We start from the raw sequence: 56,913 nt of genomic DNA on the forward strand, positions 1-56,913 counted from the left end.
CCCCATCAATTAACGAATCCGCTGAACCAACCCCCATTAAATATCGAGGCTTATTTTCAGGTAAATGAGGAGTTGTAAACTCTAAAACGCGATTCATCACATCTTTTGGCTCACCTACAGATAATCCACCAATAGCATAGCCAGGGAAATCAAGAGAAATGAGATCTTCTGCACTTTGTCTGCGTAAATCTTCATATTCTCCACCTTGTACAATCCCAAACAAGCCTTGATCATTTGGACGTGCATGTGCTTTAATGCATCTCTCTGCCCATCTGCTTGTCCGCTCTACTGATTTTTTCATGTAATCGTATTCTGCTGGATAAGGAGGACACTCATCAAATGCCATCATAATATCTGATCCAAGAGCATTTTGAATGTCCATAGCCCCTTCAGGACTTAGGAATAACTTGTCTCCATTTAAATGATTACGGAAGTGGACACCTTCTTCTTCTATCTTACGCAAATCGCTTAAACTAAAGACCTGAAATCCACCAGAATCAGTTAATATCGGACTATCCCAATTCATGAATTTGTGAAGCCCACCTGCTTCTTTAATTATATCATGACCAGGTCTTAACCATAAGTGATAAGTATTGCTCAAAATAATTTGAGCATTCATATCATACAAGTCTTCAGGGCTCATAGTCTTAACTGTTGCCAGTGTACCAACCGGCATAAAGATTGGTGTTTCAAACGTACCATGTGGTGTATGAACGCGGCCTAGACGAGCACCGGATTGCTTACACGTTTTTATATGTTCATACGTAATAGCTGTCATATTTATTCCTCCTTTTATCTACCTAATCAGCATGGCATCCCCAAAGCTAAAGAAGCGATATCTTTCATTTACTGCATGCCTGTATGCATTTAGAACATACTCCTTTGTGGAAAATGCGCTTACTAGCATAACCAACGTGGATTTAGGTAAATGAAAATTTGTTAACAAGCCATCAAAACCACGTACTTCATAGCCAGGATAAATAAAAATGGATGTCCATCCTGATGCTTCCAGGAACTGACCATGATCTTTGATAATCGTTTCAAGTGTTCTCGCTGACGTCGTTCCAACAGCAATGATTCGTCCACCATTTCCTCGAACGGATTGAAGCAGCCTTGCTGTACCAGCACTCATCTGATAAAATTCAGCATGCATTTCATGTTCTTCAATGTTTTCTACACTAACAGGTCTAAATGTCCCTAGACCAACATGCAATGTAATATAGGCAATATGAACGCCCTTTTTCTCAATAGAGGTTAATAACTCTTTTGTAAAATGCAGCCCGGCTGTTGGAGCTGCTGCTGATCCTCGGTTTTTCGCAAAAACCGTTTGATATCGTTCTTGGTCCGGCAATGTTTCCTTAATATACGGAGGCAGAGGCATCTCACCTAATTCATCTAACACTTCATGAAAAATACCTATATAGCTCATTTTCATGATTCGTCCGCCATGCTCGGCTTCACCTGTACAAATGGCTGTTAATTGCCCATCACCAAATACAACCTCTGTTCCTTTTTTCACACGCTTAGCAGGCTTCACGAGCGTCTCCCATTGATCATCTTCTAACTGTTTTAATAAAAGGATTTCAATACTTGCTCCTGTATCTTTTTTCGAACCATAAAGCCTTGCAGGCAAAACACGGGTATCATTTAGTACCAGACAATCTCCTTCATTTAATTCATCAATGATGGATAAGAAATGACCATCTTTTGTTTCGCCTGTCTTACGGTCTAGGACAAGCAAACGAGACGCCGTCCTGTCGGGAAGCGGCGTCTGAGCTATGAGTTCATCCGGCAATTCAAAATCAAATTCTTCTACATTCATGTTTTCATTCACCTTTTTTTAAAATATCCGTTCATTTTTTCACATCTTTGTTATCATACCCAAACTCTTCAGTCGATGCAACTTTAACGAAAGCGCCCAACAATAAAGAAAAGCAGCGATAGGACAACACTTATCACAATGCTCGTCATAATAGGAAAATAGAACGTCGAGTTTTCTCTTCTAATTAAGATATCGCCTGGGAGCTTACCTATTGGGATAAACCGTCCAATTAACATCCACAATCCACCAATCACAATACATAAAACACCGATCGTAATCAATACTTTCGGAAATGTATTCATTGTTTGGGAACCTCCAAATGAAAGTGTTCATAACAAGCTGGACTTACAATCCTGCCGCGAGGGGTTCGCTGAATAAAACCAATCTGTAGCAAATAAGGCTCATACACGTCTTCAATCGTGTCAGGTTCTTCCCCTATGGTTGCTGATATCGTTTCAAGTCCAACGGGTCCTCCTCGAAACTTTTCAATCATTCCATATAATAATTTATGGTCAATATGATCAAGTCCTAATCGGTCAACTTGCAATTGTTCTAGGGAATCTTGAGCAAGGTCAAGAGTGATCGTTCCATCCCCCTTTACTTGGGCGAAATCCCGCACACGTCTAAGAAGACGATTTGCAATTCTCGGCGTCCCTCTTGAGCGGCGAGCAATCTCGATCGCTGCTTCTTTATCTATGTCTGTGTCAAATATTTCTGCAGTTCGTCGAACAATAATCGATAGTTCACTCTCTGTGTAATATTCAAGACGTGCAAGTACACCAAATCGATCACGCAGAGGAGCCGAAAGCATCCCAGCTCTTGTCGTCGCTCCAACAAGAGTGAATGGCGGTAAGTCTAAGCGTACAGAGCGTGCTGTCGGTCCTTTGCCAATGACAATATCTAAACAAAAATCTTCCATTGCAGGATAGAGAACCTCTTCTACCATACGATTTAGTCTGTGTATTTCGTCAATAAATAAAACATCTCCAGGCTCAAGAGCAGTTAAAATTGCCGCTAAATCTCCAGGTCTCTCTATAGCAGGACCTGAAGTTGTTCTCATCTGAACCCCCATTTCTGTTGCAATGATTCCCGACAACGTCGTTTTCCCAAGTCCAGGCGGGCCATATAAAAGGACATGATCAAGGCATTCTTCGCGCATTTTGGCTGCTTCCATAAATACTTGAAGGTTCTTTTTCACCTTTTCCTGTCCAATATATTGTTGGAGTTTGTGTGGGCGGATTTGCTGATCAAGTGAATCTTCCATTCCTTGTTCCTCCGCCGACATCATTCGTTCATCCATTTCCATCACCCCCGTTTACTATCCATTTAATAATAACTGAAGTGCTTTTTTAATATAGGCATCTGTTGTCAAATCTTCTTTTTCCAAATGCGGGCGCACTTTTTTCAGTTCTCTCTCTACGTATCCAAGTGCTCTTAGGGCCTCTAGAGCTTCTTCTAATAACGGATTTTCCTTTGTGACAGGCGATACTGCCAATCCACTTTGTTTAAATAAATTCGGTGCAAAATCATCAAGCTTCCCTTTTAAGTCTAAAATAATTTGTCTAGCCGTCTTCTTCCCAACACCGGGAAATTTAACCAAGAAAGATTCATCTTCTTCCTCAATTGCATGTACAACATGCTCAGGCTCTCCTGTAGCTAAAATAGCTAATGCACCTTTTGGACCTATTCCAGAAACATTCAGAAGCTTCTCAAACAATGCTCGTTCTTCCTTTGTCTCAAAACCGTATAGACGTATCACATCTTCCCTTACATATTGATATGTAAATACTTGTACGGAATCCTCCATTTTACTTTGGAACCGATAAGGGTTCGGGCAAAAGATCTGATAACCTAACCCATGATGGTCTACAACAACATACTGAACATCAATATCCACTAACTTCCCAACTACATATTCAATCAATTTTATCCCTCTTTATACGAACGTTTATTTCTATTTTAGCATAGAGTTCACCCAAAAAGGTCGCTTTTTACCTTTTTGGATGAACTCTATGCGCTGTGCGGAGCCGCCGTTTTGTTTTAAGCCTTTTGAGCGATCTTCTCAAAAGGCGCACGGCGTGTGGAGCCAGCGCAAACATGTTCGCACTCTTTAAGAAAAGGTCGCTTTTTACCTTTTTGGGTGAACTCTAAGCGCTGAGCAGAGCGATGCCTTCCTTTAAGCCAAAAGGAGTGCTTTTCTCCTTTTGGCGCGCATCGTGCGGAGCCAGCGCCACTATGTTCGCACTAGCTACAAAAGTACTCCAATCCCTTTTTTACCTTTTGGCTGAACTCAATGCGCTGAGCAGAGCGATGCCTTCCTTTAAGCCAAAAGGAGTGCTCTTCTCCTTTTGGCGCGCATCGTGCGGAGCCAGCGCCACTATGTTCGCACTCGCTACAAAAGTACTCCAATCCCTTTTTACCTTTTTGGATGAACTCCTAGCGCTGAGCAGAGCGATGCCTTCTTTTAAGCCTAAAGGAGCGCTCTTCTCCTTTTGGCGCGCATCGTGCGGAGACAGCGCCACTATGTTCGCATTTTTTAAGTATAGATGTTTTTTTAAGGTTGTTACTATAAATAGCTTTCCACTTAGTGAAATGGAGCGGAAGTCACTCGACTCCTGCGGGATGCAGAGGTAGGGGCGAGACCCCACAGCCGAGGAGGCTTGGCACCTACCCGCGAAAAGCGAGTGACTGGAGCGCAATGGAACGAACATGTGAAGGAAACATATCCAAAAATCACCGAAGAATGCGAAAACAACCTTAAAAACAAAAAGGTCGCTTTTTACCTTTTTGGATAAACTCGACCTCTCGCGGATCCAGTGCCACTTATCTGAAACATCACCTTCAAAAACAAAAGGTGATTCCTTAAAGAAATCACCCAAAAATAAATTACATTTGTGCAGCTTTATATTGTCCCAAAACTTGTAGTACTTCTTCATAATGCTCAAGATCCAAAACAGGTATGCCTTTTCTTAGTTCGGAATGCTGTCGACTTTTTAATTTCGTTGTATCCAATTGAAAAAAGGATTGGATTACTCTTTCTTCATTTGGCTCACCTTCATAAATGGAAAGAACACCATCTTCAGTGATACCAAAATACCCATTTACTTTTAATAGCGGCGATATATCATTGACTTCTTTCCTGAAAATCATTTCATTTTCATTTTGATTAATAAGGCTCCAATCATTATAATAAGACCAAAAATCTTCCATTGACCAAATCGTTTCTTGAATTCGCTCTTGACTCATCTCACCATCAAGATACACACGTTCTAAAATAACGTCAATGGTTTGAGGTCCCATTGCTTTATAAACTTCTGTGTCTTCTTGTTTCTCACTATCTAATTTTGTTTGGCTTCCTTCTATAACCGTCGTATTCCATAGCAAAAAACCTATACCAATTAAAGATAAACTTGTAAGGAGAAAAAAGATTTGTTTTCGCTGAGTTCGTTGGAATTTCATCAGCTTTCACCACCATGATAAATAATAAAAACTTCCACTCTAGGCTAATGTTGCCCAAAAATGGAAGTCATCATTCGTAAATAAAATCATTTCTGCTATGTAAAAGAAGACAGTGGAGAAAACTCCACTGTCTTAAATATTAACGAGAGCGTTCAAATGGTCGTTGTACCGCTTGTCCTAAATCTCCAAGCATATCTGTAAATGTAGCTGTTACTTCATCGAAAGCCGTTCCAGTACGCAGTTGGTTATCCATATTTCGAATACGTCCGACAGCATCGGAATCTGTTACTACACGTACATCTTTATCTTTTGCTAACCCGTTAACTGTTTTTTCAACTTCTTTTTTCACGTCATCATGATCTCCATTTGCTGTAATCCCAACAACAACATCATTTTCATGAACGATTACACGTGCATCATCAACACCATCAACTCGTTCAACTCGCTCAGTAAGACGTTGAACCGTTTTTCCATCATAATCTTTATGATAGTTCATCGCACGATTACCTTGTTTTGCTTGAGTACGTTGTTGATCACGGTGGACTCCCGTACGGTCACCACGACCAGTTGCATCAAAGCGATTCGGTGTACGTGTACCATAGTTTACATTTCCGCGCTCACGAGCTTCTAAATTCATCGCACCTTGCCCTTGTCGACGATGACCTGGAGTCGCCTCTAATGCACCAGTACCACGACGTGCTCTTCCGCGTAGAATACCATCTTCATCAACCATGCCAGGACGATTCCCACCTGTTAATCCAGCACGTCCCATACCTGCATTACGTTGGTTTGCACGAATACCATCACGAGCAGTGCCGCGATTTAATCCCGCTCTTCCCATTCCTTGTGTATCTGTACCTTGACGACCTGTGATTCCTTGGGCACCATGTGTGCCAAATAACCCAGTGTTCGTACCAAAATTATCACGACCAGTATTGGTGTAACCTACTCCACGGTCATTACCTGTTCCTCGAGTTTGGAAATTATTTAAATGTGTACGACCTTGTCCAGTCATGCCTCTGCCTTGATCACCAAATAGCCCTCCACGAGTGCCAGTTTGACCTGTGCCTTGACCGCCAAATAGCCCTCCACGAGTACCTGTTTGACCTGTACCTTGATCGCCGAATAATCCTCCACGGTGACCTGCATCTGCCCCTCTAGTCGTACCTTGTCCAACGGTACCACCTCGATGATGGTCCGGTGTCATCATATCAGTAATTGGACCTTCACCTCTGTGACGTCCATCAATGGCTCCTCCACCACGCATATCTTGTGCCTGAATCCCAGTTTGTTGATTTGCACCCATGTTTGTTGCTTGGTTGTCGGCACCACACCCAGCAAGTCCACCTAAAAGCATTGTTGCTGTTGCTACTGACATTGCGATTTTTTTCATTTTTGAATTCCCCCTTTCACCAATTATGTTGGCTAATCGAGGGTTTCTTTACACTGTTACATCTTGGTTAGTGTTCCATAACACTTTACAAACCATCGCTCATATGTATTACCTACTATGAGCATGAAGGAATGTCTCATAGTAGGTAGAAAAAAGCAACAATCACGCTCTAATCATCATAATCATCTGACTCATGATACCCTTGCATAAATGGTTGCTGCGGATAATCTTGCATTGACATCAGTTGGCCGTTTGGTCCATAAGTAATTGGTTGAGTTGGTCCACAGCATCCGTTTTGAGGATTTGTGTAGGGCTGTTGAACCGGTTGTTGGTTCATCGGTTGCTGGTGCATTGGTTGTTGATTCATCGGTTGTTGATTCATCGGTTGCTGGTTCATCGGTTGCTGGTTCATCGGTTGCTGGTTCATCGGAGAGTGCATCGGCTGTTGTTGCGGATAGAATGGCATAGTCTCTTGTTGTGTATAATGTTGATTTGGATAAAATGGCATAGGTTCTTGCGTTGGTTGCATCGGCATTTGCTGTTGGTAATATGGTTGCATCATTGGTTGCGATGGACCACATCCCGGCATTAATGGACTAACTTGTTGCATCGGTTGCTGAATATACGGAGCTGTTTTATGTGATGGACCACACCCCGGCATTATCGGACTAATAGGTGTCATTGGTGGACAAGGTGCTTTTGGTTTTGGTTGGTACATTTGCGGTTGTACTGGTTGTTGTTGGTGCACTGGTTGTTGTATTGGTTTATGCACTGGTTGTTGTACTGGTTGTTGCACTGGCTTATGGACGGTTGGTTTTGGTGCATGATGCTTAGGTGCAACTGGTGCTTCTTTTTTTATAGGTTTCACTTCTTCTTTCGGTTTTACTACTTCCTTTTTCGGTTCAACTTTTTTCACAGGCGGCTTTTTGACAGCAGGCATTTCTTTTTTAGGTTTGGCTTGTGGTTGGTAAAAGTTGATATTTGTCTCATAAGAATGATAGTCAACATGTGTCTTTTGTTTTGGTTGCACCATTTGCGGCATGGTCGGCATTTGCGGCATTGGCATCGGTGCTGGTTTCGGTTCTTCTTTCTTTTGTACTGGCTTTGGCATTTCTTTTTTAGGCTGCTCTTTTACATGCGTATGCGGAGCGACCTGCGTTTCCTTTTTTACTGGTACGCTACCTGTTGGTATCTTAATTTTCATACCAGGCATAATCATATCTGGATTGGATAACTGTGTATTCGCTGCCTTTAGCTGCTCAAAATTAACCCCGTATTTTTGTGCTAACTTCCAAAGTGTGTCACCTTTTTGGACAATATGAATTTTCACGTTTTCATTCCCTCCTCTTACCGTTCCTTACATCGTATGTCGTCATAGGCGAAATGACACGAAACATTACCTATAGAACAGAAAAAAAGATTGAAAAAATCCTAATAATTCAGGGGTCTCAGCACAGCTTATGTCGGAAAAAATAGGTTTATGCCTACATCCAAAGAAAAAGAATAGGAGGACAACTGAATTTATATGACCTATATGTGAAATATTACAATAACAAGTGTGGATTTAATTATTAGGAGGGCCAGACAGTGGATAAAGGTTTGGATAATGGATTAACTTCAGCAGAAGTTTCTCAGCTATGGGCTACCTATATGAGTGATAGCTCTCAAATATGCGTATTAAGCTATTTCCTACAAATAGTTAAGGAAAGTGACATTAAAAACATACTTCAGTTTACAAATGATGCTGCTACTGTTCATTTGCAAAAAATTGCTGAAATGTTTGAGGAGGACGGTCGTGTCATTCCGCATGGCTTTAGGGTAGACGAAGATGTACGATCGATGGCTCCTAAAATTTATACCGATGACTTTATCATTGAGTATTTGCATGAATTTTCTAAAATCGGCTTAAGAGGTCATGCTACAAACCTATCAGTTTCAGTTCGGAATGATTGTTCTGATTTCTTTAAGCAATGTATCGATGATTCAGTTGAGCTTTACGAACGCACTAAAGAGCTTTTGCTTTCCAAGGGTCTGTATAACCGTTCACCAATGATCGAGAAAGAACAAGAAGTAGATTATATTGAACATCAAAATTTCTTAGCGGGTTTTTTTGGGGACAAACGCGCACTTACTGCTCTTGAAATTACTAACTTATATAACAATTTTGAACGAAATGCATTTGGAGCAGCTACTCTTATTGGATTTATTCAAATGACAGATTCTAATGAAGTATTAAAACATCTTATTAGAGGAAAAGAAATAGCGGAGAAACACTGTGAAATTTTAGGCTCCTATCTGAAAAAGAATGACCTACCCACTTCCGTCTATTGGGACTCAGAGGTGGTTGAAAATAAACAACCTGTGTTTTCAGATAAGTTGTTAATGTATATAGCCAGTGCGCTTACAAGTGTTGGAACCTCTTTTTACGGTCTCGGTATTGGTACTAGCCAACGAAGGGATCTAGCAGCCATGTATAATCGTTTCTTAGCCGAAGTGCAATTATATAGTGAAGACGGGGCAAATATTATGATAAAAAATCGCTGGTTAGAATCACCTCCTAAAGCAAGTCACAGTTAAATTACAAATTTGGAGAAAGAGCATTGGCTCCTTCTCCATCATCCTTTTGGTTTAGCATGAAATTCCACTGTTATGACGGGCGATCAAGCATCCGTTGTAGAGCTAGATTTCCCTCAAGAGTCGTCTGTTCATCAACCGTAATTGGAAAATGTAATCTACCTTCAATGATCTCCTCCAAAGACCAAAGCAAATGATCTAAATCAATTCTGTTCATTGTTAAACACGGACACATCGTTGAATTTAAGGAGAATATATTTTTATCAGGGTGCTGTTGTGCTAAACGATTCACTAAATTCATCTCTGTTCCGATGGCCCATGATGAACCAGGTCGAGCATTTTTAATTGTTTCAATTATATAATGTGTCGAACCATTTAAGTCAGCTGCCTGAACAACATCAAAAGTACATTCTGGATGAACAATAATAGTTGTATTTGGTGAATTTTTGCGTAACTCTTCAATCTGACCAACAGTAAATTTTTCATGTACGGAACAGTGTCCCTTCCAGAGAATAACTTTCACTTGTTCAATAGGACCTTCACAGACAAGCTCTCTTGCAATTGGATCCCAGACTGCCATCTCGTCCAGTTTAATACCTAGATCATAGGCTGTATTTCTTCCTAAATGTTGATCAGGTAAGAAAAGTAGCCTTTGTTTTTGCGTAAATGCCCACTGCACCATTGCCTTTGCATTTGAAGATGTTACAGTTGCTCCGTCATTTCTTCCACAGAAAGCTTTAATTGCAGCTGTACTGTTAACATACGTTAAAGGTAAGATGGTATCTCCAAATTGTTTCTGTAACTCACCCCATGCGTGCTCTGTTTGAGCAATGTCCGCCATGTCAGCCATTGAACAGCCAGCTTTCAAGTCTGGCAAAATGACATGCTGATTGTCTGTAGTGAGCATATCAGCCGTTTCTGCCATAAAGTGGACTCCACAAAAAACAATATATTCTGCATCACGATTTGTTTTTGATAATTGAGCTAGTTGGAGTGAATCACCTGTTGCATCCGCAAATTCAATAACTTCATCGCGCTGATAATGATGCCCAGGAATAAATAGTCGGTTGCCTAGTTGTTGTTTAATTTCCTTAATTCGCTCTTTTTTAGCCTCAATAGACATCTCTTTGTAACGTTCTGGTAAGCGATCGAATGTTGCTACTTTTTCAAGAAAATTCATCCTATTTGCCCTCCTCTAATAAGAAACTAAAATCTGTCGCTTTCACTGAATGTGTTAAACAACCGAGCGAAATATAATCGACACCTGTTTCTCGAAATGTGGCAAGATTATCGATCGTAATTCCACCAGATGCTTCCGTGATAATATGATCTGGAACAAACTTACGATAATTTTTAATTTCCATAGGAGTTGCATTATCAAACATAATGACATCTACGTTTGACTCTACCGCTTCTCTGACCTCATCTTCATTTGTCGTTTCAACTTCAATCTTCACCATATGACCAACATGGCTTCGAACCGTTTTCACAGCTTGCTTTATTCCACCACAAGCGCGTATATGATTTTCCTTCAACATGACAGCATCACTTAATCCTCTGCGGTGGTTAAATCCTCCTCCACATCTTACTGCGTATTTTTCAAATACCCTTAAGCCTGGTGTTGTTTTTCTTGTATCACAAATTCGTATCTTTTCATCTTCAAGTGTCTTAATCGCAGTATGGGTCATTGTCGCTATCCCTGACATACGTTGTAACAAATTTAATAGAACCCTTTCCCCAGCTAATAAAGAAATTACCCTTCCCTCAAAAGTAGCGACCGTATCCCCTTTTTGAAATTCTTCACCGTCTGAGACCAACACTTGAACAGAGATCGTCGAATCTAACATCCCATATCCCCATTGCAGTAAATCGCAACCTGCCATGACTCCATTTGCTTTGGCTACAATTTTGGCTTTTCCAATTGCACTACTTGAAATTGCTGATTCACTCGTAATATCACTTTCACCAAGATCTTCGATAAAGAAATGCTCTAATTGTTTTTTTACTAATAATTTGTTCATTCTCTCTCCCCCTACATATTTTCAAGTAAAAGATGTCGCTTTTCTGTTGAAATGTGTGGACCTTTTTCTTTCGATAAGGAAATGTATGTTCTTGACCATAGTTGATCATTCCTCTTCGGAAAGTCCAAACGATAATGACCACCTCTACTTTCAGTCCGTTGAAACGCTCCCTCTGTAACTAAAGCAGCCACAATAAGCATATTTTTACACTCTATCGTCACGCGCGAATCCGCTTTCGAAATTCGGTGTGCATACGGCAAGTATTGGTCAAGCCATCTTTTCATTTCCGAAAGACCTGTCAGATCACGCTCAATCCCAACAAATTTAGTCATACGAATTTGAATATCCGATATAGAGGGCAAATGACATGAAACTGTGATGTTAGATTCCTCCTCTGAATAAACTAACTGAAATTTTGACTGAACACTTTGAATATCACTCGCTACTTGCTCGGCGAATACCAAACCCTCTAATAACGAATTGCTTGCAAGACGGTTTGCTCCATGAACACCTGTACAAGCTACCTCTCCTACCGCATATAATCCCTTTATTGAAGTTCGACCGAATGAATCTGTCTCAATTCCTCCACTCACAAAATGGGCCCCTGGTACAACTGCTATAGGGGTAACGCTTGGATCAATGTGCGCTTTTTCGCAGCGCTCAGCCAACCCTGGGAAACTATGTTTAAATCCTGGTATGTCTCGACAATCTAAATAAATTTCATTTCCACTTTGTAAAGCTTTATGAATTTCTCTGCTAACAATATCTCTTGACTCCAATTCTTTTAATGGAAAATCATCCATCAATCTTTTTCCATTCTTATCAATAAGTTTAGCTCCTTCACCACGTACAGCTTCGCTAATTAGCCCTATTGTATCCTTACCAACTTTCATAAGTGTTGGATGAAATTGAATGAACTCCATATCTGTTAATGTTGCACCCGCACGATAAGCAAGAGCAAAGCCATCACCTGTCGCTTCATCAACATTTGAAGTATGCTGATAAAGTTGACCGAGACCTCCAGTAGCTAGTACGGTTGCTTTTGTAAATATGTTTCGTTTGTCTGTTTGTACCCCGATGACTCTTCCGTTTTTTGAAACTAGCTTTGTCACCATTGTGTGGTCAAGGATTTCTACTTTAGCTCTTACGGCATTTATTAATGCCTCCGTAAAAGCTTTGCCAGTCTTATCACCATTCACATGGACAATACGACGATTTTGATGAGCCCCTTCCATCCCTAAACGAAATGAGCCATCTTTCTCCTTATCAAATGGAACCCCTATTTGGTCCAGAAACTTCACCATAGCCGGCGCTCGTTTTACTAGCATCTCAACATGGCTTTCGTTATGATGATTAGCTCCAGCTTTTATCGTGTCAGCAAGATGTGTCCTCCAATCATCCTCTGTCCCAAGAGCCGCAGCCATACCTCCTTGAGCACAGCTGGAGTTACTTGAAGCAACGTCCGACTTTGTGATAATCATCACATTCATATGATCGGCTAACAAATGAGCCGTCATAAGACCCGCAATACCACTTCCGATAATAATAGCATCGACTGTCTTAGTAGCCATTCCTATCCCCCTATTAAATTTACAGTTGTCTTGTCACCTATCTTTACATAAAATAAGAGTTGTGACAAGCGCTTTTTTTTGATTAAATAGGGAAATATTGGGTAGTAGAGAAGGGAACTAAAAAAGACTTTAATTTTTTTAGTCCTTCGAGTTGAGGAGGTCTTTTTTTTGATTTACTTTGATTATAGCGCAACAACCCCCATGTCCTCTTATGCGCTAGAAACGTATAATCGCGTGGCTACGGATTTTTTTGCTAATAGCCGTAGTCTGCATAATCATGGGTTAGAAAGTGACGATATTCTTGCTTTAAGTCGTAAAACCATTGCAGAAGCCTTGTATGTAAATAGCAATGAAATTTACTTTACAGGTTCTGGTTCTGAGGCGACTTTTCTATCAATAACAGGATTAGCTTTTGCCCATCAGCAGAAAGGAAAGACAATTGTAACGACCGAAGGCGAACATCATTCAGTACTGCAGGCACTAAATTATTTAAAAGATTTTGGGTTTACGATTCTTTATGTCCCCGTTAATGAATATGGACAGGTTACTCTAGAACAGCTTACTGCCACTATTACACCCGACACCATTTTAGTATCGATTGCCCATGCCAATAGTGAGATAGGCACTGTTCAAGATTTAAAGGCCCTTGGTACTTTTTTAGCTAATAATGATATACTTTTTCATAGTGACTGTGTTCAAACTTTTGGGAAGCTCCCTATTCCTATTGATGTATTAACAAGTATTAGTATGACCGCACATAAATGCTATGGGCCCAAAGGGGTAGGTGCTACTTATTTAGATAAACAGGTTCCTTGGACCCCATTTTTACACGGTACAACCCATGAAAGTGGGTTTAGAGCAGGAACAGTCAATGTTCCAGGTATAGCTGCATTCGCAGCTGCAGTGGAAGAGTATCACCCCCTCGCTCGAGCAGATATGAAACGCTTACTAGCATTAAAGGAAAAAGTCGTAGATGAATTTAGGAATAATCGTCATATTTATTTTGAAGGCCACCCTATCGAACGTCTTCCTTTTCATTTAAGCTTGCGAATTAGTGGAATCGAAGGACAGCTAGCGATGCTTGAGTTCAACCGTAAAGGCTTTGCCATTTCGACTGGTTCTGCATGTAGAGTAGGGGAAAGTGATCCACCTCGCACATTAATTAGTTTAGGCCGGAAACACCATGAAGCTCATGAACTAATTCGAATCACCTTTGGCCGCTACACGACTGAAGATGAAGTGATAAAATTTATTAATACTTTTAAACAAATATTGTTAGAATTTAAGGGGCTTGATGCAAGTGAATGACGGAAAGAAAATCTTAGGTGACAAAAGAAGAGAGTTAATTATTCAATGGTTGTCAAACTGTGCGGAACCACTAACAGGTGGAGAGCTCGCAAAACGTTCAAATGTAAGTAGACAAGTCATTGTACAGGACATTTCAATCCTAAAAGCGAAAAAACATCCAATTATCGCTACTGCACAAGGATACATTTATGTTCAACAAACACCTTCTCCCAAAGTGAATCGAATTATTGCCTGCAAACACTCTCCATCAGAAACAATGGAGGAATTATTTACTTTAGTAGACCATGGTGTTACAGTTCAGCAAGTCATTGTCGAGCATGCCATTTATGGTGAAATCACTGCTTCCCTTATGCTGTCCACTCGCTTAGATGTGGAAGCTTTTTGTAAAAAGGTAGAGCAAACTCAATCGTCATTGTTATCGGAATTAACCGATGGGGTCCACCTTCATGTTATTGAAGGTGATCATGCTAGTCAGCTTGATGCAGCAATCGAGGCTCTTAATAAAAAAGGATTTATTTTAAGCGATTGACTTTTTTATACAAACATAAAAAGAGAACCAGCCAAGATCGCGCTGGTTCTTTCGTCACATCCCCCTGCCAAAACCAGGCAGGGGGACTTTTTAAAAGAATGGAACCAGCCAAGATCGCGCTGGTTCCTTCGTCACATCCCCCTGCCAAAACCAGGCAGGGGGACTTTTTAAAAGAATGGAACCACCCAAGATCGCGCTGGTTCCTTCGTCACATCCCCCTGCCAAAACCAGGCAGGGGGATGTGACTTATACATTCGCTTTGTTTCGTGCCATTGTGTAACATGGGTAACTGCCAAGAATGTCGACTCCGCAACCCAGGGCTTCGATTTCAGAAACCACTCCTGGTATTAACACATCGTCCATCGCACCTTCCACATCAATGATAAAGAAATAATTCCCTAATCCTGTCTTTGTTGGTCGGGATTCAATTTTCGTTAAATTCAATTTTCTCCAAGCAAAAGCTGAGAGTACTTGATGAAGTGCTCCTGAGTAATCTGAAGGCAACGTCACCATTAATGTCGTTTTGTCTTCTGTATACGCCGAACCTTTGTAAGATACACCAACTGACTCCTTACTTAAGACGACAAAGCTTGTTCCATTGTTTTCAAAATCATGGATGTTCGTATGCGCCATTTTTAACTGATACTCTTGCGCTGCTGTTTCATTAGCGATCGCTGCAATAGCTAAGTCAGGATGATTCTTCACATATTCAGCTGCGGCTCCTGTAGAATTCATATACTCCCATTCTGCATTTGGGTAGTAGGCTTGCAAAAACTCGTGACATTGGGCAATTGCATGTGGATGAGAGACTATTTTATCAATTTTTTCCCCTTGATAATCCGGGTTCACTAATAAATGTTGCTCGATTGGAACAGTAATTCCCCCAATAATAGGCAACCTTTGTTTATGAATTAAATAATCTAATGTCATATTAACAGAACCTTCAATGGCGTTCTCAACCGGTACAACAGCAACCTGTACTTCTTCTGTAGCAACTGCATCCATGCACGAAGGAATCGTCCGAAATGGGATGAAATCACCTGTTTCAAATAATCCTCTAGCCGCCATTTCTGTGAATGTCCCTTTTGGTCCTAAAAACCCAATCTTCATGTGTCCAAACTCCCTCCTATGAACCAGTCCCTACTAGTTCCACTTTTTCTACTGCTTCTAATCCTACAATCCAATCCATGAGCTCATCTAAATCTAGTTTCATTGGAGCCGTATCTATGGATAACGTCATATGAGCCCTTCCTTGTAAGGGAATTGTTTGATTTATGGTTAATACATTGGCACCTGTTTCTGCAACTTTCCCTAATAACTGTGAAAGCGAACCTGAGCGATCGACCAAAATAATTGATAGAGTAATGATCTTTTCCTTCACTACTTTATGAAAAGGGAAGATTCCGTCTTTATATTTATAAAAAGCACTTCGGCTAAGTCCAACTTTATTTACTGCCTCATTTATTTTTTTCACTTTACCTAGCTCCAGCAGCTCCTTAGCTGCTAACGTTTTTTCCATTGCTTCTGTTAGCATATCCTCACGTACGAGATAAAATGATTTTCTTGATGTCATATATCCTATTCACCTTCTTTCAACGAAGAGCTATGTTTCATTATAAAATTGCCGAAACTTTTTGACAACAAAAAATGTCTTTTAACAGTGAAAAACTGTCTCCATAGAAGAGACAGTTTTTTTAGATATCGTCTTATTTAATCTATAAACTCAAACTCAAACTTCATAATTCGAACAAGATCTCCGTCTTTGGCTCCTCTTTCACGAAGAGCATCATCGACGCCCATCCCTCTCATTTGTCTAGCGAAACGTTTTACGGATTCGTCTCGTGAAAAATCCGTCATTTTAAACAACTTTTCAAGTTCAGCACCTGACAATACGAATGTACCATCGTCATCTCTTGTAATAACAAATGGAACTTGAGCTTTCTCGTGGCGATAAATAACTCGAGTAGATTCCTCTGTTTCTTCATATAGAGGGAACTCTGGCGTTTCTTCGATCTTATCTGCAATCGTTATGAGAAGATCACGTAGTCCTTTTTTGGTTACTGCAGAAATAGGAAAGACTGGATATTGGTCGTTAAGCTTTTCTTTAAATAGCTTTAAATTTTCTTCGGAATCAGGCATGTCCATCTTATTAGCTACAACAATTTGCGGACGTTCAAGCAATCTCAAGTTGTATTGCTTCAACTCATCATTAATCATCAAAAAGTCTTCATAGGGATCTCGGCCTTCTAATGCTGACATATCAATGACATGAACAATGACTCGTGTTCGTTCGATATGTCGTAAAAATTGGTGACCTAATCCGACTCCTTCATGTGCACCTTCAATTAATCCTGGCAAATCAGCCATAACGAAACTGCGATTGTCTTCTGTCGCCACGACCCCTAAATTCGGTGTAATCGTCGTAAAATGATAATCAGCTATTTTCGGCTTAGCAGCAGATACTACTGAAAGCAACGTTGATTTACCAACACTAGGAAAGCCAACTAATCCAACATCCGCTAGAACCTTTAACTCAAGTACAACATCTCGTTCCTGACCTGGTTCCCCATTTTCAGCAATATCAGGGGCCGGATTAACCGGTGTAGCAAAACGAGTATTCCCTCGTCCTCCTCTACCACCTTTAGCGATCACAGCTTTTTGACCATGCTCAGTTAAATCAGCAATAATTTGACCAGTTGCCTCATCAATAACTGTCGTTCCCGGTGGCACTTTCACAACCATATCTTCTGCATTTTTTCCGTGTTGATTTTTTGGCCTTCCGTGTTCCCCTCTTGACGCTTTAAAATGGCGTTTATAACGGAAATCCATCAAAGTCCGTAACCCTTCTTCTACTTCAAAAACAACACTTGCCCCACGACCACCATCTCCACCTGCAGGTCCACCATCAGGCACATACTTCTCTCTTCGGTATGAGACTTGTCCATTTCCACCGTCTCCACCTTTAACATATACTTTTACCTTATCTACAAACATATCTTTCACCTCAACTTCTCATAAACCTAGCGACTAATACACATTCAGACTCGTCCATTTCCACTAGCTCTACGTTTGGCTCCCATTCGCTTAGAAAATCAAGCCAGTCTTCCTTTTTCATTTGTAATGACCCTTGAAAATCAAATGTTACTTTACACTCGATGTCTGTGAATAAAAATGTAAGTAACAAATTATTTTCGGACTCTGTTGAACTTCCTTCTGTTAGCTTCTCCGTAATTTGCTTACATAATCGCAGCATACGAACTTCATCTTTTTCAAGTGAAAAGACGTCCCCTGCAACATCTATTTCTAACTTCAGTTTACTGCTGAACCAATTATACGTTAAAAGAAAATACACAACACTAGCTGCCTGTATTTCTGAAATTTTGCTCTCGCAAATCGATTGTTGTGTCACTTGATCAATAATTTCTTCAATGCGATCGTATCGTTTAAGTGCTAAATTCCCTTTTATTAACTGCATAACGTTCAACCAATCATGACGTGTTTGCCTAAGCGCCTTTAAGACATCTAATTGGTTATCCATTTCAGTCTCTCCCTTGTCCTCCATTAAAATAAGAATCGCTCTGTCCATTACATGGATTATCTTACCACAAAGTAACGAATAGAAACCATGTCTCTTTCACGTTCACATGAATTCTTACCTAATTATACGATACATAATCCTCACTAACCAACTCGGAAATCTAAGAAAACAATTGACAGATGCCGAACTTCTACATATACTAAATATCAGCTAAAACCTACTAAATCGCTATGAATTGTAAAGAAATTCCTTGAATGAGGAGGGATACGATGTCTGATGTAAAAATTACAAGCGTCGGGAAGACTTTTGAAAATAAAGATGAGCAAACATCCTATACCGTTTTCGATAATATTGACCTACATGTGAAATCAGGTGAGTTTGTTTCTTTGCTAGGGCCGTCTGGTTGCGGAAAATCCACATTATTAAATATCATTGCTGGGTTAGACCAAGCAAGTAGTGGCGCTGTATTAGTTGGAGATCGCAAAGTGACAGGCCCTGGTGTTGACCGAGGGGTTGTCTTCCAAGAAGCGGCACTTATGCCATGGATGACTGTGCTTGATAATGTGATGTTTGGGATAAAGAAACGTTACAGCAAAAAGGAAGCAAAAGAACGGGCTATTGAATATCTCAAGCTTGTACATCTTAGCAAATTCGTAGACTCTTATCCACATGAACTTTCAGGTGGAATGAAGCAACGTGTCTCGATTGCACGAGCTCTAGCAATGGATCCAGAAGTATTATTAATGGATGAACCATTTGGAGCGTTAGATGAGCAAACAAGATCGATGCTCCATAAAGAAGTACAATACATTTGGGAGCAAACAGGAAAAACCATTATTTTTGTTACTCATAATATTCGTGAATCTATCTTATTATCAGATCGAATTGTTTTAATGGGTGTTAGACCTGGTGGAATTATTAATGTTTTTGACGTTCCTCTTGCTCGCCCAAGAAAACCTTCTGATGAAGCATTCGCTGCATTAGAAGAAAAAATTAGCAAACAACTTGCAGGGGAAATTGAGAAAGTGATGAAGGAGGAAATGGGTGATGATTACCATAGTCAGAAGGCTACTCTTCTTTACAGCTCTCATCGCGATATGGGAGATCATATATAGACTTGATGCTTTTGGTACAAGAATGTTCCCGTCTCCCCTTCTTTCATTTGTAGAGTTATATAAAGGGTTTTTCGAGACTGGTATCTTAACTGCTGCCTTAACAACAAGTTTAGGACGTATTGGCTTAGGGTTTGCCTTAGCTGTGATCATCGGCTCTATTTTAGGTATTATATTAGCTACTTCTAAACTTGCCGATGAGACCCTTGGTTCACTTGTTGTCGCCCTACAATCCGTGCCAAGTATCGTTTGGTTACCTTTGGCCTTAGTTATGTTTCAAGGAGGAACAACAGCCATCCTTTTTGTTATCGTTCTTGGGGGGACATGGCCAATGACGATGAACGTCAGAATGGGGATAAAAAATGTCCAGCCGCTCCTTATTCGCGCAGCACGCACAATGGGTTATAAAGGGTATGAATTAATCTGGAAAGTAATGATTCCTGCTTCGATTCCATCTGCACTAACAGGGGTTCGTTTATCCTGGGCATTTGGATGGCGTGCATTGATGGCCGCAGAGCTTCTTGGTAGAGGTGGGCTTGGCCGGACACTTCTTGATGCACGTGACTTCTTTAACATGGAATTAGTCATTGCTATTATGATCATCATTGCTGTCATTGGTCTTATTGTTGAGTATTGTATTTTTAATCCAATTGAACGGAAAGTACTTAGTCGTTGGGGATATGCAAAATAGATCATTAAGTCATTTATAAAAAAAGGGAGAGAATACGATGAAGAAATGGTTTAAAGCAACTGGTATCGCATTAATGCTTGGAGCATTAACTGCGTGTGGAGCAGGAAACACAAGTGGTTCAGACACAGAAAGTGACGTACGTATTGGTTATTTTCCTAATCTTGATCATGCTGCTGCTATTATTGGAAAAGAAAAAGGATACTTTGATGATGAATTAGGCGAAAGAGGAGCTGAATATACTCACTTCCCTAACGGAAATGACTTCATCGAAGCACTAGAAACAGGTAATTTAGACATTGGTTATGTTGGACCAGGTCCAGCTATTAACTACTTCCTAACTGGTGGAGATATTGTTGTACTTGGGGCTGCAGCCAATGGAGCTACATTGATTGTTTCTCGCGAAGACTCTGGCATTGAAACACTTGAGGATTTTGGTGGAAAGTCATTCTGTACTCCTGGTAATGGTTGCACACACAATGTTCAGCTTGAAATGATGTTAAAAGACATTGGTTTAGAATCAAACCGTGTTGGTGGAACGGTTGAACACCAATCACGTATTGCACCTGCAAACATGGTTGCGATGTTTGAGCAAGGACAAATTGATGCAGCTGCTGCACCAGAGCCTTGGGGCACATACCTTGTAGAAGAGCTAAATGCCAATGTTGTTACAGAATGGAATAATGTTTTCTTAGGAGAAGAATTAGCAAGTGTTGTTGTTGTTACGTCTAAAAAATTCTTAGAAGAGAATCCTGAAGCTGTTGATGCTGTATTACGTGGTCATAAGCAAGCCGTTGATTACACACAAGAAAATACAGAAGATACATTAACAACGATTAACGATCACCTGTTTGATTTAACACAGAATCGCCTACCAGAAACGGTTCTTGAGAAAGCATGGACTCGTATGGCAGTTACAACAGAAACACACCCTGAGGCACTACAAGCTTGGGCTGATGCTTCTTATGAATTAAAATTTATGGATAAAGACCCAGACCTTACTGGCTTTGTTGATACTTCTCGTCTAGATGCGATTTTAAATCAATAAAATTTGAACCGCTCGAATCCTGTTGGATTTGAGCGGTTTTAGTCTATTGTCAACCTTTTGTGAAAATAGGCAAAAAAAATTCACATTTTATGTTTACATCTTACCAAACATTGGATATAATTCCTTATGAAAGCAAATTTGAGAGCAAAGGAGGTTGAACAAAATGATTAAAGGATTATGTAAACCCGCATTAACTTCATCTATCATGCGTTCAAAACCTGCCAGCCTCAAACTAGATCTTTTTTAAATTTCTATTTGGAAGCTGATTATTCAAGCCGCAGGTAGGACGTATACCTGTGGCTTTCTTGTATCATTTTAGCCACAGGAACGTTTTCCTGTGGTTTTTTGTGCCTAATTAAACTTCCAAATAATAGAAATTTTTACTTATCCTTCAAAAAGAAAGGCGGTGATCACATGACTTTTTCCTTTTTACTTTTCACAATCACTATTAAAAGACGAAAGTATACTGGTGAGGAACTCGAACGTTTAGTGAGACAACAAAAGTTAGACGAATACCATAATCAACAGATTCACAAATTTATGCAATAAATCTAATACAAAATTACGAATAAGGAGGTAATGAATATGATTTTTCTAAAAGGGATTGTTTTACAAGGCTGGTACGAACAGGTGAAAGGCCTCACCTAAAATGACCAATTACAGGAGGCATCTTTGATGACATTTCATTTTATCTTATTTACGATTACTATTAAGAAACGTCAATATACAGGGAAACAATTAGAACAAATGGTAAGACAACAAAATTACTCACAAGAACATCAAGAGCGTATGGCTCGAATTGAAAAATGGAAGTAAAAATAAAGATTGCCCTTCAAGGTCAAATTTGACCTTAAAAGGGCAATCCCCACTATTTCTTACCAACGTGCTGTTAACATCTTCTTTCTTGTATAAAAGTTCAGTCCATCTTTTCCGTTTGCATGAAGGTCTCCGTAAAATGAATTTTTCCAACCAGAGAATGGGAAGAATGCCATTGGTGCTGGTACATTCACATTCACTCCAAGCATACCTACTTCAATATCCTCACGATACTGACGAACAGCTGCCCCACTATCGGTATACAATACAGAACCATTCCCAAAATCAGATTCATTTGTCACTTCAATCGCTTCTGTCAAATCTTTCACACGAACAATCGATAAAACAGGTGCAAAGATTTCGTTTTTCCAAATATTCATTTCTGTCGTTACATTATCAAAAATCGTTGCCCCTAAGAAGAACCCATCAAGGTCCTGACCATCTGGACGGCCATCACGTACAAGTGTAGCTCCTTCTTCTATTCCTTCTTCAATCGCAGCGTTAACCTTATCTAAATGCGATTGACGAATAACCGGACCAAGATTAACAGATTTATCACAACCGTCCCCTAATACTAATTGATCTGCTGCTTCTTTTAATCTTGAAATTAACTCATCTGCAATATCTTCTGTCACCACGACTACAGATGTAGCCATACAACGCTGACCTGCACTTCCAAATGCTCCACCAACAATTCCTTGTACCGTCTTTTCCATATTGCAATCAGCTAGAACGATCGAGTGATTTTTCGCACCTGCTAATGCTTGAACTCGCTTTCCATAACTAGCACCTGTTTTATAAACATATTCAGCTACTGGTTGGGATCCTACAAATGAAATAGCTTTAACATCTTTATGCTCTAGTAATCCGTTTACAACATCATGTGCCCCATGAACTAAGTTCAGCACACCTTGAGGTAAGCCAGCTTCTGTAAATAGTTGCACTAAGCGCTCTGCAAGTAACGGCGTGCGCTCAGACGGCTTTAACACAAACGTATTTCCACAAGCAATCGCTAAAGGGAACATCCAACAAGGAACCATCATCGGGAAATTAAATGGTGAAATTCCCCCAATGACTCCGACTGGATAACGATACATCCCTGATTCAATGCCAGTAGCGATATCAGGTAACATTTCTCCCATCATTAAACTAGGTGCCCCTGCTGCAAATTCAACACATTCAATTCCTCTTTGTACTTCTCCATAAGCATCATCATAACACTTACCGTTTTCTTTCGTTATTAAACTAGCAAGTTCTTCATAGTTTTCCATTAAAAGTTGTTGATATTTAAATAAAATGCGAGCTCTTTTAGGAACCGGAGTCTTTTTCCACGTTTTAAAGGCTTCTTTTGCTGTTTTTACTGCAAGGTCGACATCTTCCTTTGTAGAAAGTGGCACACGAGCAATTTCTTCTCCTGTTGCTGGATTTGGAACCACCTCAAAATCAGTTGCCACCGACTCAACCCATTCACCATTAATATAATTTTTTAATACAGATGTTGTTGTTACAGTCATTTTCAAAACCCCTTTTCATTTAATTAAATATAAAATAAAGAATATAATACAATCGCTAAAATTAGCGCAATTGTCGGTAAAATAACACTTACACAAAAGATCGGTAAATAAGCTCTCTTATGTGTTTCTCCACAAATCGCTCTAACTGTTGTAACGACGTAACCGTTATGTGGCAAGGAATCTAATCCCCCTGAGGCTAACGCCGAAATCCGGTGCATCGAACCAGGATCGATCCCTTTTGCTAAGTAGATCGGTGCTAATAAAGGCAGAGCAATTCCCAGTCCACCTGATGCTGAGCCTGTGAGTCCACAAATAATGGTTACCCCAATAGCTAAACCTAAGAGTGGTGGACCTGAAATATTTACAAGAGCATTAATAAATGTATCAAAAGCAGATACTTGAGCAGCCACACTTCCAAATCCCACAACTGCACAAGTATTAGCAATGGCTACTAGCGAATTTTGGGTGCCTACCGCTAATGACTGCCAGTATTCTTGAACAAATTTATAGTTAAATCCCCAAACCGATAAGATACCAAGTATTAACGCGACAAGCGCCGCTGTCTTTGGTGCCATATAGAACGAAAGTATGTTGAGTACCGCAATCACAATAATCAGTGGCAAGATAGCCAAAAATGCATTTGGTAAGCTCTTCTCCGTTGTAGCAGCGATTTCCTCTTCGGGTTTTTCAACAGAATAGAACGGGCTAGATCTTGGTAATTCAAAGACTTCTCCATTTGCTATTGCCTTTCTAACTAAAAAACGTAACCATAATCCACCAACTACTGCTATAAATACCCCTGTAAAAACCCCAACCCATCCACCTGCAGTAGGTGTCGTACCAAAGAACTCTGTTGGAATTAAATTTTGAATTTCAGGCGATCCTGGTGATGTCATCGTAAAAGAGATTGACCCAAATACCAATGCTGCCGGAATAAATCTATGCGGGTAATTAGCTAATCTAAATAACGAAACAGCAATGGGATAAACGGTAAAGCCTACTACAAATAAACTTACTCCACCGTATGTCATAATCGCGCAGGCACCTACGACGGCAAATACAGCCCATTGAGGTCCCATTGTTCGACTGACCCAATTAGCAATTGATTCTGCTGACTTTGTATCTTGCATTACCTTTCCAAAAATAGCCCCTAAAAGAAAGATCAAAAACCAATTCGCAAAATAACCCGTAAACCCTTCCATATAGTAGCCTGCCATTGCTGTATTTAGGTTTAACCCTCCTGTTACGGCAAGTACAATCGAGCAAAGCAATGCTGCAACAATAATGTTAATTCCTCTCATAGTTAGAAAGATTAGAAGACCTAGTGCGACAAATAACCCAATCATGCTCAACATCTTGTTTCCCCCTAAAAAGTGTTAACTACACTTTCTTCAATAAATGTTCGTATACATAAGCTTGACGATACAAAGATATAATTTCTTCTTCTGTAGGAACCTTTGGGTTATTTGCTGGGCTTCCACTCTCGATAGCATCTTTGGCCATTTTTCCAAGAACTACTTCAAACTCTTTTTCATCCACACCCCATGTTTTTAAATTAGGGATATTCAAGCTTTGACATAGCTCTAATATAGTTGTAACGACTTTATCAGCCATCGCCTCATCTGTAAACCCTTTCACCTCCGGATATAAAAATTGTCCTATTTCTGCTAAACGTGTGATGCATGAATCTTTTGTATATTCTAAGATCGCAGGCAATAACATCGCATTTGATATACCATGAGGAACATGGAATAGCGCCCCTATTGGCCTTGACATCCCGTGGACTAGGCAAACCGAAGCATTTGAAAATGCGATTCCAGCCTGCATCGAACCGTAAATCATCTTATCCCTCGCTTCAACATCTGCTCCATTGTGATAAGCGGTTAATATATTTTCTGTTATAAGTTTGATTGCTGATAGCGCCATATGATCCGTAAATGGATGTGCTTTTTTAGAGATATAGGCTTCCAACGCATGAGTTAAGGCATCTACTCCAGTTGCAGACGTCGTATTTTTAGGTGAAGAAACCGTCAAAACAGGGTCCACGATCGCAATCTCTGGCATAAATGCAGGTTGTTTAATCATCATTTTTACATCATTACTTGTATTAGTAATCACCGTCACATCGGTTGCCTCTGAACCAGTACCTGCCGTTGTAGGAATCGCTACTAATGGCAAAGGATTCACTTTTGCTAGCGTTTGCAAATTCATGTAGTCACTAATTTCTCCACCGTTTGTTGCTAAAACGGCTACAGCTTTTGCTGTATCAATGCAACTCCCTCCACCTAAAGCTATGATCACGTCGCATTGTTCTGCCTTCGTTAGTTCAAGCGCTTCATAAACATATTTATCCGTTGGTTCACTTGCAACTTCTAAATAATCAACAAAATCAACACCTGAATTCTCAAGCAAAGAATGACATCTTTCTAAATTTCCTAATTCTTTCATTACATAATCACTAATTAGAAGTGCCTTCTTCCCTAGCTTTACAGTCTCTTCTCCGACTTTTGTAAAGCTGCCCTGTCCATAGAAGATACTTTTAGGCAAGTGGACTGTTGCTACATTCATCTTAATTCCTCCTTTTTGCTTTCATTTATGACAATGCAAAATATGTGCCAACTTTCTCATTGTTGAAAATATGCCATATATAACGAAAAGAAAGAAAATAAAGTGTAGCGAAAAAGATACACATCTGTAGATATGTATCTTTTTCGCTACACTATTTTACATTGTATTGCTTTAATTTCTTATGAAGCGTGGTTCGATGAATCCCTAAACGCTTAGCCGCTTCAGTCTTGTTTCCTCCAACCTCTTCTAAGATTTGCTCGATCAAGAGCTTTTCTTTCTCGCTTCTCTCTAATTTAAGTGGTGGTACATTTATATTCCTTTGTTGATCTTTTATAATTGAAGGGAGATCGATCGGCTTAATGACTTCTCCATCAACTAACGTAACAAGTTGTTCTGCCGTATTCAGAAGTTGCCGAATATTACCTGGCCAATCATAAGACATCAATAATTCCATTGCCTTTGGATCCACCTTTTTTACTTCTACATTATTTTCTTTGGAAAATTGTTTCAAATAATGAGAAAAAAGAATCGGAATATCTGCTCGACGTCTTCTTAATGAGGGAATTTCTAATTCAATGACATTAAGCCGATAATATAAATCCTCTCGAAACGCTCCTTCCTTCACCTTTTCATGTAGTGTGTGATGTGTGGCAGCAATCACTCTTACATTGATAGGAATCTCTTCGCTCCCTCCTACTTTCATGACCTTTCTCTCTTCTAATACACGAAGAATTTTGGTTTGCATATGCTTAGGCATGTCTCCGATTTCGTCAAGAAAAATGGTTCCCCCATTAGCCAATTCAAACTTTCCTTGACTTCCACTTTTTTTGGCTCCTGTAAATGCTCCCTCCACATACCCAAATAATTCTGATTCAAGTAGATTTTCAGGGATAGCTGCACAATTAATAGCCACAAAAGGGCCTTCTGACCTTCCACTTGATTGATGAATTGCTTGGGCAAATATTTCTTTTCCTGTTCCCGTTTCTCCAGTAATTAATACGGTTGCATTGGTCTTGGCCGCTTTTTTTGAAAGTCTTTTGCAAGCATACATTTCATCGCTTACACCTAAGATTCGATCAAAAGTGTTCATAGAAGACAATTCAGCTTTCCTTGTCTCCTTACTAGCAGTAAGTGAAGAAGGATGATCTTTCGTTGTTTGAGTGGCATGTTCTAAAATACGGTACAACTCTGAAACCCCTTCAAAAATCAACATCCCAATCGCACCAACTAGCTCATTATTTTGCCAAATCGGAATGCGGTGAACAATCATTTTTTGACCTTGAATTACTTGAACTTTCCCTCTTTGTGGAACACCCGTTTTGGCCGTAATATGGAGCTCTGTATTATCAATGACTTCTGTAACATGTTTCCCTATAACCTCATCTGATAAAATCCCTAAAAAATTCCGATAAGCTTGATTCAATTTCACGACAAAGCCGTTGCGGTCGACAAGAACAACCCCTTCATAAGCAATATCTAGTATAATATCAATGACATTCACATTATGCTGGATCGAGCTGATTAAAAATTCTTTTGCCATCAATACTTCACGTAAGCTTATCGAACCAACTAATTTCTGATTTTGGTTTACAACTGGAACCACTTTTTGCGTTAAGGAGATCTGTAAAATCGATGCATCTGGAGTAATAGTCGGAGGTGTCTCAAGCCAGTCTATATCAATTTGACGTTCAATTGATATTCCATTTGCATAAAGACGATTCATCATTTGTTGAGTCATAATCCCGACTATTTCATGATCTTGGTTAATGACGATTAAATCGATATTTTTATGCTGCATCAACTCAAGCATGTCTCGTATGGAATGGTTTTCATATACAACGAAATGAGGGGGGACCATCCAATGAAGGACTTGCAGCTCTGAAAGTAAATCAGCCTCATCGATAACACTTAATTGATCAGTAGAATTTTCCAACCATCTGTCTCCTTTCTATTTTTATGTGTAAGAGAGCACTGAAAAAGGAACAAACGTCCGTTTTCAGTGCTCTCTAAAAATCTTCCTTTTCTAGTACCCTCATAGTTCTTCGTAGCCAAACGAGCATAAGAAATGAGATAAAACCTTAATGATTTATCACCTATTTAGAATTTGTTCTACAACTGCCTCTCCTTGAGAAATACAATCTGGTAACCCAATGCCATCATAACCTGCACCTGCAAGATACAAACCAGGCAAATTGCGGACGATATCTTCTTTCACTTTTGCGATTTTATATGTATGACCAACATTGTATTGTGGCATCGAACTAGGCCAACGTTTAATAATGAAAAACTCTGGGTCGCCTTCAATGGTCATGATTTGCTTAAGATCATAAAGAACCGCACGTAAAATTTCCTCATCTGATCGAGAAACAATCGCCGAATCACCCGCTCGCCCTACGTAGGCTCGAAGCAGTGCATAACCTTCTGGAGTAGCGTGCTGCCATTTATTATGTGTCCATGTACAAGCCGTAATGGTGTGATTGCTTTTCTTTGATACAACAAATCCCGTTCCTTCATATGGACATGTGACTTTATCCTTCTTATAGGCAAGAGCAACCGTCGCGACGGTTGTTGATTCCATCTCATGAAAATAATTAAAATATGGATAATCCATTAATAAGTTCGCCGTTACCATTGGTGGGGTCGTAACAATGACTGCATCATATATCGCATTTTCACCAGTTGCAAAGCTTAGCTGGAAATGGTTTTCTTGCTTTACTACCTTTGTGAGCTCACTTGATTTATGAACTGAGCTAGGGTCGAGCTTTGCCTCAATGGCATCTATGAAGGACTGTAATCCTCTTCTAAATGACAAAAACATCCCTTTACTTTTGCCAGCCTCCGATTGCGAGTTAGGTTGCTTCCCCTTTGCGCCTTTCATTCCACGTATGAGACTACCATGTTTTTGCTCAACTTGCAAAAACTGAGGAAAGGTAGCTTTCAAGCTTAACTTATCAAGATTTCCGGCATAAATACCAGATAAAAGTGGCTCAATGAGATTATCAACCACTTCATTTCCTAATCTCAGACGAAAGAAGTGGCCAAGAGAGATATCCTCATCTTTAGCCGTGACACGTGGGTAAAAAAAGTCGCCAGCAGCTCTTAACTTCCCAATTGGTGAGAACAAACTTGTATGTAAAAATGGCTTAATCTCTGTCGGAATGCCCATAATTGCTCCACCAGGGATTGGATGAAGGGTCTCACCTTTCAAAACATAGGCTTGTCCTGAATCATTAAAAAGAAGTTCATCTTCTAACTCAACTTCTTTTGCTAGCCTTGTCATGCAATCCTTTCTTGCTAAGTAAGAATCCGGACCCAGCTCAATCACAAATCCATTTTCACGCACTGTCTGAATCTTCCCACCAAGTCTCTCGCTTTTTTCATACAAGTCATAGGAAATGTCTGCACCACTCGCTCTTGCTTTTTCCAGCTTGAAAGCAGCAGCCATCCCGGTCATTCCACCACCAATGATCGCTATTCTTTTACCCTTTCGCATCACAAAAATTCACTACTACTCTCTGCTAGCTTTTTTTTGACAATTGTTGCTAAACATTCAAGAAATTCTGGTTTCGCATTTGGCATCTCAGGACGGTAATAATCAATACCAAGCTCATCTGTTACGACCTTACATTCAATGTCATTATCGTAAAGCACTTCTAAATGATCAGCTACAAACCCAACCGGACAATAAACCATCGACGTATACCCATGTTCTTCATAAAGATCTCTCGTTAAATCTTGAACATCCGGACCTAGCCAAGGATCAGGGGTATTCCCTTCACTTTGCCATCCAATGGTATAATTCTTAATTCCAGCTTTTTCAGCAATCAAGTCAGCTGTTTCTTGCAATTGATCTGGATAAGGATCACCCATTTTCGTAATTTTCTCAGGCAAGCTATGCGCTGAAAAGATGACACAGGACTTGTCCTTATCCTCAATTTTAGCTACTGTTTGTTTCACTTGATTTACCCAATAATCTATAAACAACGGCTCATCATACCAGCTATCAACGCTATAGATTGTGGGACCGTCTACATTAGCTGATTCCTCCTTGGCTCTGCCATTGTAAGACTTCACGCTATAGGTAGAAAAGTGTGGCGCAAGGACTAAGCTAACAGCTTCTTCAATCCCATCTTCTTTCATTTGCTTTACAGCATCCTCAATAAACGGATCAATATGCTTCAAACCTAGGTACGCTTTAAATTCAAGATCCTCAAATTCACGATTTAATTGTGCTTCTAAGCCATATGCTTGATCTTCTGTAATTTTAGCTAAAGGACTAATTCCACCAATAGCTTCATAGCGCTCCGTCAAGTCTTCTAACGCTTCATCAGAAGGTCTCCGTCCTCTACGGATATGAGTATAATACGGTTCAATTTCTTCTTTCTTTCTTGGCGTTCCATAAGCCATGACTAATAAACCTATTTTTTTCTTCATTCAACTCACCTCAAGTTACATCTTGTTCTTTGAATAATCGTGGACAAAAGCTGTTAATCTCCTTAACGTATCTGGACTAACTTCTGGAAAGACACCGTGTCCGAGATTAAATATAAAGTTAGGATTTTTCATTCCTTGATCTAATATCTCTCTCGCACGTTCTTCAATCACATTCCATGGAGCTAACAAAATAGCAGGGTCTAAATTCCCTTGAACGGTCTTCTTAATACCTAACTCTCTCGCTTCTTGTACCGATAAGCGCCAATCAAGACCTACGACATCTAATGGTAAGTCATTCCATTCATTCGCTAGATGACTTGCTCCTACACCAAACATAATAAGTGGTACATTTTCTTGCTTAAGTTCTGCAAAAATACGGTTCATAACCGGCTTCACAAATGTGCGATAATCAGCTACATTTAACGCCCCTACCCATGAATCGAAAATCTGAATCGCTTGCGCACCCGCAGCAATTTGTGATTTCACATATGTAATGGTCATGTCGCCTAACTTATCCATTAATAAGTGCCATGCCTCTGGTTCGGCATACATAAATGCTTTTGTATTATTGTAATTTTTAGATGGACCTCCCTCAATCATGTAACTAGCAAGAGTAAATGGAGCTCCTCCAAAACTAATTAATGGAACCGTTAATTGTTCACGCAACAGCTTGATCGTGTCTAATACATATGTAACATCCTTTTCGGGATTAATGGTTCCTAATCTTTCAACATCTGCTTTCGTCCGAATTGGATTATCGATCACTGGACCAATACCAGACTTAATCTCTACATCTACTCCAATAGCTGGTAACGGTGTCATGATATCTTTATACAAAATAGCTGCATCGTTATTATATTGATCAACAGGTAGTTTAGTCACATACGCACATAGTTCCGGTTGATGTGTAATCTCAAAAAGAGAGTATTTCTCTTTAATTTTTCTATATTCAGGCTGGGATCTTCCTGCTTGTCGCATATACCAAACAGGTACATGATCATGAGCTTCTCCTCTACAGGCCTTTAAAAAAGTATCGTTAAACATCTTCTGATCCATTCTGCCACTCCTTTATATATCTTTCATTCCTATTTTACTTGAATACATTCAAAAAAGCATTTTATACAACTTTTACTATAATGACCGAATCTAGACGTGTATAGACAATCAGAACAACTGTCATAAAATAGATGAATGTTTGAAGACCTCTGAAAAAGGTGATTTTCACCTTTTTCAGTGGCCTTGAATGGTTGACCCCATTTCTGGATGAAACCTTGTTAGATAATCATACAAACAAAACCAATTAGCATCGTCTTTTGTTAGAATAAATAACAGTGACGATTATAGGAGGAGAAAGATGACATTCACCATTCCTACACCTTTATGCGCAGAACTAATCATCCCTTTCTATCAACCCATTATTGGAGCCGATCAACAATCTATTGTCGGCTATGAAATATTAGGTCGTTATCAAGTTGCTAGTACAATCTATAGCCTAGGTAGTTATTTTCAAAATGATAAAGTGAATCTTGACAGTAAGAAATATGCAGATCGTTGCGTGCGAACGAAATCACTAGAAATGATTGAACATGCATCACTTTCTAACAAGAGCTACTTTTTCAATATTAACCCAAGCTTTTTTACAGAGGATGAGGACACACTCTTTTATGAGCAAGTGGTAAAGGTGTTACAAACAAAAAACGACTTGAAACCACATCACTTCGTTTTAGAAATCACTGAAGCTAATTTCTCAGATCATAACTCTTTGTTCTTACAGAGATTAACTAAATACCGTGAACTAGGGTGCAAAATTGCTGTTGATGATTTAGGGAAAGGATTTAGTAACCTAGAAAGAGTTGCTTCGTTACGACCGAACATTTTAAAAATTGATCTCTCCATCGTCCAAAAAAGCGTTACTAGTCAATCCCACCGTGACGTTTTGCATGCCCTTTCGATTCTTTCACAAAGGATTGGTGCTGAGCTTCTATTAGAGGGAATTGAGACGATCGAGCTTCTTAAGAACGCCTGGTGGCATGGGGCCCAATATTATCAAGGATATTACTTTTCAGAGCCCAAAGCTATGCCCATTGAAGAAATGGATTGCCTTCATCTCTTTCATCACCAATTGGAGTCCATGATCGAAGGAAAGATCGCCCACTTACATGATAAATCCATTTTAGAAGAAAACTTAAACATATTGATGAAAAAGAACATCGTAAATATTAGCCATACAAAAAAGAATTATGATGGTTTTATCGAGAGTATCTATAGCCTTTTACCTTCTAGTTGCTTTCGAATCTATATTTGCAACCGACTCGGGTACCAGCTATCAGGAAATCATGTAAATCACGATCAATCAAATTGGAAAATCAACCATCGCTTTCGCAATAAAAATTGGAGCTGGCGGCCATACTTCCTTCAAAATATTATTAACATGGAAGTAAACCAAAGAGGCTTCCTTTCTGATTTATATACAGATATTGAGACAAGAGACATCGTTCATACATTCTCCTTCCCCATTCAAAAGAACACTTACCTATTTATTGACTTAGCTCTATAGGGGTGGATCCCTAAAGTCTTATTTGGCTCTTTTTGGATCCACCTCTGACTTCTTAAGCCAGCCAAGCGTTAATGAAAACCTAATCTAAACTTCACCTCTGCTACATTTGAACTCATTCCTTCTTGATCGGTGATCGAATTATATGGAACCACTTCATATTTTTTTGAAGAAAATGGGTTTTTGCTGTTAATAAAAAACTCTGTTTGCCCAACTACTGTCGCCATCAGCGTTCTTTCACCTTCAGTATACTCATAAATATGATAGTAGATTCTCTCATCAGTTTTGCCACTCCAATTAAGATGAATACTAGACAATCCTCTTCCTCCAATTGAAAAAGTAGCTGTTAAGTCATCAATTGAAGGGAGTTCAACAGGTGGTGCAAGCTCCTCGACCTCATCAGGCTTCTCAAATGCACCCCCACGCAACTGAGCAGGAATGGAATTAATTATATCTTTATATAATACAGTAGGGTACGCGCTCCCTCCAAGAAGATGTTGCTCACTTGTAGTCGTGTCATAGCCCATCCAGATGGCCCCAACAACAGCCGGCGTATAACCGACGAACCAGGCATCCATAATAGCCCCTTCTGTACCTGGATATGAGGTTGTACCCGTTTTTCCAGCAAGAGGACTCAGGACCTCTCCACTTTTCCCTGTACCAGTGTTTACTACAGCTTCAAGCATTCTCGTCATATACCATGACGTTTGAGGCGATACTACCTTCTCACTTCTACTCTCTTCACCATTTAGTTGCTTTCCATCTTGGGTGTAAATAGCCTTAATAAAAAACGGTTCAACTTGACTCCCGTTATTAGCGAAGACACTGTAGGAAGAAGCGAGTTCAAGAGGGGTTACCCCTTCTGATAATCCTCCTAACGCAATAGCTAGTCCCCTGTCATTTGTGTGAATTCCAAACCGATCCAGCGCTTGAACGGATGTGTCAATCCCAATTTCATTCATCAACCAAACAGCTGGTGCATTAGAGGAATGAGTAATGGCATCATACATCGTCATTTGTCCTACATATTCTTGATTATAATTTCTCGGAGTATAACCGTCATACTCAATTAATTCATCAACAAGCAACGAATAGGGGTGATATGTCCCAAGCTCCATTGCTGGTGCATAAACGGCTAGAGGCTTAATAGCAGACCCAGGTTGTCTTTGCACATTCACACGATTCAACCCTTTTCTGACATACTCCCGGCCACCTTGCACGGCGAGAACTCCTCCCGTTTTTGAATCCAGGAGAACCATAGCTGCTTCTGCATCCTCATTGCCATTTGGGAAATAGCGATCGTCTTGTAGCTTTTGAAAAGAATCCATTTGAACTTCTTTGTTCATGGGGACAACGATTTGATAGCCTCCAGTCAGAACTTCTTCATTCGTTAAGTGATAACGATCCCGCGCTTCATCTAGCACCATATCAATATACGTTAAATAGGCTTCGTTTTCCGTCAGCCGATTTTGGTTCACTACAACTGTTCGTCCCCGTAAATGCTTAGCCTCTGCAGCTGTTAATTTGCCTTGCCTCTCCATTAAGGTTAAGACGAGATCTCGCCTTTGTTTGCTTTGCTCCGGATTAGTAATAGGCGAGAATGAGTTTGGGGCTTTTGGTAACCCGGCAAGGAGAGCCCCTTCTTCCTTTGATAACTCCTGTACATCTTTATTAAAGTACAAATTTGACGCAGCTTGTATCCCATAGGCACCATGACCAAAATAGATATGGTTTAAATACATTTCGAGCAGTTCATCTTTGCTATATCTTCGTTCTAAATTCATAGCAATTAATACTTCATTCGTTTTTCTTAATAATGTCTTTTCATTTGTCAAAAAGACATTTTTGGCAAGTTGCTGAGTGATTGTGCTTCCTCCCTCAACTTTAGCTCCAGCTAGCAAATCCCGATATAATGCTCTTGCAATAGCGCGAATGTCTATCCCTTGATGGTCATAAAAACGCACATCCTCCACAGATATAAAGGCTTCCTGTACATAATCAGGTATGTCGCTAATGGCAACCGGCTCTCTATTTTCAATATAAAGTTGGGTTAAGACCTCTCCACTTTGATCAACTAGAGACGTCGTTGCTTTCATGACTAGTTTTTGATCATCTATTACATATTTCCCTGCGAGTATAACACTTAAATAAATGATAAGAGCAAAAAGCGTCATTCCTACAACAGCTAGTAACCCTAAGAACATTTTCTTTTTCAAAAAATACACCCCCTAAAAAGATGGATCCACACATATCCTAACGGTTCCATCCATTGCCTCCTAGTTCAGGACTCTTGAGGCATTCCTCTCTCTCTTAACTACTATACCCCTCTATTACTAGTTCATAACAGTTGCAAAGCAAATCTTCTACAGCTAAACTTATTTACGAATAGAATCTACTTTTCGTTTCAACGTTCGATTATAGGAGGTGCCTCAAGTGAAAAATGCTAGTATTGTACAAATGAATAACGACACACCACAACTTAATGGCATTATAATGCAAGGAGAAACGGGACAATTTGTTTATGTTGAAGAAGTCTCTGAACTTAGTACAGCAAAACATTATGACATCTTGAGCGAAACGGGAACCATTCATAACAAAGGGTTTGTTGTGATCAACAACATTCCAGTAAGTGAAGAAGGACGTCCTTCTTTTGAAGAACGTTTTCGTAATCGCGCTGGATTAGTAGATGGGGAGCCTGGATTCCAAGCAATCCGGATTTTACGTCCTGTTAGTGATGATACATACGCCATCATGACAATTTGGGATGATGAGGATTCATTCAAGAACTGGCAAACATCCAAATCGTATGAGAATGCACACAAGAAACGTGGAACACAGCAAGCATTACCTACTACCATTTTCCCACGTCCCTCATTTGTCACGACATTCAAAGTTGGTTAATAAAAAGCCCGCTGAAAAAGGTACGATTTTCACCTTTTTCAGCGGGCTTTAAGCAATGAGCGGAACCGTTGCTTTGTCTTAAGGCTGCTACGAGTGGGTTTCATAGGTGCAAACTTGCTTTGCACCGGCAGCCGACTTTAGGAGGCTCATGTTTCTCGTAGCAGGCGCGCAACGTGTGGAGCCATTGCTACTTCCTCGAATTTTGCTTTGGTACGATTTTTACCTTTTCAGCGGGCTTTAAACCAACAGGTGTAGCCGAGGAAGCTAAGCACCTCCCTGCGAAAATAACCTATAAAAAAAGAAAACATGCAGCAAACTACTCCCTGCATGTTTTCTACTTTACCAATCCAGACCGATGCGCATAAACAGCCATTTGAGTACGGTCTTCTAACTCAAGCTTTTGTAAAATATGACTCACATGGGTTTTGACGGTTTTAATCCCAATGAAGAGAGTTTCTGCAATTTCTTGATTGCTTTTTCCCTCCCCAACAAGCTCAAGCACTTCTCTTTCTCGTGGAGTAAGTGAATCATGCAATGGTTTTTCTTTATTACCTCGCATGCGATTCATCATCTTATTTGTGACCTGTGCTTCCACAACGGACTTACCTTCTACTGCTCCACGGATCGCCTCAGCGATTTCGATTGCCGACGATGTCTTAAGTAAGTAACTGAATGCACCAGCTTCAATAACCGGGTACACTTTCTCATCATCAATAAAGCTCGTAAGTACAATCACCTTGCAACTTGGTCGTTCCTTGATAATTTCTGCAGTAGCAGCAATCCCGTCCATCTCATCCATCACTAAGTCCATTAACACAACATCAGGTTGAAGCTCTAATGCTGCGTTAACTCCTTCCCTTCCATTACTTGCTTGCCCTATAACTTTTATATCTGGTAACGTAGATAAGTATGCTGATAAACCCATTCGTACCATTTCATGATCATCCACTAACAAGACTTGAATCATTTCACTCACCCTTCCATGCAATGGGGATATTTACTTCAATTTGTGTTCCTTTATTGGAAACTGAAACAATCTGAAGCGTACCGCCGATTTCAGTCATCCTTTCTTTCATCGTATGTAAGCCATAAGAGTTTTTCTGGACATTTTTCACGTCAAACCCAACACCATTATCGATAAGCTTTATTTTTAGATCTTGATTCGTTTGCCTAAGCTGGAGCTCTAGTTGTGTTGCTTTGGCATGCCGCAAAACATTCGAGATGGCTTCTTGTACCATTCGAAAAATTTGATCTTCTATTCCTTTTGGGATCATCATATTCTCTTCAATCGTTACCGTGACATCCATCCCATACTTATCTTGCATCTCATTAAATAATTGGTGAATACCATCCTTTAAACTTTTTCCTTCCAAATGTGCAGGTCTTAGGTGAAGAAGCAATGCGCGCATTTCGGCTTGAGCCGTATTTGCCATTTTTTCAACCATCTTTACTTGTTCCACACTTGGATCAGATGTCTGTATCATTGTTTGTTTTATGGCGGCCGTCATCATAGAAATCGCAAACAGCTGTTGACTCACCGCATCATGCAAATCTCTTGCTAAACGCTGACGCTCTTCTGATACCGCTGCTTTTTTGACTGTCTCCTGCATCGCAGCGCGTTCGCTAGATAAACGCTGCAAGGAGGCAACTTGCTCTTCAAAGTTTTGAGCCATTCCATTTAATCGCTTGGCAAGCTCGGCTATTTCATCTGCCCCTTCGACTTCCACCCTATGAGTAAATGTTCCTCGCTCAAACCTAAGTGCGCCATGTCCTAATTGATCAATTCTTTTCCTGATTGGATCTGCTTGAATATAACCGCCGATCATTCCGGTAATGACAATAACAATGAGTACCCAAAAAAAGAGCGGCATCCCCATCAGTTGACGATCAAATACTAAAAGTAAGCCACGAGATTCGTCATAGGTCATAAGAAAGAGCAAAAGAAAGGCCAAAATAAAAGTTACAATGATACTATGGCGGATAAATTGCCAACGAATGCTTACTAAACGTTTTCTCATATCGCCCTCACCTTCACGTCGCCAATGAAAGTAGATAAGATAAGCTTGACTCGTCTCGGTGCTTGTTTATAATCTTTTGATGCGATACTAAGTTGTTGATTAATTCCTCCATGGCTTTCATGGAAAAGAGAAACTTCTCCAATGATAGAAGAAGCTTGGATAGAAACGGCTAAATCCTCGGGTACATAAAAGTCAACTTCGCCTATTAATGCTTGAACAACAATTACCGTTTCACCTTCAGGAATAATAGCCCTTGATAAATCAATTCGAACTTCTCCGATGCCATTCCAAATGGTTAAGTCATTTAATTCAAACGCTTCTCCTAAATAGTGAACTTCTCCAATTAAGCTCTTTCTCATTGTCGGTGTGAAGACCGTCCTGTTATCTTTTGTCCGTTTTGGTTCATCTTCCACTTGAGTTTTTTCATTGAATTTATGGAGCTTTCTCTCTGCTTTTCTTAACTTTTTTTCGAGTTTATCGTGCACCTTCTCGCTATCATCTTTTTCTTTACTAGGCGAGCGGACTAAACGAATGCCAAAATAAAGTGCTGCAATCGCGATAAGCAGCCCCATAAAATTCATTCCTAATAATTGATCAAAAACAATGCTAGCACTAATAACAAAAAAGACGAGACTAATGAAATTATGGTTTCTTTTATAAAAGAACAGACCCATTACAAAGAAAATGAGCGGAGCAATGAAGTTTCCTATTGATAGATTCATCGTGTTAACCAAAATATTGAAACCAATGATGACAAAGATAAGTCCAAATAACGTTTGCTTCTTCATGCTCCATCTCCTTTCATTTAGTGCTCATGAATTAAAATATCTCTAAGTCGTTAAACATGTTGATTGGATGCAATCCATTCCCTATTACTCCAGTATAGAAGCTTGAAAACGGAGAGGAAAGGATCGTGATTAAGAGGATTAAACCTATTACGATTAATATCATCCCTACTATCACCTTCATATTCCCCCTCCTTGCATTCATTTACACATTATAACTATATAAGACTTTTTGTTATTCGCCTAGAATATTTTAGAAATATTTTATGGGAGCAGGTGAAGCATGAAACAACTCCTCCTCCGACATTAGTCGTACTTGTTCAATCAAGTACCTCCTACAGTTGTTCTCTTAACTTATTCATTTCTATCTCAATCTCACTCTCTTTTTCCCACTCAGGTTCTATTAGATTTAAGTCACTCCAATTTTTAGATTCTTCTGTTTCAGTTCCTTTTTCATTTGATTTCATTTTTTCACTTTCTTTTACTGCTTGAACTCGTACAATTAACTCCATCTGTTTCTCCTGTAATTGACTGTATTTTGTTTGGAGTTGTTCAAGCTTAGAGGTTTTTTCACGAATGGATTCCTCATGTTGTGCTAACATTTCTTCAAATTGATTCATTTGCTTCCATACTTCTTTTTTGTTGAACAATATTTTCCGTGCGAGCTCCTCATCATCTGCTTTCAAAGCAATGCGAGCTTGTTCTTCTCGCTTTTGGAACAATTCACGCGCTAATGTTAAATCATGCTCTAATGTTTTTTTTCGTACTACCTCTTTTTTTACCTCTTGTTCGGCTTGTTCCACTTGTTCCTTCACATCTCGGATATACTGCTTGACCATAATAGCAGGTTCCTCTATTCGTTCTAATCCTTCATTTATATACGCTTTAATTAATTGATTAATTCGTGTTCCTAGCATGTTATTGTCCTCCTTCTTTCATTAGCTTCGAAAATTCTTTATCGATTGTATCGAATGAGCTTTTGTTTTTTCTTTGACATCCTCATGATCGTCACTAACACTTTCCTTTGTTTTCATAAGCTTGTAGCCACCATAAACTAAGAAAGCACCAATCAACAGACTAACAATTCCGCCAAGCCCCCCAAGTAACATTAAAGCACCAAATGTCACTAAAATAATACTTGAAAAAGACCACTGTCCCTTGTCTTGCCATTTGGAATAACCCCAGTAGAGAAGAGCTCCACCAACCAGTAGGCCAATTATTCCTCCTATATTCACACCAATCATTCCAAGAAGAATATTAAGACCTATAAAAATTAGGAGTATTCCACCAAAGAATTTACTTGAACGTTTCATTTCATTTCCTCCTTTTCTTAACTACTTTTATTGTAGGGAAAAAAAGAGATCTTGAAGCCAACCTGTAGAATGGTTTCATCTCCGCCTTAAGACTGATCTTACTACTTTGTGAACGTTTTTGAATTGGGCATTATCCTTGTAAAGAATCAGCTATAATAAAGACAAGTTAAAAAATTGATTCATATATCTGGAATGGACTAGAATAGAAATGTAGTATCGACATGTTTTTTAGATTTATTTTACTTTAAGGATGTGTTTGGAATGGCTGAAGTTTCGATTTGGCTCGCCTTTTTAGCGGGGGTGATTTCCTTTTTGTCCCCTTGCGTTTTCCCGTTAGTACCAGCTTATTTGGCTCAATTAACAGGAAGCAATATTTCTGATAATCAAATAAACGCTGATCGTAAATTAATTTTATCAAGAAGCATTGGCTTCATATTCGGTTTCACAATCGTTTTTCTCCTACTAGGTCTTTCTTCCACATTTATTGGTCAAGCTTTCTTAGGAAATAGACAGCTTTTCGAACAGATTGGTGGGATCATCATCGCTGTTTTTGGCTTACAAATGATGGGTGTGATCTCGATCCGAATGCTTTTAAGTGAAAAAAAGCTATCAGTTAAACCGAAAAAGACGGCAAGTTTTGCTAATTCTGTTCTGCTTGGATTTTTATTTGGGACGGGTTGGTCCCCTTGTATCGGACTTGTCCTTTCGTCGATTCTCTTTATGGCTAGCCAAGCAGACACGATGTGGGCAGGCGTATTTATGTTATTTATTTATTCAATCGGTTTAGGGATTCCATTCCTTTTAGTAGCCCTTCTTTGGTCCCGTTCCTTAAATAAAGTCCGGGTATTGAATAAGTGGCTTCCTACCATTCAGAAAGTAAGTGGTGGAATTATGGTCATTTTAGGGATCTTGCTATTTACAGGCCAATTTGCTGTGATCTCTGCTTATTTAAATCGCATCTCTCAATCCCTACCATTTACGATTTAACCTAAAATAAAAAACGAGGTTGACTAAGATTAGTCAGCCTCGTTTTTTTTATTCCGGTAATGACGACAACCACCTTATGCGGTATCCATTCATTGCGGTTTCTCCTAACAGGTCAAGAAAACGATAATTAGCAGCTGCTCCCACCACCGCACCAAACCCCGGGATCAGTTGAAGCATTTTGGGTAAATCAATGTAATCACGATAATCAAGCTGAAACGACTTCCAATCAAACGTAGCTAAATACTCATCTTTTTCTGGGAGTTTTTCCTTTTCCTTTTCCCATTCTTCTAATTGTATGATTAAATCTGGTCGTTTTTCTTCCCTAGCATACGTTAATTGAAAAAGATACAAAACAAACAATCGCTCTTTATAATCTCGCACATCATAACCATAGGCAGAAGCAACGTCAAATAAAAACTTCATTTTTATACTTAAGAGTAAAGGAAAATCAGCCATCCCAAGTAAGATTCCTCCTGCCCCTGTTCCAGCTCCTTCTAAGGCAGCCGTACGCTTATACGTTTTTATTATTTGATGGACCTTTTCCTCTCTTTGCTCTAAGCTCAATGCGACTTCAGGCTGTTTTTTTGTTGTATATTCAGATCCTACTAGCGTTGCGTGGACCATATTTTTTATACTTGCTGTTACAACAGAGTGAACCTTTTCAGGAATGAGATTGTTCATCTTAGATTGCAACCCTTTTGTATATCGTCCCATCATTGAAGGTCGTTTCTGCAACTTTCGCTTCCATCTTTTTAACTCGTCTTCAATCTCCTTTTCATACATATCCCTCTCTCCTTTTAACATGATGACTATTGTTTTCTTCTTTTATGAATTAGTCTATGACTGCCAACATAGCTATATACCCCACCCAAAATAAGGGCACCCCCAGCAACCAAGAGAGAAGACGAAGCTAGCAATACTCCTAATAGAACAGAGGTCATAATCAATAGCAATCTGAAGGATAATTGTGTCAGAGCTCCTGTTTTTTCCGTATCTTCTACAGGATACAAATCAACCCACATATTCGTATCATAATGATACCAAAGGGTAGATAGTTGAGTTGTGACCATATGCATAAATAGGAGAAGAACGACAACTTGAAGCCATCCTGTAGGGAGAGCAAGAAGAATAACGGCTGCTATTAGAACAAGCCTTACATAAATGCCAAGATAGTCGTTCGCCCGAATAAAGGATTTCACAAATAAATAGTGATAGACTGATTTTTTAGAATCGATAAGAATAGGCATAAACCCCTTCAAGTATGTCCTTGGCCTCACTTTATTTCGCAATTGCGGAACATCTGTAAATGCATTCGCAATTCGGTAAAAGAAGAACAACATTTCTTGCTCCACTTCAATTAAATGATCCCACTTAATCGAAAGTTTCTTAGCTAGTTTCTGATAATACATCACATAAAGGCCTGCCATGATTACGAATATAGCTAGAACAAATAACAGGCTAGCTCCGGAAAAAAGCAAATAAGTGAAAACAAGATTTATGATCCCGCGCAATAGAAAATGAGAACGTCTATCTGACTCACTTTGAAAACGTTGCTCCTCAAAACTAGCTATTATATTCCAACCTTTTGCTGCAATTAAAAGAACGAACACTAGCAACAAGCTGCCAGCCTCAGCAGCTAAATACTCCGAAAATAACGGAGAAAGAACAACTAAGGCTAGGAGGATGATTCCACTTTGCAGCCCAATGCTGTACCATTTAGATGCTTGAAAATAAGCGCCGAGTTTTGATTCGTATGGCAAAAGAAAAACGACATCCGCTGGTTTCACAAACGTTCGAACACCACTTCTTGTTAGCAAATGGGCAAACACCGCAACAAACACCCAAACCGCGGGAAATGATTGTGGCAACCAATCGAGAAACACACTATAATAGTAGCTCCCTATAATGATCAGCACATAGACCGTAAACAAAAAACCACTGTTCCCGATTAAACGCAAATAGCGTATCGCCATATTCCAATAGGCATTAACTCGCTCTTTCCATAACGTCATTCCATCATTCATACGAGTTCTTCCTTTGTCATTTCAATATAAATTTCATCCAAGGTTGCTTGAGGAAGCTGCAATTGGTGACGCATTTCATCTAGAGTCCCTTCTAGCACAACCTTCCCTTGATGCAAGATGACAAAGCGATCACAGTAACGTTCAGCTGTTGCCAATATATGCGTCGACATTAAAACAGCTGCTCCCCTCTTTTTCATATCACTTAACAACGTTAAAAACGATTGAATCCCAATTGGGTCTAGTCCAACAATTGGTTCATCGACAATGTAGACAGGAGGTTCGATTAAGAATGCACTCATAATCATGACTTTTTGACGCATTCCTTTAGAGAAATGACTCGGGTACCACTTTTTCATTTTCCCCATTCGAAACTCAGTAAGCAGCTTTTCTGCTCTCTCTTCAAATACATCTTTCTTAAGTCCATAAGCTAGCGCCGTCAGCTCTAAGTGCTCCCACAACGTTAACTCATCGTATAGAATGGGTGTTTCAGGAATATAGGCATACGAGCGCCGATATTCATTAACATCATCTTGAAACGTTCTTCCTTCAATCGTTACTTGTCCTTTTTCTGGTTGGAGTAATCCTAATATATGTTTAATCGTTGTACTCTTCCCTGCCCCGTTCAGTCCAATTAGTCCAACAATCTCTGAATGATTGACATGAAATTGAACATTATGTAAGACAGGCTTCTTCGGATGGTATCCACCCGTTATTCCTTCTATTTTTAAAACTGACATAGTTAACAACTCCTTTGCCTCCTTATCTTACCAAAAGTCCAGAATAGTTCTCTAGTGTAATGACAAAGGCTTGCTTTCTTCGACACACTTTTTTCAAATTTAATGAGTGCTTGACTGACTTGCAAGTCAGTCAAGCACTCATGTATAGTGAGATTAGACAAATTATGGGAAGGGTGATTTGATGACGACTGATTCTAATTGTATCTTTTGTAAAATTGTGCAAGGAGAAATCCCTGCATTCAAAGTTTATGAAGACGAGCATGTACTAGCTTTTATAGATATTAGCCAAGTAACAAAAGGGCATACGTTAGTGATTCCAAAAGCTCATCACCAAGATCTTTTTGATTTACCTGAAGAGAGTTCAAAACACATTTTTGCAGTTGTTCCTAAAATCGCTAGAGCCATTAAACAAACGTATCAAGCAGAAGGCTTGAACATCGTTAATAACAATGGTGAACTTGCTGGACAAACAGTCTTTCATTACCATGTACACTTAATTCCACGTTATGGAAAAGGTGACGGATTCGGTGCGGTATGGAAAGATCATAGTGCTGAATACAAACCTGAAGATCTACAGCAAATAGCGAAAGAAATAACCGTTTTTATGAAGAAATAAGTAAGAGAATCGTGGGCACTGAAATAGACCATTGAAAAAGGTCACATTCGCACCTATTTCAGCGGCCTTGAAATATCAGCTTCTATGTATGATTGGTTCAAAACATTAAGAAGCTGATTCAGATAAGGCTAATCAGAGACTCTGATTAGCCTTATCTGAATCATTTTTTAAAGGAACTTTCAGAAAACACTAAAAAAACCGTTCATTATCTGCTTAGTTATGGTACGATAATGACAATCTATGTTATTAACGTGGTGAAGAGATAAAGGAGTGGAGAGAACATGACAGCAGTATATAACTTTAATGCTGGACCATCTGCGTTACCAAAAGAAGTATTACAAAGAGCACAAGCTGAGTTAACCAATTTTAATGGAACTGGAATGTCAGTTATGGAACTTAGCCATCGTAGCAAAGATTACGAAGCCGTTCATCAAAATGCAATTGATCTGTTAAAAGAGCTTTACAACATTCCTGATCAATACAAAGTTCTTTTCTTACAAGGTGGTGCTAGTCTACAGTTTTCCATGATTCCTCTTCAATTTTTAAAAGAAGGAACAATCGGAAATTATATTTTAACGGGATCTTGGTCTGAGAAAGCGTTAAAAGAGGCAAAAATAATTGGAAATACAGCCATTGCAGCATCAACGAAAGACCAAAACTATCAATCCATTCCGACTGCAAACGATTTCCAATTTAATAAAAACGATGCCTATGTTCACTTAACATCAAACAACACGATTTTCGGAACACAGTGGCAGGATTTTCCTACTATTGATCATGCTCCGCTTATCGCAGATATGTCTAGTGATATTCTTTCACGAGCAGTTGATATCGAAAAGTTTGGACTTATTTATGCCGGTGCCCAAAAGAACCTAGGTCCTTCTGGTGTGACCGTTGCTATTATTCGAGACGATCTTCTTGAAGCAAATGTTGATCAAGTCCCAACTGTTTTGCGTTACAAAACGCATGCCGATAGTAACTCTCTTTACCACACACCTCCAACATTTGCCATTTACATGCTAAATCAAGTACTTACTTGGGTGAAGGAACAAGGTGGTGTAAGTGAAATTGAAAAGCGGAATAAAGAAAAGGCTAAATTAATATACGACGCTATCGATGAAAGCAATGGCTTCTATAGAGGGCACGCTGAAAAGGATGCACGCTCATTAATGAATATTACTTTTAATCTTCCTACTGAGGACGATAACAAGAAGTTTCTTGCAAAAGCAAAAGAACTTGGATTTGTTGGACTAAATGGTCACCGCTCCGTTGGTGGCTGCCGTGCTTCCACCTACAATGCGGTTCCACTTGAAGCTTGTGTAGCCCTTCGAGAGTATATGGATTCGTATCGAACAGGTCATGTACGTGGTTAGGATGATCCCCTAACCACCTGCTAAGACATGATGAGAAAAGTAGCAGAAACACCACTAATGATCAATAGTACCAACATCACAAGAAGAGAACTTCTGAATTGAGACTTTTCATAGCTTCCTGCATTGCCAATTAGACGCAATGTCACATAAATAAGCCCGTACAATGAGAGCAAACAAACTGATACCATTAATAAAATAAGTGCTTCCATCTTCCCCCCTCCTTATCCTTGATCTATATGCAAATAAGAGGGACTTAAGAACAAGTTAAAGAAAGGTGTGGTACGAATTATGGATTCGAAATCGTTTTTTTCAGGTTTATTTGTTGGTTCCACTATAGTTGGCGCTATAACCCTTTTAACAACACCAACATCAGGAAAAGACATACGCAAAAACTGTAAAGGAAGTGCGATAAAAGTCCAAAATGGCTTTGAGCAACTAATGAAAGATAGCAAGAATGCATCTATTCAACTTAAGACGACAGCAAAAATTGGCAAAGAAACGTTTGAAACCGTCGGAAACGAAATGAAAGACTCTCTCAATGATTGGAAAAAGGATGTAGAACCTACATTAAATCAATTAAAAAGTGATATTGAAGCTCTTCAAAAAAATGTGGAACAATCTAGAAACGCAATCGACTAGATTGTTCTACACTTTGAAGCAGGAATACAATGATAATTTTCTAAAAGTTTTTAATTCACTAATTTTAATCTTTCTTTTTATGACAATCCTTGTCATAATGTAAAGAAGAAAAAATATCGGACAATAATTTTTTTGGAGATTCATTCATTTACTAACGTCATACCTAGGGGGAGAAAGATGGATCAACAATTACCTAGCTCCTTAAAACAATCAGTCATCTTTAGTCATAAGGTAGCGCAATTAAGCAAAGCATTATGGAAATCTGTAGAAAAGGATTGGCAAGCATGGATTAAGCCGTTTGATCTTAATATTAATGAGCATCACATTCTTTGGATTGCTTATCATTTAGATGGTGCTTCCATTTCAGATGTTGCAAAGTTTGGGGTTATGCATGTATCCACCGCCTTTAACTTTTCAAAGAAATTAGAAGAAAGAGGTCTGTTACATTTTTCTAAAAAGGAAAATGATAAACGAAATACGTATGTCTGTTTAACCAATGCGGGACATGATCTATTTCTTCAAACGCTTGAAACATACAAACCAGATACGTATGGTGTGTTTGAAGGAGCATTGCCCATCAGAGACTTGTACGGGAAATTCCCCGAATTATCTGAAATAACAAGTATTTTGCGACATATATATGGACCTGACTTTATTGATATATTTGAACAATCTTTATCCAAATTTGATGAAGACTTTAAAGAAGTCAATGGTCGACTTACCAAATTAGAATCAGACGAAAAGTCAAACTATTCAAGTGAAGGAGCCTAGTTTACACTAGACTCTTTTTTTTGTGTAATGATAAATGTAATTTCTAAAATTGCTTTTTTAAAAGGTATGTTTTTTCCAACCCTATTTGCTATATAAAAATTGTTATTGTCGAAATCATTTTATTTTTGTCGATTCTATTGCTTTCTATTAAAAATGGGAGTAAATTATTCAGTGGATTGAGGAGGTGCAGCACTTCAATGAACTGCTGGAAAACTATACGTATAAGCCGTGATTACGGTACGTTGCGCCTAATGATGTACTCTGGATGCACGATGCTTTTTACTTTTTTATTTTCTTATTTAATTGTTAGTAGCCTAATACCGACTACACAGTCGCCTAATGTCAGTTTGCCATTTTTTATAATGAGTATTTTAGCCATATTAATTGCTCATAAAATTTTACATCTTTTACCTATATGGCTTTGTGGAAAGAAAGGAATGTTGAAAACAAATTGGTTAGCTCCAATTCCGGTTCTTTCCGTTCACATTTCACAACCGTTAGGCCGAAACCTTTATTTGACGGCTTTATTAACACCTATATTTACGATCACAGCAATAGGAGCCGTTGCTTCAGCCATGTTTCCGATGTACATTGCCTATATTTCAATATTAAGCTCGATTCATTTCGGTTTGGCTTTTTATGACATTCTATATGCTTCTTATTTAATTAAAGCTCCAAAGGATAGTTATATTAAAAACCACGAAGAAGGGTTTCATATTCTCATTAAACAAGCCGTATAAAGAGACTGTCTTTTAATGTACGGAAACAAAGTGGCAGATGCAACAGCTTCGCACATTGCTTCGGGGTGTCGTCAAAACAAATATTTTGACGACACCCTTTTTTATTTAAAACTGTTTCGTAAATATTGTTGCTCTCGTAGTGAAATGGTGTAGAATTTTCACACATGAAAGAGAAATTCCCAGAGAAAACAAAGTCTAATGACGTTGCAGGTGAATTGGAGTATTGCCAACAAGTGGTCTCTGGTAACAACAAAGTATAAGAAAAAGCCTTATTTAAAAATCATTTCTAGCTCAATTTTGTCTTGTTCGAGATCGAACGTTTGAAAACGAAACATCATTGATTCATTTTCATCAATTGGTATTTCCGTTATTTTTACTTCAACTAATTTTTCGCTCGGGTACGTAACAATCCATTCGGCTAATTCAAGATAATTTGTTAACAATTGCAAGACTTGGTCGACCGGTAAATGAAGGATCCCAATCGAAAAAGTTCTCACTTCAAGTAGTAGGTCGCCATTTGGTGTAACAGTTGGGTAAAAATTAATGGTCACAGGTACTTCCTGACCCAGAATTCGAAATGCGGACCTGAATTGCACACTATCTTCCAATAATTCAACGACATATTGAATATCGCCTGGATTTTCTGCTATCTTCAAAGCAATGAGGGAATTCAATTTTGCTTTGTTTGTATGAATATGAAATGTAGCCTCTTCTGCTGTTGGTTGTTGTGGGACAAAGTGTTGTTCTTCAACCTCCGGAAAGTAGTGTTGAACTAGCATAAAGGCAACAATTATCGTAATTAGGACAAAGCTGAGTAATGATAGAAAGGCTATTTTCCATGCTTGTTCACTTTTTTTCATCCATTGATCCACACCTTTCTTTTCTTCCTTACATTTATATGCCCTATTTAAAAATATAACAAACTAGTATATTTTTAAACTGCTTTCTAAATAAATTAAGCATTCTCCTATCTTTTTTAGCCGATTTTTGATAAAGTTTATATATCATTGCTCGTCAGGAGGCACGTACATGCTCTTCTTTAGTATACTATTTGCACTATTTATTTTATTTGTTATTAATTCAATGACGGATGCTTTATGTTTGAAGCGTGAAATTCCATCCGAAAAGCAACCTAAATTATTTCGAACGATTAACATCCTTATGACAATTTTATTGACTTCCACATATGTAAAGATTTTATTTACTTAAGAAGAGTGAGAGACTTACCAAGTCCCTCACTCTTCTTTTCCATTATCCGTTCTTTCTTATTAGTACATCCAAGATGCGCCAATAATCACTAGTAAAATAAACAATACGACAAGTAGCGCAAAGCCACCGCTATAAGTGTGAGACATAATAATAATCCCTCCTTAACCTGAAAACTTTACAAGTCGCCCGTAAGAGATGTCGTTTTTGGTATTATAACCAAGCTGCACCTACAATAACTAATAAGATGAACAACACAACGATCAACGCAAATCCTCCTTGGTATGCGTGAGACATAATAACACCTCCTCATTGCTTTGTTACGTTATCCTATGCGAAAAGTTCTTTTCCGTACTAGGCTCATGCCCTAGTTAGGTAAATTCCTTAGTCAGCTTCTTGAAAACATTTCTCTAACTGCCCATTGTATGGTATAGTAAGGTCTATAAAATAGACAAGAATTGACCTAGCATGATGCTCAAGGAGTGAGAGAACAGTGAAAAAACGATTAATAACTGCTATTGGGGTAGCTTGTATGATTACTTTAGCTGCTTGTAACAACGAGGACACAGCTGCTGATGATACAGCCGTTGCCATTGTAGATGGGACAGAGATTACGGAAGCTGAGTTTGTAGATGAATTAAAAACAAAACATGGCGATGCCATCCTTCAAGAAATGATCCGAGACCATGTTCTTGACCAAGCTATTGAAACAGTTGAAATTCCTGAAGAAGAAATTGAAGAGGAATTAGACATGTTACGAAATGAATTTCGTACTGCTTATAATATTGAAGATGATGAAGGGATTTTAGATGCTCTTCAAAACCAATTTAACCTAGAGGTTGAGTCTCTAGATGATTTTGTTACTGAATACCTTCTTCCACCATTAGTATTACAAAAGTTAGCTACTGAAGGTATTGAAATTACAGAGGAAGACATCAGATCCTACTATGAAGAAAATGAAGAACAATTCTCTGAACAAGTTCGCGCGAGCCACATTTTAGTTGAAGATGAAGAAACAGCGAATGATTTGATTGAGCGCATCGAAGCTGGAGAAGACTTTGCTGATCTTGCTAGAGAATACTCTACGGATCCAGGATCAGGTGCCCGTGGCGGTGACCTTGATTTCTTTGGACGAGGCCAAATGGTTGAACCATTTGAAGACGCGGCTTTCTCATTAGAAATTGGAGAAATGAGTGAGCCTGTTGAATCTGACTTTGGTTTCCACATTATTAAAGTGACAGACCAAAGAGACGAGTTTGAAGACTTCATAGAAGAAATTGAACAAGTTTTAATTCAGCAACAGTCCAAGTCCCAAGATGAAGTGATGGCTGAATTAATTGAAAATGCTAATGTTGATATTAAAGATCCTCGTTTTTCTAACTTGTTTGGAACTGAGCCAGCTGAATAGATACTAAATATACATCTGTATGAAACAAACGACGCAATGGTCTCCGTTGCGTCGTTTGTTTCTATTTCATGGACCACTCCCTTTCCCCCTATTTGAATTTGTTTTTATATCAAGATGCACGGCATTATATATGCATCTCAATTTATCATTCAATTAATTCCCTCTTGAAAGTGACGTAACGTCATTTTGTATAATGTAAATGAATAACGTTACAACCATGGAGGTGTTTGACATGATTTCAATTAAAGATGTGGCTAAACAAACCGGCGTGACCGTACGTACTTTACGACATTATGATGAAATCGGCCTTTTAAAGCCCCTAGGGAAAACACAAGGGGGCCATAGACTATACGGGGAACTTGAAATTAAGAAACTTCAACAAATTCAATTTCTAAAGACTTTACGATTCTCCTTGCAAGAAATAGATGAGATGTTATGTAACGGAACACATGATTGGTATAGCAGCCTACAAAATCAGTTAATTTTTGTTTTAAAAGAAAAGGAAAAGCTAGAACACATGGAGCAGCTCCTTCGTGGCTTAATGAATGAGTTCACCATGAACGGGGAGACTGATTTAGTTCCTGTACAGAAACTCATTCGCATGTATGAGGATCAGTCACACCAGCGAGAAGAATTTTTGAAGAAACGATTTAATCAAAGAGAACAAGAATTGCTTGACTTACTGCCAAATGTCAATAGAGGCGATCCAGATACAATGGAATGGATATCCTTACTAGCCCAAATAAAAAGGCACATGTCTAAAGGAATTGCTGCCATTGAAGTACAACGAATTATTAGGCGTATGCTTGAGAAGGAAAAGGAGTTATTTGAAGGAGAAGAAGCGTTCGCTAATGAAATTTGGAATATTAGAAAATCACAAGAGGAGTCTACAAAAGCGGGATTTTATCCAATTGAGCCAGAGGTCATCGAATTTATCGAAGCAGCCACAAGCTACTATTTAAAAGAAAACCAAACACAAAAATGATTGGAGGAGGTTAAATGGATATCCTTATAGAATATCAATGGGAAATTTTCATAATAGCAGAAGTTCTCTCGGTTGTTTCTCTACTGCTATTTGGTTTTTTTCGTTATTTTTTAGGAAAACAGAAGGGAAGTTTCCTTTTCATCATCGCTTTTATTGCTTTGTTAATCATGGAGGCTTTACTAGGATTATTGGTTTATCAACAAACTGGTGAAATCTCTACCTTCCAAATAATTATCACCATCTTTGTCATTTATGCTTGTACATTTGGGGTATTCGATTTTCTTAGACTAGATCGATGGATGCGCCAGAAAATAGGAAAACTCCGAGGTGTCGAATTATTAACGAACAGGGACTATGCAATAATAGCTCAAAATAAAAATCCGAAATACATTGCTAGAAAATACCGTATCAGTGCTTTCATTCATTTTCTCGTTTTTATGACAGTTCAAGTTATATTTTGGAGCATCGGAACGTCTAGTTTTAGTGAAATGGTGGAATATGCTACAAATTTTTCTTGGATTGAATCCGGAACTGCAAAACATTCACCATATGCGAACGAAACGATGTACTCCATTGGAATGGTGTGGGGAATCATTTTCATCATTGACTTTCTCTACTCCATGTCCTATACCGTTTTTCCGAGTTCTAAAACATAAATTTAAATTTTTTAGAATTCCGCTTTTGCCCAGAACAAAACATCCGCCTATGCATAGGCTAAAACTAGGGAACCCTAAATAACCACTAGAAAGGATGTTTCACCATGTCAGGTACGGTTAAACCATCTTATAACATTGGCTTCACTTTGCTTGTAGTCTTGTTCATTCTACTCATTATTGTAGGAGCAGCATACGTTTGCTAAGAAACACCGCATATGCGTTCTGTTCTTTGTTTATATACTCTCTTATCTATTAAAATAGGCAGAGAAGCCGCTACGCGCTTCTCTGCCTATTGTTCTCTTATTTTAGCCTTTACTTATCTTACGACGCTCTCTTTCTTCTTCAAGACGCTGCATATAAATATTACCTTCGTTTTCAATCCATTCTTGTTCTGTACGCTTGTCTTCAAGTGAATATTTAATTGAAAGATATCCACTTAACAAAATTCCAGCTAGTACAAAATAAACCCACCAAGGACTTGATAAGAGAACGGCTCCAACTGCTGTTTGGGTTAAGATAAACCCAAATGCAAGGATGGCTAGTAGAATCAATGCAAATCGTTTACTTGGTTTATTTTTCATATTTACCCCTCCATGCTTTGTACCATTTACTATAGATTATGTACAAGCATCAAAGGTTAGAACTAAAAATCGAATGGCGGTTCATGAAAACTAGGCTTATAAAAACTGCGATTGTCCATCGCCATGACTCTCTCTGAAAATTCTCCTGGTTGAACACGCTCTAATGCCCGGTCCATCATATTCATTTTAGCATCGATGTTATCAATCATATGCAACACTTCTGCCTCACGAATGACTGGTACTTTTGGACTTCCCCATTCACCTTTGCCGTGGTGAGATAAAATTAAATGCTGAAGAATAAGTACTTCTTCCCCTTCTATCCCAAGTTCTTTGGCAGCTTCTGCTATTTCACTAACCATAATAGAAATGTGACCAATTAACTTGCCTTCGAGTGTATAGGATGTATCGACTGGACCAGAAAGCTCTTTAACTTTTCCAAGATCATGTAATATAACCCCAGCAAACAAGAGGTCTGTATCAAGAGTCGGATATAACTCAGACAGGCTTTTTGCTACTTTTAACATGGATACAACATGGTAAGCAAGCCCAGAGACAAATTCATGATGATTTTTTGTAGCAGCTGGCACTTCTAAAAATGCTTGCTGATGCTTCTTTAATAAATGACGGGTAATACGTTGTATACTAGGGTTTTTCATTTCAAAGATACATTGTGTAATTTCTTCTAGCATATCTGCCGGTGCTAAAGGAGCAGATCGAACAAAATCAGCGATGTTCACTTGATCCATCGCCGTCGTTGGCCGGATACTACTAATCTTCATTTGTAGTCTTCCACGATATTCTGACACTTCTCCATGAAGGTGAACGATTACTTGACTACAAAAAGCGGCTTCATCATCAGGAGAACATCCCCATAATTTCGCTTCAATATCCCCTGTCTGATCACTTAAAATCAATGTCAAAAAAGGCTTCCCATTACTAGCGACTCCTTTTACTGCTGACTTTATTAAGTAATACGTTTCTACTCGATCCCCAACTTTTTGAAATCGTATTCCTTTGCTCATATCATTCACCTCAACATTATTCATATCTATTAGTATAGCACATCACATAATTTGTTTTCATTAAAGCAAAAGGGAAATAGGGTTATCCAAAAAGTCTAGATTCGACCTAGTGGATAACCCCAAAAACATGGTTAAAAAATGCCTTTATTTCTTTTTCGTTTTTTTCAATTCATGTTGCGGAAAGGATATAGAAAACTTCACTCCTGTTTCCGTATTCTCAACTTTAGGACACCCTCCATGCAATTCCGTAATTCTCTTAACAATTGCAAGACCCAGTCCAAACTTCCCTTTATTGCCTTTATAAAACGGATTGAAAAGCTGCGGTAAATCTTGTGCTGGTATCGAATCTCCATTATTTTCAACCGTTATGAGTACTTGATCTTCCTTTAGAGATGCTTTCATCCATATCGTATCTTTGGCGTACCTGAGCGCATTTTCAACTAAGTTCTCTAATAGAACTTCAAGCTGTTCAACATCACCAGAGAAGCGGGTCTCAGCTCCCTCAACTAATATTTTCACATCTTCTCTTTGGACGCGGAACCTCTCTTCTATTTGAAAAGCTATTTGTCCAAATACAAGCTCCTCATGCTTTGGACTCTCTTCTTTCAATGAGTCTAATTTCGTATAATACAACATATCGATGACACGACGTTCCATTCTGTTTGCTTCCTCAATAATCACATCCATCGTTTGCTCCATGTTGTTTTTAGGCATAATGCCATCTTTCACGGAATGAGCATAGCTTTTTATCACCATGATCGGTGTTTTCAGTTCATGGGAAGCATGTTGAATAAACGTCTTCTGGGCACGATCATATAAATTTAAATTTTGACGCATTCTTTCAAACTGATCAGATAACCGCTGAAAATCTTCATCACCTTTCCATTTCAACGGTTCTTGCCAATCACGATTGGCGATTTGCTCTAAATGATTCCCTAAAATTATTAGTGGTTGGCGTAAATAATGCTTCAACCAAATAGCAGGGATTAAACTTAAACAGCTTGTTAGCAGCAAGATATAGAGCAACCTTTCCCACAGCCGATTAACCATTTCATCACGGTATGTATCCCACATGTACGAAATATGAAATGCTGGTCGCTCATCAATTTGCGCCTTCGTAATAACATAAAAAACAGTGGCACCGCCATATTGAATTTCATAACGGCCACGGTGCGCCTCTTGTCTATAGGCATTTTGAGCCATTTCCTGTAAAACTTCTTTTGGCGGGGGCGCTCCCTCTGTCGCACGCCCCAATGTATCATAAATTAAAAAGTGTCCCACTCTTCCTGGGTCTCGATCCGTAAACTCTTGTTCATTTCTTGGATTGATTAAATCAAGTAGTGGATAGGCACTTCTAATTTGTTCATGTTCAATAATACGGTACGTTTCATCTGTCATTGTCCCTTTTATTGAAATTGGATAAATAATAATAATGGAGAGAACAACTATTACAATAATCGAGATAAACGCAAGCCAAATGCGCTGCGTCAAATTAACTTTAATCATGAAGACAAAATCCTATATCCGTATCCGTATAACGTTTCAAGATGAACCCTAGGCATTTTTTTACGTACACGTCGAACAACATCATCCACTGCACGTTCTGATCCAAAATAATTTTCGCCCCAAACATGTTCAATAATCTTTTCTCTTGAGAACGCTTTGCCCACTTCTCCTGTTAAAAGCAAGATTAAATCCATTTCTTTTGTTGTTAAATCGACCAGTTGCTCACCTTCTGCTTCTTCATCGACAACTGTACGGCCAACCGGGTCAATTGTATATTGATTCAATTCAATTTTCTTTTGTTCTTGAGTGGATACTCCGTAAACTCGATTTAATAATTTCTTTGCTCGTATAATTAATTCTTGTGGCAAGAAAGGTTTCGCTAAATAATCATCACTTCCCATTTCCAAACCGAGCACTCGATCTAAATCTTGATCTCTTGCCGATATAAAGATAACTGGTGTATCTGTTTCCTCTTTAACTGCTTTTAGCAATTGATATCCATCTGTTCCTGGTAGCATAATATCAAGAATCCATAAATGAGGTTTGTCCATTATAGCATCTCGAGCTGCATCACCATCGTTAAAGACTTTAACAGTCCAACCTTCTTTCTCTAAATAGGCTTTTAACACTTCAGACAAATTTTCTTCATCTTCAACTAAATAGACTAGATATTCAGCCATATCTGTTTCCTCCTTGTAAAAACAACTCTAAGTACAATCTTAGGTATATTGTATCTTATTTTAATCGATGAAACGAGTTTCAAGTATAAGATCCACTACTATCAAACATATTTACACTTTTTCTCATAATCATGCATGTTTTGATTGTTTTCGGGAAACCTATTCTGATTTCGCTATTTCCCGGGTAAAAGTGACGGAAATAAGTGTAATCCGACAAAAAAGCAACCAAGCCACAATGACTTTGATTGCTTACTCAACATATTATATTTCTCCTTCTACGAGAATTACATTAAACAAGTGTCGCAATAGCCGTTAAAGCAGCTAGTGGCAAGATAATCCGATTCCATCCTCGCGGGCGTGGATATGGTCCATAAGGATACGGGTAATACGGATACGGTGGATAGTATGGGTATGGCGGATACGGTGGATAATACCCTGGATAATATCTCTCAGTTCCCCCTTGTCTAGCCATCGATTCTTGTGGATGATACGCAAATGCATCCGTATCATTAGGGCTAGGTTGTAGCATTGCTAGTGGATCTGGCCCTTGCATCAATTGTGCTAAATCCATATATTGTCCCATTTCATCAACAGGAACCATGACATAGACATGTTGGTCATCGACATGTTCTATAATTCCTGAATATCCATAGCCATTACCAACGTGCAATTGCACTGGTTGATGTAAATGCTGCTGACATTGCATTTTCATATTTTGGTGGTGACTCATCCTACCTCCTCCTTTTCGTTATAGCCTATTCAAAAAAGTAGGATTGGGTGAATGCTGATATTTTGTGTCTTCACACAGAAAAAGCATAGCGGATGCTATGCTTTTTCTGCGATTTAAGATTTACTCACTTGAGCTGTTTGTTGTTCAAAACGGGTTACAGTGAAATACGTCTGGACAATCATAAATATATTTCCAACAACCCAGTACAATGAAAGAGCTGATGGTAAAGTCATACCTGCTACAATAATCATAACTGGCATAATATACATCATGATCTTCATCTGAT

The 56,913-nt window shown here is 39.0% G+C and carries 64 protein-coding genes (2 of these 64 running past the window's edge); 21 read left to right on the plus strand and 43 right to left on the minus strand.

The annotated features are described in order from the left end of the window. The 9 genes from tgt to safA all read right to left on the minus strand — a co-directional run. Positions 1-778, minus strand: the 5' portion of a protein-coding gene (gene tgt / locus LQ50_RS01475) for a tRNA guanosine(34) transglycosylase Tgt (protein ID WP_034625229.1). Its footprint begins 362 nt before the window's first position; the window shows 778 of its 1,140 coding nt (coding positions 1-778); the start codon lies at positions 776-778; its stop codon lies off the left edge, out of view. A gap of 18 nt (positions 779-796) precedes the next feature. Further along, positions 797-1,822, minus strand: coding sequence for a tRNA preQ1(34) S-adenosylmethionine ribosyltransferase-isomerase QueA (gene queA / locus LQ50_RS01480; RefSeq protein ID WP_034625233.1), 1,026 nt, complete (start codon positions 1,820-1,822; stop codon positions 797-799). Between the two features lie 83 nt (positions 1,823-1,905). Next, positions 1,906-2,124, minus strand: a complete 219-nt coding sequence (locus tag LQ50_RS01485; protein WP_034625235.1) for a DUF2905 domain-containing protein — start codon at positions 2,122-2,124, stop codon at positions 1,906-1,908. After that, positions 2,121-3,122, minus strand: coding sequence for a Holliday junction branch migration DNA helicase RuvB (ruvB, locus tag LQ50_RS01490; RefSeq protein WP_034625237.1), 1,002 nt, complete (start codon positions 3,120-3,122; stop codon positions 2,121-2,123). Before ruvB ends, LQ50_RS01485 begins: the two co-directional genes overlap by 4 nt. A gap of 18 nt (positions 3,123-3,140) precedes the next feature. Then, positions 3,141-3,746 carry a Holliday junction branch migration protein RuvA gene (gene ruvA, locus LQ50_RS01495; protein WP_034625239.1) on the minus strand — a complete coding sequence of 202 codons (606 nt, stop codon included), beginning with the start codon at positions 3,744-3,746 and terminating at the stop codon, positions 3,141-3,143. A 349-nt stretch (positions 3,747-4,095) separates the two neighbouring features. Next, positions 4,096-4,758 (minus strand): hypothetical protein, encoded by a 663-nt coding sequence (locus tag LQ50_RS01500; RefSeq protein WP_034625242.1) that lies wholly within the window; start codon positions 4,756-4,758, stop codon positions 4,096-4,098. Then, on the minus strand, positions 4,709-5,281 hold the full coding sequence (locus LQ50_RS01505; RefSeq protein ID WP_070808100.1) for an intercompartmental signaling factor BofC: 573 nt from the start codon (positions 5,279-5,281) through the stop codon (positions 4,709-4,711). Before LQ50_RS01505 ends, LQ50_RS01500 begins: the two co-directional genes overlap by 50 nt. A 139-nt stretch (positions 5,282-5,420) precedes the next feature. Further along, entirely contained in the window at positions 5,421-6,674 is a 1,254-nt protein-coding gene (locus tag LQ50_RS01510) for a YhcN/YlaJ family sporulation lipoprotein (protein ID WP_034625244.1), read from the minus strand. 169 nt (positions 6,675-6,843) lie between these two features. Beyond that, positions 6,844-8,004, minus strand: coding sequence for a SafA/ExsA family spore coat assembly protein (safA, locus tag LQ50_RS24195; protein ID WP_052144516.1), 1,161 nt, complete (start codon positions 8,002-8,004; stop codon positions 6,844-6,846). A 257-nt stretch (positions 8,005-8,261) separates the two neighbouring features. On the opposite strand from safA, the gene LQ50_RS01520 reads away from it, so the two are divergent. Then, complete coding sequence (locus tag LQ50_RS01520) at positions 8,262-9,251, plus strand: DUF3231 family protein (protein ID WP_034625245.1); 990 nt, start codon at positions 8,262-8,264, stop codon at positions 9,249-9,251. A gap of 70 nt (positions 9,252-9,321) precedes the next feature. Here LQ50_RS01520 and nadA read toward each other — a convergent pair whose 3' ends face one another. The 3 genes from nadA to nadB are packed head-to-tail and all read right to left on the minus strand — an operon-like array spanning position 9,322 to position 12,840. Continuing rightward, the gene (nadA, locus tag LQ50_RS01525) at positions 9,322-10,428 is read right to left on the minus strand and encodes a quinolinate synthase NadA (RefSeq protein ID WP_034625248.1); all 1,107 of its coding nucleotides are present in this window, start codon (positions 10,426-10,428) and stop codon (positions 9,322-9,324) included. A 1-nt stretch (position 10,429) separates the two neighbouring features. Further along, positions 10,430-11,269, minus strand: a complete 840-nt coding sequence (nadC, locus tag LQ50_RS01530) for a carboxylating nicotinate-nucleotide diphosphorylase (RefSeq protein WP_034625250.1) — start codon at positions 11,267-11,269, stop codon at positions 10,430-10,432. A gap of 11 nt (positions 11,270-11,280) precedes the next feature. Beyond that, positions 11,281-12,840 (minus strand): L-aspartate oxidase, encoded by a 1,560-nt coding sequence (gene nadB / locus LQ50_RS01535; protein WP_034625251.1) that lies wholly within the window; start codon positions 12,838-12,840, stop codon positions 11,281-11,283. Between the two features lie 168 nt (positions 12,841-13,008). On the opposite strand from nadB, the gene LQ50_RS01540 reads away from it, so the two are divergent. Next, positions 13,009-14,148, plus strand: a complete 1,140-nt coding sequence (locus LQ50_RS01540) for an IscS subfamily cysteine desulfurase (protein WP_034625254.1) — start codon at positions 13,009-13,011, stop codon at positions 14,146-14,148. Continuing rightward, entirely contained in the window at positions 14,135-14,677 is a 543-nt protein-coding gene (locus LQ50_RS01545; RefSeq protein ID WP_034625257.1) for a transcription repressor NadR, read from the plus strand. The genes LQ50_RS01540 and LQ50_RS01545 overlap by 14 nt, the downstream gene beginning before the upstream one ends. Positions 14,678-14,923: 246 nt before the next feature. Here LQ50_RS01545 and pheA read toward each other — a convergent pair whose 3' ends face one another. The 4 genes from pheA to LQ50_RS24200 form a co-directional block, all read right to left on the minus strand. Further along, a complete protein-coding gene (gene pheA / locus LQ50_RS01550) occupies positions 14,924-15,787 on the minus strand; it encodes a prephenate dehydratase (protein ID WP_034625259.1) in 864 nt (287 codons plus the stop codon). Between the two features lie 16 nt (positions 15,788-15,803). Further along, positions 15,804-16,250 carry a transcriptional regulator ThrR gene (gene thrR / locus LQ50_RS01555; protein ID WP_034625261.1) on the minus strand — a complete coding sequence of 149 codons (447 nt, stop codon included), beginning with the start codon at positions 16,248-16,250 and terminating at the stop codon, positions 15,804-15,806. Between the two features lie 137 nt (positions 16,251-16,387). Continuing rightward, a complete protein-coding gene (obgE, locus tag LQ50_RS01560; protein WP_034625434.1) occupies positions 16,388-17,671 on the minus strand; it encodes a GTPase ObgE in 1,284 nt (427 codons plus the stop codon). A 10-nt stretch (positions 17,672-17,681) separates the two neighbouring features. Then, positions 17,682-18,215, minus strand: a complete 534-nt coding sequence (locus LQ50_RS24200; protein ID WP_052144517.1) for a Spo0B C-terminal domain-containing protein — start codon at positions 18,213-18,215, stop codon at positions 17,682-17,684. Positions 18,216-18,484: 269 nt separating this feature from the next. Here LQ50_RS24200 and LQ50_RS01570 point away from each other — a divergent pair, with 269 nt between their 5' ends. The 5 genes from LQ50_RS01570 (at position 18,485) to LQ50_RS24750 (ending at position 21,879) form a co-directional block, all read left to right on the plus strand. Further along, complete coding sequence (locus LQ50_RS01570) at positions 18,485-19,330, plus strand: ABC transporter ATP-binding protein (RefSeq protein WP_034625263.1); 846 nt, start codon at positions 18,485-18,487, stop codon at positions 19,328-19,330. Then, entirely contained in the window at positions 19,263-20,018 is a 756-nt protein-coding gene (locus tag LQ50_RS01575; protein ID WP_034625265.1) for an ABC transporter permease, read from the plus strand. The genes LQ50_RS01570 and LQ50_RS01575 overlap by 68 nt, the downstream gene beginning before the upstream one ends. Before the next feature lie 37 nt (positions 20,019-20,055). After that, complete coding sequence (locus tag LQ50_RS01580) at positions 20,056-21,063, plus strand: aliphatic sulfonate ABC transporter substrate-binding protein (RefSeq protein WP_034625268.1); 1,008 nt, start codon at positions 20,056-20,058, stop codon at positions 21,061-21,063. 414 nt (positions 21,064-21,477) lie between these two features. Then, positions 21,478-21,612 (plus strand): YrzI family small protein, encoded by a 135-nt coding sequence (locus LQ50_RS24745; protein ID WP_084138579.1) that lies wholly within the window; start codon positions 21,478-21,480, stop codon positions 21,610-21,612. A 126-nt stretch (positions 21,613-21,738) separates the two neighbouring features. Further along, positions 21,739-21,879, plus strand: coding sequence for a YrzI family small protein (locus tag LQ50_RS24750; protein WP_084138580.1), 141 nt, complete (start codon positions 21,739-21,741; stop codon positions 21,877-21,879). A 59-nt stretch (positions 21,880-21,938) separates the two neighbouring features. Here the strand turns inward: LQ50_RS24750 and LQ50_RS01585 are convergent, their stop codons facing one another. The 7 genes from LQ50_RS01585 to hemE form a co-directional block, all read right to left on the minus strand. Continuing rightward, positions 21,939-23,393 (minus strand): CoA-acylating methylmalonate-semialdehyde dehydrogenase, encoded by a 1,455-nt coding sequence (locus LQ50_RS01585; protein WP_034625271.1) that lies wholly within the window; start codon positions 23,391-23,393, stop codon positions 21,939-21,941. A gap of 23 nt (positions 23,394-23,416) precedes the next feature. Then, positions 23,417-24,748, minus strand: a complete 1,332-nt coding sequence (locus tag LQ50_RS01590; RefSeq protein WP_034625273.1) for a GntP family permease — start codon at positions 24,746-24,748, stop codon at positions 23,417-23,419. A 25-nt stretch (positions 24,749-24,773) separates the two neighbouring features. Then, positions 24,774-25,961, minus strand: coding sequence for an iron-containing alcohol dehydrogenase (locus LQ50_RS01595; RefSeq protein ID WP_034625276.1), 1,188 nt, complete (start codon positions 25,959-25,961; stop codon positions 24,774-24,776). 151 nt (positions 25,962-26,112) lie between these two features. Beyond that, on the minus strand, positions 26,113-27,894 hold the full coding sequence (locus tag LQ50_RS01600; protein ID WP_052144518.1) for a sigma-54-dependent Fis family transcriptional regulator: 1,782 nt from the start codon (positions 27,892-27,894) through the stop codon (positions 26,113-26,115). A 156-nt stretch (positions 27,895-28,050) separates the two neighbouring features. Further along, positions 28,051-29,454 (minus strand): protoporphyrinogen oxidase, encoded by a 1,404-nt coding sequence (hemY, locus tag LQ50_RS01605; RefSeq protein ID WP_034625278.1) that lies wholly within the window; start codon positions 29,452-29,454, stop codon positions 28,051-28,053. Then, positions 29,454-30,395 carry a ferrochelatase gene (gene hemH, locus LQ50_RS01610; protein ID WP_034625282.1) on the minus strand — a complete coding sequence of 314 codons (942 nt, stop codon included), beginning with the start codon at positions 30,393-30,395 and terminating at the stop codon, positions 29,454-29,456. Before hemH ends, hemY begins: the two co-directional genes overlap by 1 nt. Before the next feature lie 15 nt (positions 30,396-30,410). Then, positions 30,411-31,451: a uroporphyrinogen decarboxylase gene (gene hemE, locus LQ50_RS01615; protein WP_052144519.1), complete on the minus strand. Its 1,041-nt coding sequence runs from the start codon at positions 31,449-31,451 to the stop codon at positions 30,411-30,413. A gap of 298 nt (positions 31,452-31,749) precedes the next feature. Here hemE and LQ50_RS01620 point away from each other — a divergent pair, with 298 nt between their 5' ends. Continuing rightward, the gene (locus tag LQ50_RS01620; RefSeq protein ID WP_034625285.1) at positions 31,750-32,952 is read left to right on the plus strand and encodes an EAL domain-containing protein; all 1,203 of its coding nucleotides are present in this window, start codon (positions 31,750-31,752) and stop codon (positions 32,950-32,952) included. A 68-nt stretch (positions 32,953-33,020) separates the two neighbouring features. On the opposite strand, the gene LQ50_RS01625 is transcribed toward LQ50_RS01620, so the two are convergent. Beyond that, a complete protein-coding gene (locus tag LQ50_RS01625; RefSeq protein WP_308417907.1) occupies positions 33,021-35,165 on the minus strand; it encodes a transglycosylase domain-containing protein in 2,145 nt (714 codons plus the stop codon). A 241-nt stretch (positions 35,166-35,406) separates the two neighbouring features. Here LQ50_RS01625 and LQ50_RS01630 point away from each other — a divergent pair, with 241 nt between their 5' ends. Then, complete coding sequence (locus tag LQ50_RS01630) at positions 35,407-35,850, plus strand: antibiotic biosynthesis monooxygenase family protein (RefSeq protein ID WP_084138586.1); 444 nt, start codon at positions 35,407-35,409, stop codon at positions 35,848-35,850. Between the two features lie 334 nt (positions 35,851-36,184). Here the strand turns inward: LQ50_RS01630 and LQ50_RS01635 are convergent, their stop codons facing one another. The 6 genes from LQ50_RS01635 to LQ50_RS01655 all read right to left on the minus strand — a co-directional run bounded on the left by LQ50_RS01635 (position 36,185) and on the right by LQ50_RS01655 (position 39,966). After that, complete coding sequence (locus LQ50_RS01635) at positions 36,185-36,817, minus strand: response regulator (RefSeq protein WP_034625291.1); 633 nt, start codon at positions 36,815-36,817, stop codon at positions 36,185-36,187. A gap of 1 nt (position 36,818) precedes the next feature. After that, entirely contained in the window at positions 36,819-37,868 is a 1,050-nt protein-coding gene (locus tag LQ50_RS01640; RefSeq protein ID WP_034625293.1) for a sensor histidine kinase, read from the minus strand. Then, a complete protein-coding gene (liaF, locus tag LQ50_RS01645; protein WP_034625296.1) occupies positions 37,865-38,656 on the minus strand; it encodes a cell wall-active antibiotics response protein LiaF in 792 nt (263 codons plus the stop codon). The genes LQ50_RS01640 and liaF overlap by 4 nt, the downstream gene beginning before the upstream one ends. A 31-nt stretch (positions 38,657-38,687) precedes the next feature. After that, the gene (locus LQ50_RS25295; RefSeq protein WP_161784646.1) at positions 38,688-38,837 is read right to left on the minus strand and encodes a hypothetical protein; all 150 of its coding nucleotides are present in this window, start codon (positions 38,835-38,837) and stop codon (positions 38,688-38,690) included. A gap of 151 nt (positions 38,838-38,988) precedes the next feature. Further along, positions 38,989-39,570: a PspA/IM30 family protein gene (locus tag LQ50_RS01650; protein WP_034625297.1), complete on the minus strand. Its 582-nt coding sequence runs from the start codon at positions 39,568-39,570 to the stop codon at positions 38,989-38,991. Between the two features lie 21 nt (positions 39,571-39,591). Then, positions 39,592-39,966, minus strand: coding sequence for a LiaF transmembrane domain-containing protein (locus LQ50_RS01655; protein ID WP_034625299.1), 375 nt, complete (start codon positions 39,964-39,966; stop codon positions 39,592-39,594). Between the two features lie 261 nt (positions 39,967-40,227). Between LQ50_RS01655 and LQ50_RS01660 the strand changes: the two genes are divergently transcribed. Continuing rightward, positions 40,228-40,953, plus strand: coding sequence for a cytochrome c biogenesis CcdA family protein (locus LQ50_RS01660; protein ID WP_034625302.1), 726 nt, complete (start codon positions 40,228-40,230; stop codon positions 40,951-40,953). A gap of 48 nt (positions 40,954-41,001) precedes the next feature. Here LQ50_RS01660 and LQ50_RS01665 read toward each other — a convergent pair whose 3' ends face one another. From LQ50_RS01665 to LQ50_RS01675, 3 genes are read right to left on the minus strand one after another with little or no spacing between them, the layout of a single operon-like run. After that, on the minus strand, positions 41,002-41,736 hold the full coding sequence (locus LQ50_RS01665; protein WP_034625303.1) for an EcsC family protein: 735 nt from the start codon (positions 41,734-41,736) through the stop codon (positions 41,002-41,004). A gap of 26 nt (positions 41,737-41,762) precedes the next feature. Beyond that, positions 41,763-42,977 carry an ABC transporter permease gene (locus LQ50_RS01670; RefSeq protein ID WP_034625306.1) on the minus strand — a complete coding sequence of 405 codons (1,215 nt, stop codon included), beginning with the start codon at positions 42,975-42,977 and terminating at the stop codon, positions 41,763-41,765. Beyond that, a complete protein-coding gene (locus LQ50_RS01675) occupies positions 42,974-43,714 on the minus strand; it encodes an ABC transporter ATP-binding protein (RefSeq protein WP_034625309.1) in 741 nt (246 codons plus the stop codon). The genes LQ50_RS01670 and LQ50_RS01675 overlap by 4 nt, the downstream gene beginning before the upstream one ends. 181 nt (positions 43,715-43,895) lie before the next feature. Here LQ50_RS01675 and LQ50_RS01680 point away from each other — a divergent pair, with 181 nt between their 5' ends. Together LQ50_RS01680 and serC are read left to right on the plus strand one after the other, a co-directional pair. Beyond that, positions 43,896-44,330: an HIT family protein gene (locus LQ50_RS01680; RefSeq protein ID WP_034625312.1), complete on the plus strand. Its 435-nt coding sequence runs from the start codon at positions 43,896-43,898 to the stop codon at positions 44,328-44,330. A gap of 281 nt (positions 44,331-44,611) precedes the next feature. Next, positions 44,612-45,703 carry a 3-phosphoserine/phosphohydroxythreonine transaminase gene (serC, locus tag LQ50_RS01685; RefSeq protein WP_034625315.1) on the plus strand — a complete coding sequence of 364 codons (1,092 nt, stop codon included), beginning with the start codon at positions 44,612-44,614 and terminating at the stop codon, positions 45,701-45,703. 20 nt (positions 45,704-45,723) lie between these two features. On the opposite strand, the gene LQ50_RS01690 is transcribed toward serC, so the two are convergent. Next, a complete protein-coding gene (locus tag LQ50_RS01690) occupies positions 45,724-45,912 on the minus strand; it encodes a hypothetical protein (RefSeq protein WP_034625318.1) in 189 nt (62 codons plus the stop codon). Positions 45,913-45,991: 79 nt separating this feature from the next. Here LQ50_RS01690 and LQ50_RS01695 point away from each other — a divergent pair, with 79 nt between their 5' ends. The 3 genes from LQ50_RS01695 (at position 45,992) to LQ50_RS01705 (ending at position 47,853) form a co-directional block, all read left to right on the plus strand. Beyond that, the gene (locus LQ50_RS01695) at positions 45,992-46,342 is read left to right on the plus strand and encodes a YtxH domain-containing protein (RefSeq protein WP_034625321.1); all 351 of its coding nucleotides are present in this window, start codon (positions 45,992-45,994) and stop codon (positions 46,340-46,342) included. A 177-nt stretch (positions 46,343-46,519) separates the two neighbouring features. Further along, positions 46,520-47,113, plus strand: a complete 594-nt coding sequence (locus LQ50_RS01700) for an HTH-type transcriptional regulator Hpr (protein ID WP_034625324.1) — start codon at positions 46,520-46,522, stop codon at positions 47,111-47,113. A 197-nt stretch (positions 47,114-47,310) separates the two neighbouring features. Continuing rightward, positions 47,311-47,853, plus strand: coding sequence for a DUF3267 domain-containing protein (locus LQ50_RS01705; RefSeq protein ID WP_034625326.1), 543 nt, complete (start codon positions 47,311-47,313; stop codon positions 47,851-47,853). A gap of 269 nt (positions 47,854-48,122) precedes the next feature. Here LQ50_RS01705 and LQ50_RS01710 read toward each other — a convergent pair whose 3' ends face one another. Beyond that, on the minus strand, positions 48,123-48,713 hold the full coding sequence (locus tag LQ50_RS01710; RefSeq protein ID WP_152608137.1) for a YpmS family protein: 591 nt from the start codon (positions 48,711-48,713) through the stop codon (positions 48,123-48,125). A 169-nt stretch (positions 48,714-48,882) separates the two neighbouring features. On the opposite strand from LQ50_RS01710, the gene LQ50_RS01715 reads away from it, so the two are divergent. Next, positions 48,883-49,062, plus strand: a complete 180-nt coding sequence (locus LQ50_RS01715) for a hypothetical protein (protein ID WP_034625331.1) — start codon at positions 48,883-48,885, stop codon at positions 49,060-49,062. Positions 49,063-49,121: 59 nt separating this feature from the next. On the opposite strand, the gene LQ50_RS01720 is transcribed toward LQ50_RS01715, so the two are convergent. Then, positions 49,122-49,208 carry a YjcZ family sporulation protein gene (locus LQ50_RS01720; protein ID WP_034625333.1) on the minus strand — a complete coding sequence of 29 codons (87 nt, stop codon included), beginning with the start codon at positions 49,206-49,208 and terminating at the stop codon, positions 49,122-49,124. Between the two features lie 64 nt (positions 49,209-49,272). Continuing rightward, positions 49,273-49,356 carry a YjcZ family sporulation protein gene (locus LQ50_RS26475; RefSeq protein WP_081939220.1) on the minus strand — a complete coding sequence of 28 codons (84 nt, stop codon included), beginning with the start codon at positions 49,354-49,356 and terminating at the stop codon, positions 49,273-49,275. A gap of 196 nt (positions 49,357-49,552) precedes the next feature. Here LQ50_RS26475 and LQ50_RS01725 point away from each other — a divergent pair, with 196 nt between their 5' ends. The 4 genes from LQ50_RS01725 (at position 49,553) to LQ50_RS24760 (ending at position 52,311) form a co-directional block, all read left to right on the plus strand. Next, positions 49,553-50,467, plus strand: coding sequence for a peptidylprolyl isomerase (locus LQ50_RS01725; protein ID WP_034625335.1), 915 nt, complete (start codon positions 49,553-49,555; stop codon positions 50,465-50,467). A 232-nt stretch (positions 50,468-50,699) separates the two neighbouring features. Further along, positions 50,700-51,452 (plus strand): MerR family transcriptional regulator, encoded by a 753-nt coding sequence (locus LQ50_RS01730; protein WP_034625338.1) that lies wholly within the window; start codon positions 50,700-50,702, stop codon positions 51,450-51,452. Positions 51,453-51,466: 14 nt separating this feature from the next. Further along, positions 51,467-52,108, plus strand: coding sequence for a hypothetical protein (locus tag LQ50_RS01735; protein ID WP_034625340.1), 642 nt, complete (start codon positions 51,467-51,469; stop codon positions 52,106-52,108). Positions 52,109-52,212: 104 nt separating this feature from the next. Next, the gene (locus LQ50_RS24760; protein WP_084138581.1) at positions 52,213-52,311 is read left to right on the plus strand and encodes a YjcZ family sporulation protein; all 99 of its coding nucleotides are present in this window, start codon (positions 52,213-52,215) and stop codon (positions 52,309-52,311) included. A 102-nt stretch (positions 52,312-52,413) separates the two neighbouring features. On the opposite strand, the gene LQ50_RS01740 is transcribed toward LQ50_RS24760, so the two are convergent. The 6 genes from LQ50_RS01740 to yidC form a co-directional block, all read right to left on the minus strand. Then, positions 52,414-52,689 (minus strand): sporulation YhaL family protein, encoded by a 276-nt coding sequence (locus LQ50_RS01740; protein ID WP_070808101.1) that lies wholly within the window; start codon positions 52,687-52,689, stop codon positions 52,414-52,416. Between the two features lie 62 nt (positions 52,690-52,751). Then, positions 52,752-53,711, minus strand: a complete 960-nt coding sequence (gene yhaM, locus LQ50_RS01745; protein WP_034625343.1) for a 3'-5' exoribonuclease YhaM — start codon at positions 53,709-53,711, stop codon at positions 52,752-52,754. Between the two features lie 144 nt (positions 53,712-53,855). After that, positions 53,856-55,217, minus strand: a complete 1,362-nt coding sequence (locus LQ50_RS01750; RefSeq protein WP_034625346.1) for a sensor histidine kinase — start codon at positions 55,215-55,217, stop codon at positions 53,856-53,858. Beyond that, the gene (locus LQ50_RS01755; RefSeq protein ID WP_034625349.1) at positions 55,214-55,897 is read right to left on the minus strand and encodes a response regulator transcription factor; all 684 of its coding nucleotides are present in this window, start codon (positions 55,895-55,897) and stop codon (positions 55,214-55,216) included. The genes LQ50_RS01750 and LQ50_RS01755 overlap by 4 nt, the downstream gene beginning before the upstream one ends. 289 nt (positions 55,898-56,186) lie before the next feature. Then, positions 56,187-56,627, minus strand: coding sequence for a hypothetical protein (locus tag LQ50_RS01760; RefSeq protein WP_034625352.1), 441 nt, complete (start codon positions 56,625-56,627; stop codon positions 56,187-56,189). 113 nt (positions 56,628-56,740) lie between these two features. Next, positions 56,741-56,913, minus strand: partial view of a membrane protein insertase YidC gene (yidC, locus tag LQ50_RS01765; protein WP_052144523.1) — the end only. 544 nt of this gene lie beyond the right edge of the window; the window shows 173 of its 717 coding nt (coding positions 545-717); the start codon falls outside the window, past its right edge; it ends in the stop codon at positions 56,741-56,743.

Source organism: Halalkalibacter okhensis (assembly GCF_000787375.1).
Lineage (GTDB): Bacteria > Bacillota > Bacilli > Bacillales > Bacillaceae_D > Halalkalibacter > Halalkalibacter okhensis.

What these genes read in the sequence shown, in the direction of transcription:
- LQ50_RS01720 (WP_034625333.1), bottom strand. Translation starts at nt 49,208, where the DNA reads ATGTCTCACACTTATAGCGGTGGCTTTGCGCTACTTGTCGTATTGTTT.
- LQ50_RS01585 (WP_034625271.1), bottom strand. Translation starts at nt 23,393, where the DNA reads ATGACTGTAACAACAACATCTGTATTAAAAAATTATATTAATGGTGAA.
- yhaM (WP_034625343.1), bottom strand. Translation starts at nt 53,711, where the DNA reads ATGAGCAAAGGAATACGATTTCAAAAAGTTGGGGATCGAGTAGAAACG.
- nadB (WP_034625251.1), bottom strand. Translation starts at nt 12,840, where the DNA reads ATGGCTACTAAGACAGTCGATGCTATTATTATCGGAAGTGGTATTGCG.
- LQ50_RS01730 (WP_034625338.1), top strand. Translation starts at nt 50,700, where the DNA reads ATGATTTCAATTAAAGATGTGGCTAAACAAACCGGCGTGACCGTACGT.
- LQ50_RS01640 (WP_034625293.1), bottom strand. Translation starts at nt 37,868, where the DNA reads ATGAGAAAACGTTTAGTAAGCATTCGTTGGCAATTTATCCGCCATAGT.
- ruvB (WP_034625237.1), bottom strand. Translation starts at nt 3,122, where the DNA reads ATGGATGAACGAATGATGTCGGCGGAGGAACAAGGAATGGAAGATTCA.
- LQ50_RS01655 (WP_034625299.1), bottom strand. Translation starts at nt 39,966, where the DNA reads ATGAAACGTTCAAGTAAATTCTTTGGTGGAATACTCCTAATTTTTATA.
- obgE (WP_034625434.1), bottom strand. Translation starts at nt 17,671, where the DNA reads ATGTTTGTAGATAAGGTAAAAGTATATGTTAAAGGTGGAGACGGTGGA.
- LQ50_RS01690 (WP_034625318.1), bottom strand. Translation starts at nt 45,912, where the DNA reads ATGGAAGCACTTATTTTATTAATGGTATCAGTTTGTTTGCTCTCATTG.
- hemE (WP_052144519.1), bottom strand. Translation starts at nt 31,451, where the DNA reads ATGGATCAGAAGATGTTTAACGATACTTTTTTAAAGGCCTGTAGAGGA.
- LQ50_RS01570 (WP_034625263.1), top strand. Translation starts at nt 18,485, where the DNA reads ATGTCTGATGTAAAAATTACAAGCGTCGGGAAGACTTTTGAAAATAAA.
- LQ50_RS01630 (WP_084138586.1), top strand. Translation starts at nt 35,407, where the DNA reads ATGAATAACGACACACCACAACTTAATGGCATTATAATGCAAGGAGAA.
- LQ50_RS01705 (WP_034625326.1), top strand. Translation starts at nt 47,311, where the DNA reads ATGAACTGCTGGAAAACTATACGTATAAGCCGTGATTACGGTACGTTG.
- LQ50_RS01580 (WP_034625268.1), top strand. Translation starts at nt 20,056, where the DNA reads ATGAAGAAATGGTTTAAAGCAACTGGTATCGCATTAATGCTTGGAGCA.
- liaF (WP_034625296.1), bottom strand. Translation starts at nt 38,656, where the DNA reads ATGAAGAAGCAAACGTTATTTGGACTTATCTTTGTCATCATTGGTTTC.
- LQ50_RS24745 (WP_084138579.1), top strand. Translation starts at nt 21,478, where the DNA reads ATGACTTTTTCCTTTTTACTTTTCACAATCACTATTAAAAGACGAAAG.
- LQ50_RS01620 (WP_034625285.1), top strand. Translation starts at nt 31,750, where the DNA reads ATGACATTCACCATTCCTACACCTTTATGCGCAGAACTAATCATCCCT.
- LQ50_RS01760 (WP_034625352.1), bottom strand. Translation starts at nt 56,627, where the DNA reads ATGAGTCACCACCAAAATATGAAAATGCAATGTCAGCAGCATTTACAT.
- LQ50_RS01740 (WP_070808101.1), bottom strand. Translation starts at nt 52,689, where the DNA reads ATGAAAAATAAACCAAGTAAACGATTTGCATTGATTCTACTAGCCATC.
- nadC (WP_034625250.1), bottom strand. Translation starts at nt 11,269, where the DNA reads ATGAACAAATTATTAGTAAAAAAACAATTAGAGCATTTCTTTATCGAA.
- LQ50_RS01665 (WP_034625303.1), bottom strand. Translation starts at nt 41,736, where the DNA reads ATGTATGAAAAGGAGATTGAAGACGAGTTAAAAAGATGGAAGCGAAAG.
- thrR (WP_034625261.1), bottom strand. Translation starts at nt 16,250, where the DNA reads ATGACATCAAGAAAATCATTTTATCTCGTACGTGAGGATATGCTAACA.
- hemH (WP_034625282.1), bottom strand. Translation starts at nt 30,395, where the DNA reads ATGAAGAAAAAAATAGGTTTATTAGTCATGGCTTATGGAACGCCAAGA.
- LQ50_RS01695 (WP_034625321.1), top strand. Translation starts at nt 45,992, where the DNA reads ATGGATTCGAAATCGTTTTTTTCAGGTTTATTTGTTGGTTCCACTATA.
- LQ50_RS01510 (WP_034625244.1), bottom strand. Translation starts at nt 6,674, where the DNA reads ATGAAAAAAATCGCAATGTCAGTAGCAACAGCAACAATGCTTTTAGGT.
- LQ50_RS01735 (WP_034625340.1), top strand. Translation starts at nt 51,467, where the DNA reads ATGGATATCCTTATAGAATATCAATGGGAAATTTTCATAATAGCAGAA.
- LQ50_RS24760 (WP_084138581.1), top strand. Translation starts at nt 52,213, where the DNA reads ATGTCAGGTACGGTTAAACCATCTTATAACATTGGCTTCACTTTGCTT.
- LQ50_RS01485 (WP_034625235.1), bottom strand. Translation starts at nt 2,124, where the DNA reads ATGAATACATTTCCGAAAGTATTGATTACGATCGGTGTTTTATGTATT.
- LQ50_RS01505 (WP_070808100.1), bottom strand. Translation starts at nt 5,281, where the DNA reads ATGAAATTCCAACGAACTCAGCGAAAACAAATCTTTTTTCTCCTTACA.
- nadA (WP_034625248.1), bottom strand. Translation starts at nt 10,428, where the DNA reads ATGAATTTTCTTGAAAAAGTAGCAACATTCGATCGCTTACCAGAACGT.
- LQ50_RS01700 (WP_034625324.1), top strand. Translation starts at nt 46,520, where the DNA reads ATGGATCAACAATTACCTAGCTCCTTAAAACAATCAGTCATCTTTAGT.
- serC (WP_034625315.1), top strand. Translation starts at nt 44,612, where the DNA reads ATGACAGCAGTATATAACTTTAATGCTGGACCATCTGCGTTACCAAAA.
- LQ50_RS01595 (WP_034625276.1), bottom strand. Translation starts at nt 25,961, where the DNA reads ATGAATGTAGCAACAGTCCACTTGCCTAAAAGTATCTTCTATGGACAG.
- LQ50_RS01755 (WP_034625349.1), bottom strand. Translation starts at nt 55,897, where the DNA reads ATGGCTGAATATCTAGTCTATTTAGTTGAAGATGAAGAAAATTTGTCT.
- LQ50_RS01710 (WP_152608137.1), bottom strand. Translation starts at nt 48,713, where the DNA reads ATGAAAAAAAGTGAACAAGCATGGAAAATAGCCTTTCTATCATTACTC.
- LQ50_RS24200 (WP_052144517.1), bottom strand. Translation starts at nt 18,215, where the DNA reads ATGGATAACCAATTAGATGTCTTAAAGGCGCTTAGGCAAACACGTCAT.
- hemY (WP_034625278.1), bottom strand. Translation starts at nt 29,454, where the DNA reads ATGCGAAAGGGTAAAAGAATAGCGATCATTGGTGGTGGAATGACCGGG.
- LQ50_RS01675 (WP_034625309.1), bottom strand. Translation starts at nt 43,714, where the DNA reads ATGTCAGTTTTAAAAATAGAAGGAATAACGGGTGGATACCATCCGAAG.
- LQ50_RS25295 (WP_161784646.1), bottom strand. Translation starts at nt 38,837, where the DNA reads ATGAAGGTGATAGTAGGGATGATATTAATCGTAATAGGTTTAATCCTC.
- LQ50_RS01590 (WP_034625273.1), bottom strand. Translation starts at nt 24,748, where the DNA reads ATGTTGAGCATGATTGGGTTATTTGTCGCACTAGGTCTTCTAATCTTT.
- LQ50_RS26475 (WP_081939220.1), bottom strand. Translation starts at nt 49,356, where the DNA reads ATGTCTCACGCATACCAAGGAGGATTTGCGTTGATCGTTGTGTTGTTC.
- LQ50_RS24750 (WP_084138580.1), top strand. Translation starts at nt 21,739, where the DNA reads ATGACATTTCATTTTATCTTATTTACGATTACTATTAAGAAACGTCAA.
- LQ50_RS01545 (WP_034625257.1), top strand. Translation starts at nt 14,135, where the DNA reads ATGCAAGTGAATGACGGAAAGAAAATCTTAGGTGACAAAAGAAGAGAG.
- pheA (WP_034625259.1), bottom strand. Translation starts at nt 15,787, where the DNA reads ATGAAGATTGGGTTTTTAGGACCAAAAGGGACATTCACAGAAATGGCG.
- queA (WP_034625233.1), bottom strand. Translation starts at nt 1,822, where the DNA reads ATGAATGTAGAAGAATTTGATTTTGAATTGCCGGATGAACTCATAGCT.
- LQ50_RS01575 (WP_034625265.1), top strand. Translation starts at nt 19,263, where the DNA reads ATGATTACCATAGTCAGAAGGCTACTCTTCTTTACAGCTCTCATCGCG.
- LQ50_RS01680 (WP_034625312.1), top strand. Translation starts at nt 43,896, where the DNA reads ATGACGACTGATTCTAATTGTATCTTTTGTAAAATTGTGCAAGGAGAA.
- LQ50_RS01670 (WP_034625306.1), bottom strand. Translation starts at nt 42,977, where the DNA reads ATGAATGATGGAATGACGTTATGGAAAGAGCGAGTTAATGCCTATTGG.
- LQ50_RS01750 (WP_034625346.1), bottom strand. Translation starts at nt 55,217, where the DNA reads ATGATTAAAGTTAATTTGACGCAGCGCATTTGGCTTGCGTTTATCTCG.
- LQ50_RS01715 (WP_034625331.1), top strand. Translation starts at nt 48,883, where the DNA reads ATGCTCTTCTTTAGTATACTATTTGCACTATTTATTTTATTTGTTATT.
- LQ50_RS01660 (WP_034625302.1), top strand. Translation starts at nt 40,228, where the DNA reads ATGGCTGAAGTTTCGATTTGGCTCGCCTTTTTAGCGGGGGTGATTTCC.
- LQ50_RS01500 (WP_034625242.1), bottom strand. Translation starts at nt 4,758, where the DNA reads ATGAAGAAGTACTACAAGTTTTGGGACAATATAAAGCTGCACAAATGT.
- LQ50_RS01635 (WP_034625291.1), bottom strand. Translation starts at nt 36,817, where the DNA reads ATGATTCAAGTCTTGTTAGTGGATGATCATGAAATGGTACGAATGGGT.
- LQ50_RS01650 (WP_034625297.1), bottom strand. Translation starts at nt 39,570, where the DNA reads ATGCTAGGAACACGAATTAATCAATTAATTAAAGCGTATATAAATGAA.